Here is a 57,671-nt window from a genome sequence, read left to right as displayed (position 1 = left end):
CAGCCGGCTGTGGCAGGTGGGCCAGGAGAGCGGCCTGATCTGTGTGCCCTACCCGGTCCAGCTGAGCGGCACCGAGCTGATGCTGGAGTTCATCGGGGACTGGGAGACCGGTGAGGCGGCGCCGCGGCTCGCGCAGGTGCGCGCCGACGGCGGCGAGCTGGCAGACCTGTGGCGGCAGATGACCGACGCGCTGTCGGTGCTGGCCCGGGCACAGGTGGCGCACGGCGACCTGTCGCCCTACAACACGCTCGTCCACAACGGCCGGCTGGTGCTCATCGACCTGCCGCAGATCGTCGACGTGATCGCCAATCCGCGCGGCGGCGAATTCCTCGCCCGGGACGTGCGCAACGTGGCCGGATGGTTCCGGTCACGGGGGCTGGCCGTGGACGAGGAGACGCTGATCGAGCGCCTGCACCACGAAGCGGGGCTGCGCTGAACTGCAGACCCCGGCCCGGCCCGCGGCCGCCGCACCCACGGCGGCCGCGACCGGCGCCGGCTCACTGAATGTAGTTCTCCACCTCGGTGACGCTGTGGGCCTGCTCGGCGTCGGGGTCGTGCCCGGCCGAACGGGCCGCACGGCGCCGGCGCAGCAGGTCCCAGCACTGGTCCAGCGACTCCTCCAACTCGCGGAGGCGGGTGTGCTCCTCGTCCGAGGAGATCTTGCCCTCGCTCAGCTGGCGGCGCAGCCGGTGCTCCTCGTCGACCAGGTCGCCGATGCGGGTCAGCACAGTCTTGTCATCCATTACCGAAGCCTATTCATCCGGTACGGGCCGGTGGGTGCTCGCCACGGCGTGTCCACGCTGACATCTGCGATGATCATCGGGTGACGCTCGAGGAACAACGGCAGCTCATCCTCTCCGGCCGGATGTACAACGACCTGACCAGCGAACTCGTCGAGGCCCGGGAGCGAACCGTGCTGCTGGCCGACGAGTACAACGCCAGTTTCGGGCGGCCGCAGGCCGAACGGGAGGCGATTCTTCGGCGGCTGCTGCGGTCGGTGGGGCGGGAGTGCCACTTCGAGCCGACGTTCCGGTGCGAGTTCGGTTTCAACATCAGCGTCGGCGACCACTTCTACGCCAACTTCGACTGCGTGATGCTCGACGGCGGTGGCATCACCATCGGCGACAACGTGCTGTTCGGCCCGCGCGTCGGCATCTACACGTCCAACCACGCCCTCGACGCGATCGAGCGTGCGGCCGGCGCCTGCTACGCGAAGCCGGTCGTCATCGGCGACAACGTGTGGGTCGGTGGGGGAGTCACCATCAATCAGGGCGTCACCATCGGCGACGGGGCGATCATCGGATCCGGCAGCGTGGTCACCAAGCCGATCCCGGCCGGGGTGATCGCGGCCGGCGTCCCGGCCCGTGTGCTGCGTGAGATCACCGACGCCGACAAGACCGGCTTCCGGCCCTGACCCCGGGAGGCTCGATGGACGAGCGAACCGATCCGGTCGAGATCCTGGCGCACGTGGGTGAGCGGGACGGGCGGGCCCGAGCCTTCGAGGTGTGGTGCTACCGGGCGCAGAAGGCCGGGTGGGAGGTGGACGTCGAGTCGACGTCGTTCGAGGACGACGGTGACGTGTGCGGGATCGTCCACATCGAGGGCCTGCGGTACCGGATCCGGCACAGCCCGCGGGTCCGCCGGCAGGTGTACCACGTCGACTCGGCCCAGCATCCGATCGCGGTGGCGGTCGCCATGACGGCGGGCGGCGAGATCGAGGGCCGGGTCACCCACGGTGTCGAGTTCACGCACGCGGCCTGGGCCGAACCGATCCTGTGACCGCGACGATCACCCGCGGGGGTCGCCCGGCCCGCTGAAGATCAAGATCATGCTGTCGCACCTGAGTGGGTGAACGGACCGCTGCTCCCGCCGAGGGCCGGGCGCGGGCGGCCAGTCGCCTGGCGGCTCCTGAACGGCCACCCCTACCCGGCGACGTGCGTGAGCGGTTGCGCTCACCCCCCACCCCGGCTGCCCGAGCGCTGACCCTGCTGGCTATTTAAGAAATGCTCTTTACCAGCGCATATCTGGTCCGGTCCCTGGCCGCCAGGCCTCACCTCGGGGTGTCGGGTAGCGAAAATCGGACCTGTGCCAAGGATTCCATGGCCTGCGACGGCGACTCCAGGGAGGTGGGGACCCCTCCGCCGGGGCGTTTCCACAGGTAGACGGCTTTCCTTAAATAACCATCAGGATCAGTGCTGACCCTGCTGGCCAAATCGCCCGCCCCGCCCGCCTGCACGCCCGCAGGGCGGGGTGCACAGCGCACCGACGGTGTCCCGGGCACCGCTGTGACGCTCGTGAGCGGCCGCGCAGGGCCCTGCGTGCGTGGCCGAATCGCTCGGCCCCGTCTGCCCGCCGCGCGGGGTGCACAGCGCACCGAGGTGTGCCCCCGAGTACCGCTGTGACGCTCGTGAGCGGCCGCGCAGGGCCCTGCGTGCGTGGCCGAATCGCTCGGCCCCGTCTGCCCGCAGGGCGGGGTGCACAGCGCACCGACGGTGTCTCGGGCACCGCTGTGACGCTCGTGAGCGGCCGCGCAGGGCCCTGCGTGCGTGCCCGAATCGCTCGGCCCCGTCTGCCCGCCGGGCAGGCGCACACAGCGCACCGACGGCGCGCCCTGTCGTCCTGTCGTCCTGTCGCCCTGCCGTCCTGCCGTCCTGGCGTCCTGGCGTCCGGTGGGCGGAGGGCCGGCGTGCTGGGCGATGTGTGCTCGGAGAACGTGACACCCGTAGTGGGTGTGGGGACACCCGTTGCGGGTGTCACGTCTGCGGAACACCGATGGCCGGGATCCGTGTCCCGTCTCCCCGGACGGGAATTCGTCTCTGCGTGCGCTGCCAGCCGGTGAACGTGACGGTGATGGCGTGCGACGGCCGGCCGGTGCCGCACGCTGGAATTCACGGGGCAGCGTCAACAGCGATCACCGAGGAGCCATCGCGGGCCGGCCGGGTCGCTTTGCCGGTCTTGGCCAGCGACGAGCGCACCGTTCACGCATTGCCGTGTACATGCGCAACCGCCGCAGCGGACGGGTCTTCACCGGTCTTGGACCGCCGATCGCCGTCGCCGCCGATCGCCGTCGCCGTCGTCGCCGCCGCCGATCGCCGTCGCCGTCGTCGCCGTCGTCGCCGCCGTCGTCGTCGTCGCCGGTCATCGGAGCCCTGATCCAGGTCCGGTTTCCGCTACCCGGCACCCCGCGTCGTGAGGCCTGGCGAAGCGGGGCCGGACCGGATATGCGCTGGTAACGAGCCTTTATTGATAAGCCGGCAGGGTCAGCCTTGCCTTGAGCTCTCTCGAAACAGCCCCGGCAACCGGCTGGTCTCGTCGGCCGAGTCCCGGCCTGCTCGATGGCCTTGAGGTGCTCTGGCGGCCAGCCGGGGTTCTGGCTGGCTTTCAGGATTGTTTCGAAGGCCTGGAGGGAATTCTGGCGGCCGGCTGGGTGTTGTCGGCTGGCTTTCAGGGTTGTTTCGGCGGGAGGTGGACCTGGGGGCCGGCTGGATGTCGTCGGCTGGGGTCTCAGTGCCGTTTCGGGGGCTTCAGGTGGTCCTGAGGGGCGGTGGGGCTTCGGCCGGCCGGGCCGGGTTCCGGCTGTGGCTCAGTGTTGTTTCGGGGGTGGGGCAGCGTTCAGGGCCAGGCGGGGTTGAGCGCAACCGCTCACGCACGTCGCCCGGGGCGGGGAGCGTTCTGGACGCGCCAGCGGCCAGCGAGTCGTCGCGGGCCCTCGGCGGGAGCAGCGGTCTGTACCCACCACCCCGCTACGACCTCCAGATCTTGATCTTGGGGGTTACGCGGAACGCCCCGCCTTCCGGGTGGGGAGGGCGGGGCGTCACCGGTGATCGTCAGCTGCGGAGCATCTTGCGGAGGACGTACTGCAGGATGCCGCCGTTGCGGTAGTAGTCGGCCTCGCCGGGCGTGTCGATGCGGACGACGGCGTCGAACTCGACACCGGTGTCCGTGGTGACCTTGACCGTGCGCGGCGTGACGCCGTTGTTGAGTTCGGTGACGCCGGCGAACGAGAAGGTCTCGGTGCCGGTGAGGCCGAGGGACTCGGCGTTCTGGCCCTGCGGGAACTGCAGCGGCAGAACGCCCATGCCGATCAGGTTGGAGCGGTGGATACGCTCGTAGCTCTCGGCGATGACGGCGCGGACGCCGAGGAGCATGGTGCCCTTGGCGGCCCAGTCGCGCGACGAGCCGGAGCCGTACTCCTTGCCGGCGAGGATGACCAGCGGGATGCCGGCCTCCTGGTAGGCGACGGAGGCGTCGTAGATGGTGGTCTGCTCGCCGGTCAGGTGGTTGAGCGTGAAGCCGCCCTCGACGTCGTTCAGCAGCTGGTTGCGCAGTCGGATGTTGGCGAAGGTGCCACGGATCATGACCTCGTGGTTGCCGCGGCGCGAGCCGTAGCTGTTGAACTCGGCGCGCGGGACGCCGTTCTCCGCGAGGTACTTTCCGGCGGGCGAGTCCGGCTTGATCGAGCTGGCCGGGGAGATGTGGTCGGTGGTGACCGAGTCGCCCAGCTTGGCGAGCACGCGGGCGCCGGCGATGTCGGTCACCGGGCTCGGCTCGGCCCGCATGCCCTCGAAGTACGGGGGTTTGCGGACGTAGGTGGAGTCGCTCGACCAGGCGAACGTGTCGCCGGTCGGGGTCGGCAGCGACTGCCACTGCTCGTCGCCGGCGAAGACGTCGGCGTAGGCGGTGCTGAAGCCCTCGGCGCCGATGGCCCGGGCGATGGTCTCGTCGATCTCGGCGTTGGTCGGCCAGATGTCGTCGAGGTGGACCGGCTTGCCGTCCGAGCCGATGCCGAGCGGCTCGGTGGTGATGTCGATGTCCATCGAGCCGGCCAGCGCGTAGGCCACCACCAGCGGCGGGGACGCCAGGTAGTTCATCTTGACGTCCGGGTTGATCCGGCCCTCGAAGTTGCGGTTGCCGGAGAGGACGCTGACCGCGGTCAGGTCGGCCTCGTTGATGGCGGCCGAGACCTCCTCGGGCAGCGGGCCGGAGTTGCCGATGCAGGTGGTGCAGCCGTAGCCGACCAGGTTGAAACCGATCTTGTCGAGGTACGGCGTGAGCCCGGCCCGGTCGTAGTAGTCGGAGACGACCTTGGAACCCGGGGCGAGGGTGGTCTTGACCCACGGCTTGCGGGTCAGGCCGCGCTCGACGGCCTTCTTCGCGAGCAGGGCGGCACCGATCATGACCTGCGGGTTCGACGTGTTGGTGCAGGACGTGATGGCGGCGATGACGACCGCGCCGTGGTCCAGTTCGTACTCCGCGCCGTCCTCGCCCTTGACCAGGGTGGGCTTCGACGGCCGGCCGGTCGCCCCGTTCGCCGCGCTGAAGACGTGCGGCCGGTCGGCCGGGTCGTCGACGCCGTTGGCCGGCGAGTCGCTGGCCGGGAAGGACTCGGCGCTGGCCTCGTCGGCGTGGCCCTGGGGCTGCACGTAGTTCTTGAGGGCGTCGCGGAACATCGGCTTGGCCTCGCTCAGGAGCACCCGGTCCTGCGGGCGCTTCGGGCCGGCCAGCGACGGGACGATCGTCGACAGGTCCAGCTCGAGCTTCTCCGAGTAGTCGGGCTCGGCGTCCGGGTCCAGCCACAGGCCCTGGCGCTTCGCATACGCCTCGACCAGCGCCACCTGGGCGTCACTGCGGCCCGTGAGGCGAAGGTAGTCGATGGTCTGCTCGTCGATCGGGAAGATCGCGACGGTGGAGCCGTACTCCGGCGACATGTTGCCGATGGTCGCGCGGTTGGCCAGCGGGACGGCGCTCACGCCGGGTCCGTAGAACTCGACGAACTTGCTGACCACACCGTGCTTGCGCAGCATCTCGGTGATGGTGAGCACCAGGTCGGTGGCGGTGGTGCCGGCCGGGGCCTCGCCGGAGAGCTTGAAGCCGACGACCCGCGGGATCAGCATGCTGACCGGCTGGCCGAGCATGGCGGCCTCGGCCTCGATGCCGCCGACGCCCCAGCCCAGCACGCCCAGGCCGTTGACCATGGTGGTGTGCGAGTCGGTGCCGACCACGGTGTCCGGGTACGCCTGGCCGTTGCGCTCCATGATGGTGCGGGCCAGGTACTCGATGTTGACCTGGTGCACGATGCCGGTGCCCGGCGGGACCACCTTGAACTCGTTGAACGCGGTCTGGCCCCAGCGCAGGAACTGGTAGCGTTCGCGATTGCGCTGGTACTCCAGTTCCACGTTGCGCTGGAAGGCGTCCTCACGGCCGAACAGGTCGGCGATGACCGAGTGGTCGATGACCAGCTCGGCGGGGGCCAGCGGGTTGACCTTGGTGGGGTCGCCGCCCAGGTCCTTGACGGCCTCGCGCATGGTGGCCAGGTCCACCACGCAGGGGACGCCGGTGAAGTCCTGCATCAGCACCCGTGCCGGGGTGAACTGGATCTCGACACTCGGGTCGGCGGTCTGGTCCCAGCTGCCGAGCGCGGTGATGTGGTCGGCGGTGATGTTCGCGCCGTCCTCGGTGCGCAGCAGGTTCTCCAGGAGGATCTTCAAGGAGTAGGGCAGGCGTTCGTGCCCCTTCACCTTGTCGATCGTGAAAATCTCGTAGCTCGCGTCTCCGACGCGCAGCTCGCTCTTCGCACCAAAGGTGTCGAGGCTGGCCACCGTCATCTCCTTCACACCCAGCGACTGGAAGTCAAGTCTTTCGCACCGAAAGGGCAACCCCTTGGTTAGGTTTGCCTAACTCTCGGTTGTGCGTCTCGGGTAAACCGTACGTCCGTCTTGCTAGCCGCTGCAAGGCGGGTCCCACGGGCCGAGTCTTCCAGCCCTTCCCCGGGACGCCCGGAAAATGTCGTATCCCGCTGCGATGATGTGCCGGTGACGACGGTGGAGATCATTGCGGACACCCCAGCCCGTGACCGGACAGCTCCGCAATGGCTGGTCGTGCACTATCGACGTGACGACGGTGATTACGAGGACTGGGTCCTGCACGCCTGGGGCGATGTCGCGCCCGGCGCCGCACTGCACTATCCCGACGGCTTCCCGTTCGTGGGGGAGGACGAGTGGGGCCGCTTCGCCTGGGTCGCGGTGGCACCCGGCGCGCAGGAGGTCGGCTTCCTGATCCTCCACCGCCGCGGCCACAAGGACGTCGACGCCGACCGCTGGGTCTCGATGCGCGAGACCAGCGAGGTCTGGGTCACCGCCGGTGACCGGCGGGTCTCCTGCGCCCCGGCCGGTGCCCCGGCCGCCGAGCCCCGCGACGAGGTGATCATCCACTATCGGCGGCCCGGCGGCGACTACGCCGGGTGGGGTCTGCACTGCTGGGAGGGCGTCGAGATCAAGGACCGCACCCGCTGGGGCGCGCCGCTGATGCCGACGCGTTTCGACGCGTACGGCGCGGTCTTCCGGGTTCCGGTCCGGGCGGACGCCGTCGGCCTGCGGTATGTGCTGCACCGGGCCGAGGAGAAGGACCTGCCCGACGACCAGCGGCTCGACCTCACCGTGTGCCGTGAGGTGTGGCTGACCGCCGGAGTGGTGGCGCCGGTCCGCCCCGCCTTCCGCACCCTCGGGCCCGAGCTGGACCCGGCCCGCGCGCACGCCGTCTTCATCGACCGGACCACGGTGGCGCTGCCCGACTGGTTCGCCTCGCGCGCCGCGACGTTCACGCTGGGCGGCCTGCTCCTCGCGCCACGGCCCGGCGGCCTGTTCCAGACACAGAGCCGGCGGTTCCCGCATCTCCGGGCGTACCGTGCCTTCGCCGTCCCGGAGACCGACCTGGATCCGCTGCTGCGGGACCGGCTGCTCGTCGAGGGCCGGGACCCGTCCGGCCAGGTGGTCGCGGTCACCGCCGTGCAGCTCGCCGGGGTGCTCGACGACCTGTATGAGGCGGCCCTGAGCGCCGAGCTCGGCCCGGTGGCCGAGGACCGCGACCGTCCCCGGATCTCGGTGTGGGCGCCGACCGCCCGCACCGTGGAGCTGGAGCTGTTCAAGGACCCCGCCGGCGAGCCCCGGGTGCTGCCGATGGAGCGCGACGACGAGACCGGCGTCTGGTCGGTCACCGGGCGGCGCAAGTGGATCGGCCGGTGGTATCGCTTCCGCGTCCAGGTGTGGCAGCCGGCCGCCCAGCGGATCGTGACGACCAGCGTCACCGACCCGTACTCGGTGTCGCTGGCCACCGACTCCACCCACAGCCAGCTGATCGACCTGGAGGACCCGGCGCTGCTCCCGCCCGGGTGGGACACCCTGGCCAAGCCGCCGCGGGTGGCCCCGGCCCGGATGCAGATCACCGAGCTGTCGGTGCGCGACTTCTCCATCCTGGACGGCTCGGTGCCGGTCGCCGAGCGGGGCACCTATCTGGCCTTCACCCACCCGGGATCGGACGGGATGCGCCACCTGCGGTCACTCGCCGAGGCCGGGCTCACCCACGTGCACCTCCTGCCGGTCAACGACTTCGCCACCGTGCCGGACCGCCGCGCCGACCAGTCCGTGCCCGCCTGCGACCTGACCGCCTTCCCACCGGATTCGCCCGAGCAGCAGCGGGCGGTCATGGCGGTCGCCGACACCGACGGGTTCAACTGGGGCTACGACCCCTGGCACTGGACCACGCCGGAGGGCGGCTACGCCACCGACCCGGCCGGGCCCCAGCGGATCCTGCAGCTGCGCCGGGCGGTCGCCGCGCTCAACGAGGCCGGGCTGCGGGTCGTGCTCGATGTCGTCTACAACCACACGATGGGCGACGGGCTCGACCGGTTCAGCGTCCTCGACCGGATCGTGCCCGGCTACTACCACCGGCTGCTCGCCGACGGCAGCACCGCCGAGTCCAGCTGCTGCCCCAACACCGCCACCGAACACGCCATGATGGGCCGGCTCGTCGTCGACTCGCTCGTCACCTGGGCACGTCACTACAAGATCGACGGGTTCCGGTTCGACCTGATGGGGCACCACCCGAAGGCGAACATCCTGCGAGCTCAGGAGGCGCTCGGGCCCGGCGTCGCCCTCTACGGCGAGGGGTGGAACTTCGGCGAGGTGGCGTATGACGCCCGCTTCGCCCAGGCCACCCAGATCAACATGGCCGGCACCGGGGTCGCCACCTTCAACGACCGGCTCCGCGACGCGCTGCGTGGCGGCGGCGCGTTCGGGGACGATCCGGGAGTGCCCGGGTTCGCGACCGGGCTCGGCGCGGCCGCCCCGCTGTGGCTGCACGACCAGATCAAGGTGGGGCTGTCCGGGGCGCTCGCCACGTACCGGTTCGTCAACCACGACGGGGTCGAGCGCAGCGGCGCCCAGATCGACTACAACGGCTCGCCGAGCGGATACACGCATGCCCCCGGCGAGGCGGTCAACTATGTGGACGCCCACGACAACGAGATCCTGTACGACTCCATGGCGTTCAAGCTGCCGCGCGGGACCTCGCAGGTGAACCGCGCCCGGATGCAGGTCGTCGCGCTCGCGTTCGTGGTGCTCGGCCAGGGTGCCGGGTTCGTGGCGCTGGGCACCGAACGGCTGCGGTCCAAGTCGCTGGACCGCAACTCGTTCAACTCCGGCGACTGGTTCAATCAGATCCGCTGGGACCCCGCGCTGGGCAACGGGTTCGGGGTGGGCCTGCCGCCGGAGCCCGACAACGGCGACAAGTGGGACTACGCGCGGCCGCTGCTCGCCGACCCGGAGCTGGTGCCCCGGCCCGAGGTGATCAACCTGGCCGCCGAGCGGTACCGGGAACTCCTGCGGATCCGCCGCTCCTCCCCGGTCTTCGGGCTGCCGGACGCCGAGGAGGTGCAGCGGCGGCTGTCGTTCCCGCTGAGCGGCCCGGGCGAGCAGCCCGGCGTGATCGTGATGTCCCTCGACGGGACCGGCCTGGACGCCCGCTGGAGCCGGATCGTGGTGGTCTTCAACACCACCACCGACCCGGTCGCGCCGCCGCTGCCCGAGCCGGGGTCACTGCGGCTCCACCCGGAGCTGACCCGTTCGGCTGACCCCGTGTTGCGTACTGCCACACCGCACGAGGTGCCGGCGCGCTCGGTCGCCGTCTTCGTCAGCGACACCGTCTGAGCAGGGAGAGGCATGTCCTTCGACGAAATGGCCAAGCACGCCGACGAGAACATGCGAGTCGCGGTGGCGCGCGGCGAGCACGACTGGATCACCCTCGTGGAGAGCTGCGTCGAGGACCTCACCGGCGAGACCGACCCGGAGCGGCTGCACACGTTCGCCGCCGAGCTGGCCGGCCGGCACTTCACGGCCCACCTCAAGGCGCAGGCGGGCTGGCCCCGGCGGACCGACAGCGACCGGGTCACCGACGCGTTCCGGGCGCTCGACGCCGCCGGCATCACCGCCCGGCAGGACTTCTCCTGCTGTCAGAACTGTGGGGTGGCCGAGATCCGGGATCTGCCGGGCCGTGGCTTCGTCTTCTACCACCAGCAGGACGCCGAGCGGGCGGCCGGCGGCGGCAGCCTGTGGCTCGCCTTCGGGCCCGACGCCGAGACCGGGCGGGAGATCGTGGCCGCGCTGCGCGCCGAGGGCCTGCACGTGGACTGGGACGAGTCGGCCGGCCGGCGGATCCATGTACGGCTGCGATGGGCCCGCCACCGGCACGGGCGGATGGCCGCCCACCCCTCGGCGCCCGGTGGCCGGGAGATCGGGGCCGAAGTGCTCCGTGGAACGCACCGGATCCCCCGGTGGCTCGGCGCCGCGGCGCTCGGCGAGGTGGAGCTGCCCTGGTTGCCGGCCGGCGTCGAGGTCCGGCTCACCGAGGGCGGCCGTTCGGTGGTGGTGCGCCGCGAGTTCGACCGGCTGGTCGCCGACGACGGCCGGGCGACCGGGCGGTTCGACGGGCTGCGGCTGCTCGAGGACGGTGGCGTGGAGACGGAGCCGGTCGCCGAGGCGGGGCTGATCGAGGTGACCTACCAGACCATGCCCAGCGGGCCGGCGCAGCACGCCGGGCGGCCGATGACGATCGCCGAGGTCACCGAAGTGCTGCGGCGGCTGCCCACGCGTACCGGGTCGTGGCTCAGCGCGGTCGGGCGCTCCGGCGGCTGCGTGCAGATGGCCTGCGAGGAGACCGGGCTGTGGCTGGAGACGCCGGACGTCGAGGCGGCCGCGTCGATCGGCAAGCAGGCCACTCTCGACGAGGCGGAGCGGATGCTCGGCGTGCTCGCCGACGAGGACCGGGTCGCGATCCGCGAGCTGCCGGAGGTGATCAGCCGCCCCTGGTGAGAGGCGATAAGCCGCCCCTGGTGAGGAGCCGACCGGTGGCGGGCGGGCGCCGCTGCGCTAGATTGCGCCCCGTGGGAGTTCTGCGGTTCGAGCGTGTCGTGTGCGCCATGGTTCTGATCGGGGCGGCCGGAGGCTGCACCTCCTCGGCGGAGGACAAACCGGTCATCCAGGATCAACCGGCGCCGGCCGCGTCGGCGCCGGCGTGGACCGAGCCGTCCGCGTACACGTTCGTGCTGACCCGCGGCTGCGATCCGGCCGCACCGCTGGGCCGCTACCGGGCCACCGTCTCCGGCGGGGCGGTGACCGGATCCGAGCGGATCGGCGCCCCCGCCGCCGCGCCGGCCGCGTCCGCCGCCGTCGACCTCGGGCCCGTCACCGGGCAGGAGGGCGAGGAGATCGAGGTGCCGACGCTCGGCGAGCTGGTCGCCATGGCCGAGACCGCCGAGGAGGACGGTGCCGAGGTGGCCACCGAGTTCGACCTCGCCGACGGGCACCCGGCCAAGGTCACCATCAACGTGACGGAGAGTGCCGCGGGCGCCGAGTGCTGGATCGTCTCCGACTACAAGGCCGGCGCCTGACCTTCGACGCCGGCCGGTGCGATGAGGCGGGCCCGCGGTTGCGGGCCCGGCTCAGACGGGCGACCCGGGCCCCGGCAGCGCGCTCAGCGCGTCGACCGGGGCCGCCACCCAGGCGGATCAGCCGGGCAGGCGAGGACCGGCCGCACGCTGTGCGGCGAGCCACTGCTCCACCTCGCCGGAGGAGCGCGGCAGCCCGTCCGACAGGTTGCGGCAGCCGTCCGCGGTGACCAGGACGTCGTCCTCGATCCGGACGCCGACGCCGCGCAACTCCTCCGGCACCAGGTCGTCCTCCGGCTGGAAGTAGAGGCCCGGCTCCACCGTGAGCACGTAGCCCTCCTTCAGCACGCCCTCCCGGTACGTCTCGTTGCGCGCCGCCGAGCAGTCGTGCACGTCGATGCCGAGCATGTGACCGAAGCCGTGCAGCGTCCACCGCCGGTAGATCGTGCTGTCGTCGGCCATCGCCTGGTCCACGCTCACCGGCAGCAGCCCGAGGTCGTGCAGGCCCTCGGCGAGCACCCGCATGCACACCTTGTGCACGTCCCGGAACACCGCGCCCGGCTTGATCGCGGCCATGCCGGCCTCCTGAGAGGCGTGGACGATGTCGTACACCTGCCGCTGGAGCGGGGTGAACGTGCCGTTGACCGGAACGGTCCGCGTCACGTCGGCGGTGTAGAGGTTGTCGCCCTCCACACCCATGTCCATCAGCAGCAGCTCACCCGGCTTCGTCACACCGGTGTTGCGCACCCAGTGCAGGATCGTCGCGTGCGGGCCGGCGCCCACGATCGACGTGTAGCCGACATCGTTGCCGTCGTGCCGGGCGCGCAGCCCGAACACGCCTTCCAGCAGCCGCTCCTTGACGCCCCGATCGGCCGGCAAGATGCGGGCCACGTCCTCGAACCCGAGCACGGTGGCGTCGATCGCGGCCTGGAGCTGGCCGATCTCCCACTCGTCCTTGACCAGCTTCAGCTCGGAGATCACCCGGGCCAGCTCACGGTCGCGGAGTTTGGAGCGATCCGGCTCGTACGGCAGGACGGCGCGATCCACATGCGGGTCCAGACCGCGCAGCACCCGGGTCCGCCCCGGCGCCGATCCGGCCAGCGCCGGGCCGAGGTCACCGAGGGCGGCGGTCGGCAGGCCCAGCTCGGCCGACTTCTCCGTCAGGGTGTGCGTGCGCCCGACCCACAGCTCGCCGTTGCGGTCCCGGAAGAACCGGTCGGTGTCCTTCGAGTTGCGCTGCCGGGTGTAGAGCACCGCGTCGTGACCCGAGCCACTCGGGTGCAGGATCAGCACACTGTCCGGGTCGCGGTCGCCGGTCAGGTAGAAGAAGTCGCTGCCCGGGCGGAAGTGGTAGTCGGTGTCGTTGGCCCGCACCTTCTCGTTGCCGCTGGGGATGACGAGCGTCTCACCGGGGAACGCCTCGGAGAGCGCGGCCCGCCGCTTCGCGTAGTTCGGCACCTCGGGCAGGGCGGTGACGGTGAGCGGGTCCTCCCGCCAGCCCTGGCGCATGAAGGTCAGGAACGCCTCGGGGAAATCCGGGTCGTGCGACTCGGTCTTCGGCGTGGGCTGGTTGCCGCTGTTCTCGGCCATCGTGGGTGCCTCCGTTCTGGGTGGCACCGACGTTACCGCCTGAGCCGTCCGGCCCGGCAGGGCCGGGCCGGGGGCTCGGGGTCAGCGGGCGCGCCCCTCGCCGTACGCGGCGACCGCTTCCCTGGTCAGGCAGGCCAGCCGGGCTCCCGCGGTGCCCGCCACTCCCGGACCGGTGTGCGTGTGCTCGGCGTGCAGCACCAGCGACCACGGGGGCCGTTTCGCGTCGAAGTGCCAGTCCTGGGTGCTGACCGCGCGGCCCACCCCGTTGCGGTCGGCGGTGAAGTCCAGCCAGATCTCGTTGCGCGGATTCGCGTACGCCGGATCGACCGACGGGCGTCCCGGGCCGGCGGCCGGGTCGAGGCGGTTCTGGTAGTGCGGGCCCGCGGCGGCCGGGTCCTTCCCGCACGGGCTGGTGTGCAGATGCGCCCCGTAGGCCCGGCCCGGGACGAGACCGGTGGTGAGCAGCTTCACGCGTACTCCGGAACGGGTTCTGGTGACCGAGACCTCGGCCCGCGCGCCTTGCGGGACCGACGCGGGCTGATAAGTGATCGCGGTGGCGCCCTGGCGCCAGCGTTTGAACGTGCCCTCGGTCTCGTGATCGGGGCCGGCGGCGTTCGCGGCGGCGGGCGCGAGCAGGCTGAGCGCGAGAGGAGCGGCGAGGGCGAAAAGTCGACCATTCATCCGGCAATTGTCCCAAATTCACCTATATCAGCCTGCCAATCTTGAGTCCTGGCCCACCGGTGCCGCTCGCCTTTGGCGGGCCCCGGGCCGGATGAGAGGCTGACGCGAACGCGGAAGGGAGCCGGGACATGGGCTACGCGATGGTGATGGGCGAGGCGCTGATCGACCTGCTCGAGGCAGACCTCGACGGCGAACGCGTCTACCGCCAGGCGATCGGCGGCGCGCCGCTCAACGTCGCCGTCGGTGTCGCCCGGCTCGGCGGCGAGGCCCGCTACGCCGGCGCCCTCAGCGACGACACGCTCGGCGACCGGATCGCCGCCTTCCTCCGCGAGACGGGCGTCGGCGATCGAGGGGTCCGCCGGGTGCCCGTCCCCACCACCCTCGCCGTGACCACCTTCGAAGGCGCCGAACCGACGTTCACCTTCTACGGCGAGCCCCCGTCCTACGCCCTCCTCTCCCCCGGCGACCTGGACCTGGACGAGGTGGCCGGCGCGGCGGTCCTCTACACCGGCTCGATCTGCCTGCTCCGCCGCCCGTTCGCCGACGCCGCCCGGGCCGCCTGGTCCACGCCCGGCCCGCTGCGCGTCTTCGACCCGAACGTCCGCCCCACCCTGCTGCCCGACAGCACCGCCGTGGCCGCGCTCCGCGACCTCGCCGAAGAGTTCTTCGCCACCGCCGACCTGGTCAAACTCAGCGCCGCCGACGCGGTCACCCTCTACGGCGAAGCCGACCCGGCGGCCGCCGCCGCACACATCCGCTCCCTCGGCGCGGCCACCGTCGTGGTCACCTGCGGCGCACGGGGCGCCCATCTGGCCACCGCCGGCGGCGCCGTCACCCTGCCCGCCCCGAAGGTCGCCGCCGTCGACGCCACCGGCGCCGGCGACTCGGTGATGGCCGCCCTGATCAGCCGGCTCCTCACCGACGGCGGCCCCACCACGGCGGACGCCGTCGCCTACGCCCTGTCGGTGGCCGGCCTCGTCTGCGAACGCCAGGGCGGCGCCGTCGCCATGCCCACCCCGGCGGAACTCAGGGCCCGATGGGGCGACGGCTGAGCGGTCCGCTCAAACCCTTTTCCCGGTACGCCCGGAGCAGGCCGATGTCAGCCCTCCCAGAGTGGCCGCGTCGCTGTTCCCTGCCCTGAACCGCTTGGTCCTGGCCCGCGTGGCTTGGTCCTGGCCCGCGTGGCCTGGTCCTGGCCCGCGTGGCCTGGTCCTGCCCCGCGTGGCCTCGTCCTGCCGGAAAGGCCGGGTCCTTCCCGGTGCCGGCGACGGGCCGGGCGGCCGGGTCCGTCAGTCGCCGAAGGCGCGGGCGATGAAACGCTGACGGTCGAGGACGGCGCGTTCCAGCCGGACCTCGGCCACCAGCAGCTCGCCGTCGTGAACCGTCACCTCGAACAGCAGCTTGCGCCCGTCCACCTTGGTCAGCGTGGCCTGCGCGACGACCCGGCGGCCCAGCGGGGTGGGCGCCCGGTGCTCGACCTCCGCCCGGGTGCCGACCGTGGTGATCCCGCCGGGGATCTGGCGGGCGGTCGCGGCGACCGTCGCCGCCTCGGCCAGGGCGAGAACCCGGGGCGTGCCGAGCACCGGCACGTCGCCGGAGCCGAGGGACTGGGCGGTGTCGGCGTCGGTGACCGTCAACTCGACCCGGGCGGTGAGGCCGGGCGCGAACTCCGGGAGCTCCATCGCCAAAGCTTACGGCCGTTCGGGCCGCTGCCAGAACGTCTGATCGGCGCCCACGTCCGTTCCGTCCGCAACCGGACTCGCCCCGCGCTCGCCGGCCGTCCCCGTCGCTGGGCCGGAAGCTGCCCCGGCTGGTCCCTTCGCTGGGCCCGTCGCTGGGCCGGAAGCCGCCGTGGTCGCTCCCGCCGCAGTGCCGGGGTCTCCCGCGGCCGCCGCGCCGGAATGGTCCCCTGAGCCGGAATGGTCCGCCGCGCCGGAGGGGCTGGCCGCGCCGGAGGGGCCGGCCGTGCTGGAGGGTCTGGCCGCAGCGGAGGGGCCGACCGCGCCGGCGGGGCCGGCCGCCGCGAGGGCCGAGGGCACGGCGACGCCGTCCGGGGACGACGTGACCCCGCCGGGCCCCGCGACGGACGACGGCACTGACGGGGCCGGCCGGGTGCGGGCCTGACGGGCCCGGACGGCGAGCTGGTCGGCGATGGCGTAGGCCTCGGCCAGGTGACGGTCGCGGGCCTCACCGGCGTGGCCGCCCGCCGTGTCGGCATACACCGTGGCCAGGCCCAGCCGGCGCTGGAGCGGACCCTGGACGACGCGGACGCTCTGCAGCCGGGCGTACGGGATGAGGGTCATCTCCCGGGTGACCCGCCCGGCGCGGGAGACGAAGACGTCGGCGGACAGGCCCGCGCCCATGAAGCGCAGCCCGAAGGGATGCAGCCAGCGGGCCTGCGGCGGCGGCGGCGAGGTGGCGAGGGTGGCCAGATCGACGCCGGGGAGGGTCGCGGCGATCAGGGCGCGGGCGGTCGGCAGGTCGCCGACCGGCATGAGACGGTCGGAGCTCCGGTCGTCGCCCGGCTCGGGGCCGGACAGGCCGGCGATGTCGAGCCGCAGGTGCACCCACCGTTTGGCGCGCCACAGGAACGGCCAGGTGACCCGGACCGTCTGGACCCGGTGCGGCGGCACCACCTGGCTGCGCGTCTCGGTGAGACCGTAGTGCAGCACCAGGCGTTCGCCGCCGTCGCGGGCCAGCCGGAAGTCCCAGTCGCGCAGCACCCGGCGGATCGGCTGCAGGATGACACCGGCCATCGCGGTGACCGTGCTGGCGATGCCGATGAACGTCCACGAGCCGTCCAGGACGAACTGGGTGATCACCCAGGCCACGCCGAACGGCAGGAAGATCGCCTGTGGGGTGAGCAACTGGCCGATCAGCAGGTCCTGGTTGCGCACCCGGTAGAGCGGCGCCGGCTCGGCTCCGGCGGTGTCCGCGACGGCCGCCGGGACGGCCCGGCCGGAGATCGCCAGCAGCCGCTCCCGCAGCGCGGCCGCGTCGCGGACGGTCAGGTAGGCGAGCGGCGCCTCGGCCTTGCTGCCGCCGACCACCTCGAGCCGCAGCTCGGCGAGGCCGGTGAGCTGGGCGAGCAGCGGCCGGCGCAACTCCACGGCCTGGAGCCGGTCGAGCGGGATGGCCCGGTTGCGCCGCCAGACGAGGCCCTCGGTGATCCGCAGCTCCCGGGCGACGACGTGGTAGCCGGTGTTCCACCAGCCGACCCCCGAGAAGATCACCACGCCGACCGCGAGGGCCAGCACGATCAGCGCGAAGTCGGTCGGCCCGATCTGCCCCAGGGTCTGCCAGGAGAGCGCCGCGACGATCACGACGATGCTCTTGGCGCCTTTCAGCAGCGGGCTCAGCGGGTGCAGCCGCTTGCGCGGCTCGATCTCCACACCCGTTTCCGGTACGCCCGGAGCGCCGGACTGGGGAATCCCGGTGTCGTTCACAGTCCCTCGGCCCGGTCCTCGCCGAGGGCGGTGAGCCGGTCCCGGAGGCGGGCCGCCTCATCCGGGGGCAGCCCGGGCACCCGGGCGTTGCTGGCCGCGGCGGCCGTGTGCAACTGCACGGTGGCCAGCCCGAACGCGCGTTCCAGCGGGCCGGCGGTGACGTCCACGAACTGCATTCGCGCGTACGGCACGATGGACAGGTGGCGCACCACGAGGCCGTGCCGCACCAGCAGGTCGTTGTCGCGTTCGGCGTAACCCCAGGCGCGGACCGCGCGGACGGCGACCCCGGCCCGCCACAGGCTGAGGACGGCGACGGCGGCCATCCCGAACAGCCAGGCGTCGTGGCCGGTGACGAGCTTGCCGGCGATCAGGCCGCCGAGCAGCACGACGGTCCAGCCGGCGACGCCGATCAGATGCACGATGATCAGCCGGCTGGAGACGGGGCGCCAGACGACGGTGTTCGGCCAGGGTTCCAGGGCATCGACGACGGTTTGCGCGGACGGCTCGCTCACCACTCGACCCTACGAGACGATCGCACCTCCCGACGAGGCGAAGGGTTCGACCTCACGCAAGAACCCACGGGCTTCCAGGAACGATCCGAGGGTGGGCCGGTGCTCGTCGCAGGCCAGCCAGGTCTTCCGCCGCTCCGGAGTGTGGATCTTCGGGTTGTTCCACCGCAGGCGCCAGGCGGCGGGCGCACGACAGCCCTTGGCGGAACACTGGGGAGCGATCTCCTCGACCATGCCGTAAACCTTACGGAACGGGAGTTTGAGCGCCGGGCGGCCACGGGGGAAGCCGCCCGGCGACGAGCCAAATGCTACACGCATCACATGGTCGCGCATCCACCCGGTGAGCGTGCCCGATCCGGCGGATCGCGCAGAAAGATCAACATCGTCGGTCCTCGGCGCCGTGGGCTGCGCCGATCCCCGGACCCGGGACGATGACGGGCCGATCCGGCCCGGTCGCGTGGATCACGCGGCCCGGGCGGCGCCCGGACCTCGCCTCGCTCGCGCGTGAACCGTGTGACCGGACCTCTAGGCTGTGGCGGCGGCGCCAGTGGATTCGGCTCTTAGGAACCTCTCAGCCGTGTGTTGTCGTATGTCGTGTAAGTCTTGAGCGTCGGCGTCGAAGAGCCGGCGTTTCTCGACCGTTGTGGAGGACTGGTGGCGCAGCCGAGCACGCCCGAGACCGAGACGAGCGCCGGAGCCGGGGCGCCCGTGCCCCCGGCACACGACGCGTCGCAGCTCGAGCGCGCGATGTTCGAGGTCAAGCGGGTCATCGTGGGCCAGGACCGGATGGTCGAGCGGATGTTCGTGGCCCTGCTGGCCCGCGGTCACTGCCTGCTGGAGGGTGTGCCCGGCGTGGCCAAGACCCTCGCGGTGGAGACGCTGGCCAAGGTGATCGGCGGGACGTTCTCCCGGGTGCAGTTCACTCCGGACCTGGTGCCGGCCGACATCGTGGGCACCAGGATCTACCGGCAGTCGAGTGAGCAGTTCGACGTGGAGCTCGGCCCGGTGTTCGTCAACTTCCTGCTGGCCGACGAGATCAACCGGGCGCCCGCCAAGGTGCAGTCGGCGCTGCTCGAGGTGATGGCCGAGCACCAGGTGTCGATCGGCGGCAAGAGCTACGACGTGCCCGACCCGTTCCTGGTGATGGCCACTCAGAACCCGATCGAGCAGGAGGGCGTCTACCCGCTGCCGGAGGCGCAGCGGGACCGCTTCCTCATGAAGATCCTGGTGGGCTACCCGACGGACACCGAGGAACGGGAGATCGTCTACCGGATGGGGGTGAGCGCCCCCGAGCCGAAGCAGGTCTTCACCCCGGCCGACCTGCTCGCCCTCCAGGGCCGCGCCGACCAGGTGTTCGTGCACAACGCGCTGGTCGACTACACGGTCCGGCTGGTGCTCGCGACCCGCGCCCCCGCGCAGCACGGCATGCCGGACGTGGCCCAGCTGATCCAGTACGGTGCGAGCCCGCGTGCCTCGCTCGGCATCGTCCGGGCGACCCGGGCGCTGGCGCTGCTGCGCGGCCGTGACTACGCGCTGCCCCAGGACGTGCAGGACATCGCGCCGGACATTCTGCGGCACCGGCTGGTGCTCAGCTACGACGCGCTGGCCGACGACATCCCGGCCGACCACATCGTGGCCCGGATCATGCAGACCGTGCCGCCGCCGCAGGTGTCCTCGCGTCAGGGCGCCGGGCCGAACGGGGACCGCCCGGTCCCGCCCGGCCCGCTGACCGCGCTGCCGTCCGGTCAGCCGCAGCCCGCGCAGTACGTGGCCGGACCGGCCGGGGTGCAGCCGACCAGCGGTGTCCCCGCCGTGTTCGACAACGGGCGCCCGGCGCCACCGAGCGGCCCCTGGCCCGCACAACCCGGCCCGCTGGGCCAGCCCGCACAGCCCGGCCGGCACGGCCCGCTGGGCCAGCCCGCACAGCCCGGCCGGCACGGCCCGCTGGGCCAGCCCGGACAGCCCGGCCAGCCATGACCGGCTGCACCGAGCGGCACCTGGCCGCAGCGGACAACGGCCTTGCACGCGAGGGCCGGGCGGGCATGGCCAAGCAGGTACAGCCATGACCGGCTGCACCGAGCGGCACCTGGCCGCAGCGGACAACGGCCTTGCACGCGAGGGCCGGGCGGGCATGGCCAAGCAGGTACAGCCATGACCGGCTGCACCGAGCGGCACCTGGCCGCAGCGGACAACGGCCTCGCACGCGAGGGCCGGGCGGGCATGGCCAAGCAGGTACAGCCATGACCGGCTGCACCGAGCGGCACCTGGCCGCAGCGGACAACGGCCTCGCACGCGAGGGCCGGGCGGGCATGGCCAAGCAGGTACAGCCATGACCGGCTGCACCGAGCGGCGGCCGGGCGGGGCCTGCGACGGTTTCCCGGGCGGCGGGCGCCCGGGCCCGGCGGGGGAGACACCGGCGTGACGAGGCCCGGTACGGCGGCGGCGCTCGCCCCGGAGGAGGCGGCCCGGGCCGAGGCCGTCCTGGCCAAGCTGCAGCTGCTGGTCACCCGGAAACTGGACGGCCTGCTGCAGGGTGACTACGCCGGTCTGCTGCCCGGCCCGGGCAGCGAGGCGGGCGAGTCGCGGGAGTACCGGCCGGGCGACGACGTGCGCCGGATGGACTGGCCGGTGACGGCCCGGACCACGATGCCGCACGTGCGCCGCACGGTGGCCGATCGTGAGCTGGAGACGTGGCTGGCCGTGGACCTGTCGGCGAGCCTGGACTTCGGCACCGCGAAGTGGCTCAAGCGGGACCTGGTGATCGCGGCCGCGACCGCGATGGCCCATCTCACCGTGCGGGGCGGCAACCGGATCGGCGCCGTGGTGGGCACCGGGTCCGGCGTACCGGAGAGTGACGTGAGCCGGAGCTGGTGGCGCCGGAAGGCGGCGACGGCGGGTGAGCCGGGCCCGGCGGCCCCGGTTCTGCGGCTGCCCGCGCGGGCCGGCCGCAAGGAGGCGCAGGGCCTGCTGCGGGCGATCGCCGGGACGCGGACCAGGCCCGGCCGCGCCGACCTGGGCGAGCTGATCGACATGCTGAACCGGCCGCCCCGGCGCCGTGGTGTGGCAGTGGTGATCTCCGACTTCCTGGCGCCGGTGGAGGGCTGGGCCCGTCCGGTGCGCAAGCTGGGTGTCCGGCACGACGTGCTGGCCATCGAGGTGGTCGACCCGCGTGAGCTGGAGCTGCCGGACGTCGGGGTGCTGACCCTGGCCGATCCGGAGTCCGGGATGCTGCACGAGGTGCAGACCGCCGATCCGAACCTGCGCCGGCGGTACGCCGAGGCGGCGGGTGAGCAGCGCGCCGCCATCGCCCGTGCGTTGCGGGCGGCCGGCGCGGCCCACCTGCGGCTGCGCACCGACACCGACTGGCTGCTCGACATGGTCCGCTTCGTGGCCGCTCAGCGCCACGCCCGTACCCGAGGGACCACACGATGATCCGTTTTCTGGAGCCGTGGTGGCTGCTGACCCTGCTGCCGGTCCTGGCCATGGCCGGGCTGTATGTCTGGCGGCAGTTTCGCAAGCGGCAGTACGCGATGCGTTTCACCAACGTCGACCTGCTCCGCACCCTGGCGCCGAAGGGCCTGGGCTGGCGGCGGCACGTGTCGGCGGGCGCGTTCCTGCTGATGCTGGGCGCCCTGGCGGCGGCGACCGCCCGCCCGTCGGTGGACACCGAGGAGCCGCTGGAGCGGGCCACCGTGATGCTCGCCATCGACGTGTCGCTGTCGATGCAGGCGGAGGATGTGGCGCCGAGCCGGATCGAGGCGGCGCAGGAGGCGGCGAAGGCGTTCGTGGCCGAGTTGCCGCCCACCTACAACCTGGGCCTGGTGTCGTTCGCGAAGGCGGCGAACGTGCTGGTCGCGCCGACCAAGGACCGGTCCGCGGTGATCTCCGCGATCGACGGGCTGACGCTTGCCGAGGCGACCGCCACCGGTGAGGCGGTGTTCACTTCGCTGGACGCGATCCGGACGGTGCCGGCGGACGGCGCGGACGGCGCCCCGCCGGCCCGGATCGTGCTGCTCTCCGACGGTTATCGCACGTCGGGCCGCTCGATCGAGGACGCGGCGACCGCGTCGGCGCAGGCCAACGTGCCGGTGTCGACGATCGCGTTCGGCACCGACGCGGGTGTGGTGGACATCCGCGGCTCGGTGCAGCGGGTGCCGGTGGACCGGCAGTCGCTGCAGGAACTGGCCGAGCAGACCAAGGGCTACTTCTACGAGGCCGCGTCGGTGAGCGAGCTCAAGCAGGTGTACGAGGACATGGGCAGCTCGATCGGGCATCGCACCGAGCCACGCGAGGTGACGCAGTGGTATGCCGCCGCGGGCCTGCTGCTCGGGTTGGCCGGTGCGGCGATGAGTCTGTTGTGGACGTCCCGGCTGCCTTAGGGAGTGTTGTGCGCGAGTACGAAGAGCACGACAACCCAGGCCGAGAGCAGGGTGAAACCGAGGGGCGCGACGATCTTCTTCATGATGGAACCGTCTTCCGCTGGTGACTGAGCTACGGACGTAGGTCACTTCGCGGCCGAGAACCACCGCACACCGGCGGGCCGGCCTTGTCAGGGCCGGTGGCGCGTGTGGGTGGGGGTCGTGTCAGCGGTCGAAACGCTGACGAGCGTCCCGGCCACGACTGGGAGGATCGCTATCTCGCACAGCGATCACCTCCGTACCTAGTCGGGCTCAGAACCGTGTGGGACTGTACTCCTTAATCGCAACTTAAGAAAATCGGCGCTGCCCTGAACGTGGTGTAAGTCGGCGGGACCGTCCCTCGGCCGTGACGGCCGGGGCCGATACTCTCCCCATTCAGAGGGACTCTCGTGACCCTGAGTGATGACCCGTCGATTGGAGTGTGTTGTGGCTCGCACCGTTCTGGTGACCGGAGGAAACCGCGGCATCGGCCTGGCCATCGCCCAGGCATTCGCCAAGCAGGGGGACCGGGTGGCCGTCACCCACCGCGGTTCCGGTGTGCCGGAGGGACTGTTCGGCGTGCAGTGCGACATCACCGACTCGTCGGCCGTCGACGCCGCCTTCAGTTTCGTGGAGAACGAGCTCGGTCCGGTCGAGGTGCTGGTGGCGAACGCCGGCATCACCGACGACACGCTGCTCATGCGGATGTCCGAGGAGCAGTTCGAGCGGGTGATCGACACGAACCTGACCGGCGCCTTCCGCTGCGCGAAGCGGGCCAGTTCGAAGATGCTGCGCGCCCGCTGGGGCCGCATCGTCTTCATCTCGTCGGTCGTCGGCCTGTACGGCGGACCCGGCCAGGTGAACTATGCGGCGAGCAAGGCGGGCCTGGTCGGCATGGCCCGTAGCATCACGCGTGAGCTGGGCAGCCGCAACATCACCGCGAACGTGGTGGCGCCCGGATTCATCGAGACCGAGATGACCGCCGTCTTGCCGGACTCGCGCAAGGCCGAGATCATCAAGGCCGTCCCGGCCGGTCGTCTCGCCGCCGCGGACGAGGTCGCCGCCGCGGTGACCTTCCTGGCGAGCGACAGCGCGGCGTACATCTCGGGCGCCGTGCTCCCCGTCGACGGGGGCCTCGGCATGGGGCACTGAGTTTTCCGAGACTTTTTCAGGAGAGTATTTCGTGTCTGGACTGCTGGCCGGTAAACGGCTGCTCGTCACCGGTGTCATCACCGACGCCTCGATCGCCTTCTCGGTGGCGAAGCTGGCTCAGGAAAACGGCGCTCAGGTGGTGCTCACCGGCTTCGGCCGGCTCTCGCTGGTGGAGCGGATCGCCAAGCGCCTGCCCGAGCCGGCCCCCGTCATCGAGCTGGACGTGACCAACCAGGAGCACCTGGACCGCCTCGCCGGGAAGGTTCGCGAGCACGTCGACGGACTGGACGGCGTGGTCCACTCCATCGGCTTCGCCCCGCAGAACGCCCTCGGCGGCGCGTTCCTCGACACCACCTGGGAGGAGGTCTCCCAGGCGCTGCAGGTGTCGACGTACTCGTACAAGTCGCTGGCCGTGGCGTGCCTGCCGATGATGGATCAGGGTGGCTCCATCGTCGGCCTGACCTTCGACGCGACCAAGGCGTACCCGCTGTACGACTGGATGGGCGTCGCCAAGGCCGGTCTCGAGTCGGCGTCCCGCTACCTCGCCATGTACCTGGGCAAGCACGGCATCCGCAGCAACATCGTGTCGGCCGGGCCGCTGCGGACCATGGCGGCCAAGTCGATCCCCGGCTTCAGCGACTTCGAGGACGCGTGGACCCGGCGGGCGCCGCTCGGCTGGAACCTCACCGACCCGGAGCCGACCGCCCGTGCCGTGTGCGCCCTGCTGTCCGACTGGTTCCCGGCCACCACGGGCGAGATGGTCCACGTCGACGGGGGTTACCACGCGCTGGCCGCCTGACCCGGTGGCCCATGGGTGAGCTTCTGCACCTCCACGGGGTTGCCACGCGCTCGCGGCGTGCTCCGGTGGCAGGATGGGCGGGTGGTTTACGACGCGTTCGTCCTGCTCTCCTTCGGCGGCCCCGAGAAGCCCGATGACGTGATGCCGTTCCTGCGCAACGTGGTTCGCGGGCGCGGCGTCCCGGACGAGCGCCTCGCCGAGGTGTACGAGCACTACATGCACTTCGGCGGGGTGTCCCCGATCAATCAGCAGTGCCGGGACCTGCTCTCCGCGATCGGCGCCGAGTTCGCGGCGCACGGGATCGACCTGCCCACCTACTGGGGCAACCGCAACTGGCATCCGATGCTGGCCGACACCGTCGCGAAGATGCGCGACGACGGGGTCGAGCACGCGCTCGGGCTCGCCACCAGCGCGTACGGCGGGTATTCGTCCTGCAGGCAGTACTGGGAGGACATCGCCGCCGCCCGGGCGCACGTCGGGCCCCGGGCTCCGCGGATCACCAAGCTGCGGCAGTTCCACGACCACCCCGGGTTCGTGAACCCGCACGTGGAGGCGGTGCGCGAAGCCCTGCGGACCTTGGACCCGGCCCGCCGGGGGACCACCCGGCTGGTCTTCACCGCCCACTCCGTCCCGGTCAGCATGGCCGAGACGGCCGGCCCCACCGGTGGGCGGTACAACGCCCAGCTGGAGGAGACCGCCCGTCTGGTGCACGCCGCGGCCGCCGCCGATCTGGGCTACGACCTGGTGTGGCAGAGCCGCTCCGGCCCCCCGCACATCCCATGGTTGGAACCGGACATCAACGACCACCTGGAGATCCTTGCCGAGAAGGGCGTCACCGATGTGGTGGTCAGCCCGATCGGCTTCGTCTCCGATCACCTCGAGGTCATCTGGGACCTCGACAACGAGGCAAAGGACACCGCGGCGCGGCTCGGTCTGGGCTATGCCCGGGCGTCGACACCCGGTGTGCATCCCGAGTTCGTCGCAATGGCGCGGCAACTCGTCCAGGAGCGGACCGATGATCAGGAACGGACGGCGCTCGGTACGCTGCCGACCTGGGACGTCTGCCCGGCGGACTGCTGCCCCCCACCCGCGCGACGAAAGGCACCCCGATGAAGGAGCGCAAGGCGATCGAGAGCTGGCTCACCGACATGGACGGGGTCCTCGTCCACGAGGGCGAGCCGGTGCCGGGCGCACCCGAGTTCGTCAACCGGATGAAGGAGTCCGGGAAGCCGTTCCTGATCCTCACCAACAACTCCATCTACACGCCGCGGGACCTCCAGGCCCGCCTGTACCGGATGGGCTTCGACGTCGACGAGAGCTCCATCTGGACGGCCGCGCTGGCGACCGCGCAGTTCCTCGCCGACCAGCGGCCCGGCGGTACGGCGTACGTGATCGGTGAGGCCGGCCTGACCACCGCGATGCACGCGGCCGGCTACATCCTCACCGAGTTCGAGCCGGACTACGTGGTGCTCGGCGAGACCCGCACCTACAGCTTCGAGGCGATCACCAAGGCGATCCGGCTGATCAGCGCCGGGTCCCGGTTCATCTGCACCAACCCGGACGCCACCGGCCCGTCCAACGAGGGCCTGCTGCCGGCCGCCGGCTCGGTCGCCGCGATGATCTCCAAGGCGACCGGCGTGAAGCCGTACTTCGTCGGCAAGCCGAACCCGATGATGATGCGCTCGGCGCTCAACGCGATCGGCGCGCACAGCGAGACCACCGCGATGATCGGCGACCGGATGGACACCGACGTGCTGTGCGGTCTCGAAGCCGGGCTGGAGACGATCCTGGTGCTCACCGGGATCAGCAGCAAGATGGAGAGCGAGACGTACCCGTACCGGCCGTCCCGGATCATCAACTCGGTGGCCGACCTGATCGACGAGATCTGAGCGGACCGGCCCGTCACCCGGACAGAGGGATGTGTTCGGGCGGCGGGCCGCGCTCTGCGATAGCGTCCCTGTCGTGCCGTCGTGGGAAGACTCTTATCTGGGGCGGTTGCGGGCGCTCACCGGCGACGAGCCGGTCCTGCTGACCATCGGGGCGCGGGCGGTGCTCCGCGACCCCGGCGGCCGGGTCCTGCTGATCCGGCGCAGCGACAACGGCCGCTGGGCGCTGCCGGCCGGGACCATGGAGCTGGGCCAGACGCTGCGGGAGTGCGCCATCCGTGAGGTGTTCGAGGAGACCGGGCTGACCGCGCACACGGTCACCCCGTTCGCCCTCTACTCGGGGGAGAAACCGCACACCAACGTGTTCGGGGCGACGTACCAGCACGTGTCCCTCGCCGTCCGGGTCGACTCCTGGTCCGGCGAGCTGCTGCGGGTCACCGACGAGACCCTGGACGCCGCCTTCTACCCGCCCGGTGCGCTGCCCGGCGACCTGGCCGGGTCGGTGCCGCTCACCCTGGGGGACCTGGCGCGGTTCGAGTCCGGCGAACCTTTCCGGCTCGTATGACGAGCCCCGGCGTGGTCGACGCGGCGGCCTGGGTGTGTGTCCGCGAGCGGCGGGTCCTGGTGGTCCGCGCCGCCGGGTCGGACGCCTTCTACCTGCCCGGCGGCAAACCCGAACCGGGGGAGAGCGACGCCGAGGCGGCCGCGCGTGAGGTGGCCGAGGAGGTGGGGCTGCACCTCGACCCGGCGGAGTTGCGCCACCTCACCACGATCGACGCGCCCGCCCACAACCGTCCGCCGGGCACTCGCGTACGTCTCGTGTGTTTCGTCGGAGCGGGACCCGCCGGCGAGCCGGAGGCGGCCAACGAGATCGCCGAGATCGGCTGGTTCACGTCGGCGGACGCCGGCCGGTGCGCGCCCGCCATCCGGATGGTCCTGGACGAGCTAGCCGGCGCGGGCCTGATCGGCTGAGCGGGAGTGCTCGGTGAAATACCGGGCAGCGATCGCCGTGTGGATGCTGAAGCCCAGCTCGGCCGGGCCGTCGAGCACCTCCCGCCGCAGCGTCTCCGGAGTGCCGGGCGCCGGCGGCAGGTCGGCCGGGCTCCGCAACGCGGGCAGCAGGCCGAAGACGAGGATCGTGCCGTCCGGGGCGCTGACCGTGTCGAACAGCCGCACACCGCCGGGATCGGCCACCACCCCGGTCTCCTCGAACAGCTCCCGCACCGCCGCGGCCTGCCAGGTCTCGCCCACGTCGATGAAACCGCCGGGCAGTGCCAGCCGGCCGCGGGCCGGTGCGATCCCGCGGCGAACGGCCAGCAGGCCGGCGCCCACCGGCTGGACCGCCACGGCCACCGGCGTCGGATTGAGATAGCTGATTTCACCGCACGCCGTGCAGCGGCGTGGCCACGGCCGGCCGGGGGTGAACCGGGCGCCGCAGAAACTGCAGTGGGCGTGCCGGTCGGGAGCCGGGCTCACGGGCTCAGCGGCGAGTTGCAGGCGGCCACCAGAGCCTGGCGGCAGGCGGCGGTCAACGGGCGCAGCGCCTCGTCACGCTGCTGGGCCTCGTAACCGTTGACGGCGCCGCCGGGCGCGTTGGTCTCGGCGAGGGCGAGCACCTGGTCGAGGACGCTGGCCCGGGCGAACAGCCGGCGTGACCGCGGGTCGAAGCCGGGCGGCAGCGTCTCGGCGCTCTCCGGGCGGCGCAGCGCCTGCAACGCCCCGGCGAGCTCCGGTTTCCACTGCGCCACGTCGAGTCTGGTCAGCCGGGCGGTGGCCTCGCCGAGTGCCGCGGTCAGCTGCGCCTCGGCCTCGGCGGCGCCCATCTGGAACACCGGCCGGTGCTCGGGCGCCTGGTGGACCCGCCACAGCACCGTGGAGAACTCCACACCGGAGCCGGACGTGTGCGACCGGACCTCGGGCACCAGACCGAACGACGGGGTCATCACCGCCTCCCCGGCCAGCAGTGCCGCCCCGGTCAGGTCGCCCGGGCCGGGCAGGCCCCGCGGGTCGCCGGGCGCCGGCAGCACCAGCCGGATGTCGTCGGGGTGCAGCTTCGCGAAGACCGGCAGACCTTGGCCGAGCGGCACGTCGGTCCAGGTGCCGGGGGCGTCGGCGACGAGGTGCTCCTCGCCCGCGGCGATCTCGCCGGCCAGCTCGTCGAACGGGACGAGACCGGCCCGCCAGGCGCGAACCCAGGCCACGAACCTGGTGGACCGGCGTGCGGTACGGGTGGCCGCATCGGCTGCGGGTGACATGCGAGCAAGGGTACGTGCCGGTGCCGAGAGTTGTCTCGGCCCGGAGCGTCACCGGCGGTGTGTCCGTGATCGCGCGTTACCGTGCGGGGCATGTATGGGGAGGATGTGCTGGCGGGCGACTGGCGCCGCCGCAAGGTGACACCGGAGGTGGCGGCCGAGCCGGATCTGGTGGTCGAGGACGCCGGTTCCGGGTTCTGCGGCGCGGTCGTCGGATTCGAGCTCGGCGCCGTCGTCCTGGAGGACCGGCACGGCAAGCGCCGTAACTTCCCGCTCACCCCGGCCGCGTTCCTGCTGGACGGCCGCCCGGTCACGCTGGTCCGCCCGGCGGCGGTGCGGGCCCCGGCGCCTCGCCGGGTCACCGCGTCCGGGTCGATCGCCGTCGGCGACGTGAAAGCCCAGGTGGCGAAGGCCAGCCGGATCTGGGTGGAGGGCATCCACGACGCCGCCCTGGTGGAGCGCATCTGGGGCGACGACCTGCGGATCGAGGGCATCGTGGTGGAGCCGCTGGACGGCATCGACGACCTGTCCGCCGCGGTCGCCGCGTTCCGGCCCGGACCGTCGCGCAGGCTCGGCGTACTGGTCGATCATCTCGTCCCGGGGTCCAAGGAGAGCCGGATCGTCGCCCGGGTGACCGACCCGGACGTGCTCGTCACCGGCCACCCCTACGTGGACGTCTGGCAGGCGGTCAAACCCGAACGGGTGGGCCTGCGGGCGTGGCCGGTCATCCCGCCGGGCCGCCCGTGGAAGGAGGGCGTCTGCGCCGCCGTGGGCGTCCGCGAGCCGGCCGACATGTGGCGCCGCGTCCTCGCCTCGGTCAGCTCCTACAAGGACGTCGAGACCCCGCTCGTCAACTCGATGGAACGGCTGATCGACTTCGTCACCGAGTAGACGGCTCGCCTCCGGCTCGGCCTGGACGGCTGAGGGCCTTGCCGATGCGGGCGGCGGCCTCGACGAGGCGGTCCGGCGGGTGGGCGGCATATCCGATCACCAGGCCGGGCGGTCCGGCCCGGTGCCGGTGCCACGTCAACGGCTGCACCAGTACGCCCGCCGCCGCGACCCGCCCCGCCAGATCCACGTCGTCGGCCGTCTCCGGCAGCAGCACCAGCAGATGCAGCCCGGCCGCGACGCCGGCCACCCGGAACTCCGGCAGGTGCGCGCGTAACCCGGCGAGCAGCGCGTCCCGCCGTGACCGCTGCCGGGCCCGTACCGCCCGTAGATGCCGCTCGTAGTCGCCGGACGCCAGCAGTTCGGCCAGCACCAGCTGCGGCAGGGCCGGATTGCCCAGGTCGCTGGCGTGCTTGGCGGCCAGCAGCTCGGTCTGCATCGGGCGCGGCGCGATCAGCCAGCCGGTCCGCATCGCCGGTGCGAGCGACTTGGAGACGCTTCCCAGATAGGCCACCCGTTCCGGTGCCGGCCCCTGCACCGCGGCCACCGGCGCCCGGTCGTAGCGGTGCTCGGCGTCGTAGTCGTCCTCGATGATCAGGTTGCCGCCGGCCGCCCAGGCCAGCAGCTCCCGGCGGCGCTCCGGGGCCAGCACCACCCCGGTCGGGAACTGGTGCGCCGGCGTCAGCACCGCCGCCCCGGCGCCGGTCGCCGCCAGGTCGCCGACCCGCATCCCGTCCCCGTCGACCGGCACGCCCACCTGCGCCATGCCCCAGAACGCCAGCTGGTCGGCGGCGCCGCGCGACCCCGGGTCCTCCACCGCGACCGCTCCGACGCCGCGGGATCGCAGGACATGCGCCAGCAGGGCGAGCCCTTGCGCCACGCCGGCGGTGACGACCACGTCGTCCGCCTCACAGCGCACCCCACGCGTACGGGCGAGCCAGGCGACCAGCTCCGCCCTCAGCCGTGGTGTGCCCCCGGGGTCGCCGTAGCCGAGGTCCGCCGCGGTGACCCGGTCCAGCACCGCGCGTTCGGCCCGCAGCCAGGCGGCCCGTGGGAACGCCGACAGGTCCGGCACCCCCGGCGACAGGTCGAGGTCGATGCCGTCCGGTGCGGAGACGGGCAGGCGCAGCTCGTCGAGGGTCCGCCGGCGGTCTCCGGCGGGCCGTGTCCCGAGCGCCGTGCCACTGCCGGTGACCACCGTGCCCGACCCGGTCCGTGCCGCGGCCAGGCCCTCGTCGGTCAGCCGCTGGTAGGCCTGCACCACCACGCCCCGGGAGACGCCCAGCTCCGCGGCGAGCAGCCGGCTGGCCGGCAGCCGGGCGCCCGGTGCCAGCCGCCCGGCCGTGATCGCCGTCCGCAACCCGTCGGTCAGCCAGGCGGTCAGCCCTTTGGCCGGCGCCTGGTCGGCCCGCAGCTGCAGAAAGTCCGAACCGGAAATTGGTCCACCTCATCCCGCTCGAATTGGCCCTCGAACCGGACCATACCCGGGGGAACGATTCTCGTCATGACACTCACCGTTCGGGAACCCGCCGCACCGCCGCACCGTCCGCGGACCGCTCGCTACGGGCTGGCCGGGGCGGCCGGCATGGTCTTCGTCGGCGGCAGCGTCGCGGTCTCCGGCCACCTCGCCGACGCGCCCCTGTTCACCGTCCAGGCCGCCCGGTACGCGGTCGCCTGCCTGCTGCTGCTCGGCTACGCCCGCTGGACCGGCGTTCCGGTGCTGCGGCCCCGCGGCCGGGAATGGCTCTGGCTGCTCGGCGTCACCCTGACCGGCCTGGTCATCTTCAACGTGGCCCTGGTCCAGGGCTCCCGGCACGCCGAACCCGCGGTCATCGGCGTGGCCGTCGCCTGCGTCCCGATCGTGCTGGCCGCCGTGGGCCCGTTGCTGGAGGGCCGCCGCCCCGCCGCGCGGGTCCTCGCCGCGGCCGCCGTGGTGACCGCCGGCGCCGCCCTGGTCCAGGGCCTCGGCCGCACCGACGCGACCGGCGTGTTCTGGGCGTTCGTGACGTTCGGCTGCGAGGCCGCCTTCACCCTGCTGGCCGTCCCGGTCCTGGGCCGTCACGGCCCGCTCGGGGTCTCGGCGCACACCACCTGGCTGGGCGCCGCCGCGTTCGCCGCGATCGGCCTCACCATCGAGGGCCCGTCCGCGATCACCCGGCTGCGCCCCGGCGACCTGCTGGCCGCCGCCTACCTGGCCGTCCTGGTCACCGCGGTCGCGTTCCTGCTCTGGTACACGTGCGTGGCCCGCATCGGCTCCGGCCGGGCCGGCCTGCTGACCGGCGTCGCCCCGATCTCCGCCGCGGCCACCGGGGTGGCTCTCGGCGGCCCCGTCCCGGCCCCGCTGGTCTGGCTCGGCATGGCCACCGTCGCTGCCGGCCTCGCCCTCGGTCTCTCCGCGCGGCCCGGCCGGTGAGGCGGCCGGCTGTGGGAGCCGTTTCGGGGGTGGTGAGGGGGAGCCCTGTGCCGGCTGGACGGTTTCCGCTCCCGGCCGGTGGGGGCGGCCGGCGTGGGGACTGTCTCCGGGGTCGGGAGGCGGCTCCGAGGGCCGGTTGTGGGGGACTGTCTCCGGGGCCGGGAGGCGGCTCCGAGGGCCGGCTGGGCAGGCGCGACCGCCCACCCGCGTGCGGGGCGGCGGACGCGGGTGGACCGGCCGAACCGGCCACCGATCTCAGCCCGGCGGCCGCGTCGCGGGCTGGAGTGGCGGCGAGATCGCGCCGGCCGGGCGGAACGGTCCGGGTTCGGCGGGGCGGGGTCACGCGTACCGCCGAAAGGGTCTTCTCAGGCGAGATGGCCGGGGTCGCGGCTGTGGATGAAGGTGGCGATGTCCAGGCGTTCGGCCGTGCCGTCGGGGGAGCGGAGGATGCGCAGGATCTCGCCCTCGTTGTCGCCGGCGACGCCGCGCCAGCGGTCGGGGGCCTCGCGGACGTAGCGGGTGTGGTGCTGTGGGCCGGTCATGACCAGGGCGTCGCCGTCGGGCAGGAGGGAGTGTTCGCGGCCCATCCACCACCAGCGGCCGCGGATCTCGGCGGCTTCGCCCTCCGGGGCGGTCGGCGGGCGCCACGCGGGGACCGGGGTGGGTTCGCTGTCGAGGACGGCGGTGAGGGTCTCCAGGCTGACGTCCTTGATGCCGGTGCCGTCGAGGCCGTAGGCGTTGGCGAAGACGATGACGCCCATCCGGCTGCGGCGGTGTACGGCCAGGTGGGCGACGTAGCCGGGCATGGAGCCGCCGTGCCCGACGTAGACGCGTTCGCCGACCCGGAACAGTTGCGGGCCGAGACCGTGGCCGGCGGTCCAGGACTCCAGGTCGCTGATGGCGACCGGCGCGCACATCTCGTCGACCGTCTCGCGGGCCAGTACGGTGGGCGCCGGATCGGCCAGGAAGGCGGCCCATTTCGCCATGTCGGTGACCGTCGACCAGAGTTGCCCGGCGGGGGCCATGGCGCCGGTGTCCGGGCGGGGCTCCTCGTGCAGGGTTCCGTCGAGGGAGTGCACCACGTAACCCCGGGCGTACGGCTCGACCGGCGCGTAGGTGGTGCGTTTCATGCCGAGCGGGTCGAGGACGCGTTTGCCGGCGAGGTCGGCCCAGGCCATGCCGGTGACCCGTTCCAGGACCGCGCCGAGCAGCCCGTAGGCCAGGTTGGAGTAGCGGTAGCGGCGGTACGGCGGGCCGGCCAGCTTCTCGTAGGTGAGCTCGGCCAGCAGCCTGTCCACGTCCCCGCCGGGGTGGCGCTCCCACCACGGGCCGTCCGGCTCGCGTTGCAGCCCGGACACGTGGCCGAGCAGCTGGCGCAGGGTGACGCCGCCGATCGGGGTGCCCGGCAGGTGCCGGTAGAGCAGGTCGTCGAGGGCGAAGAACCCTTCGTCGCGCAGCTGCATGACCAGCGTCGCGGTGATCGTCTTGGTGATCGACCCGAGCCGGTACTGGGTCTTCGGGTCCGGCCGCGGCTGCTCCCCGGCGCCGGCGAAGTGCAGGACGGCGCGGTCGCGGACGACGGCGAGGGCGAGCGACGGCGCCCGGCCGGTGGACTGTGCCCGGGCGGCGATCCCGTCGATCCGGCGGACGGTCTCCGGTAGCAGCGTCACGGTGGGTTCCTCCCCTGCGGCGAACTCATGGGTCTAACTGTTCGAACCGGATTCGGCTACGCCACCCTGGAACGTCGCAGTATGTGCATGGACGTGTCACGATCGGTGGTGTGGAAGCCGTTCTCTGGATCGTCCTCGCCGTCGTGCTGGCGATCGCCGAGGCCTTCACCGCGACGATTCTGGTCATCTTCTTCGCCGCCGGTGCCCTGGCCGCGGCGGGCGCCGCCGCGCTCGGCGCCGGCGTCGTGGTGCAGGTGATCGTCTTCGCCGTGGTGTCCGGGCTCTCGGTGGGCGCGGTCCGCCCGATCATCATGCGGCACGCCCGGTCCGCCCTGGAGGCCGGGGAGCGCCCGTTCGGGATCGAGGCGATCGAGGGTTCCCGCGGCCTGGTCGTGGAGGAGGTCTCCGCCGACCACGGGATGGTCAGGATCGACGGTGAGCTGTGGCAGGCCCGCGCGGTCGACGGCCAGGAGGTCTTCCTGCCGGGCGCCCATGTCCGGGTCGTCAAGGTGCGTGGCGCGACCCTCCAGGTGTGGCACGACGACCTGCCCGATCTCTAAGGAGTGGGGTAATGGAACAAATCATCCTGATCCTCGTCATAGCCATCTTCGTGCTCGCCGTGACCACGCTCGTCAAGGCCGTCCGGATCGTTCCGCAGCAGCGGATGGACGTCGTCGAGCGGCTCGGCAAATACAAGCGGACCCTCTCGCCCGGCCTCAACCTGCTGGTGCCGTTCGTCGATGCGGTCCGGACCAAGGTCGACATGCGGGAACAGGTGGTGTCGTTCCCGCCGCAGCCGGTGATCACCTCGGACAACCTGGTCGTCTCGATCGACACGGTGCTCTACTTCAAGGTCGTCGACCCGGTGCGGGCGACGTACGAGATTTCCCACTTCCTCCAGGCGATCGAGCAGCTCACCGTCACCACGCTGCGGAACGTGATCGGCTCCCTGGACCTGGAGCGGGCGCTGACCAGCCGTGAGGAGATCAACCGGCACCTGTCCGGGGTGCTGGACGAGACCACCGGCCGCTGGGGCATCAAGGTGACCCGGGTGGAGATCAAGGCGATCGAGCCGCCGCCGAGCATCCGCGACTCGATGGAGAAGCAGATGCGCGCCGAGCGGGACCGGCGGGCCGCGATCCTCAACGCCGAGGGCCACAAGCAGGCGCAGATCCTCACCGCCGAGGGCGAGAAGCAGGCGGCCGTGCTGCGGGCCGACGGCGACCGGCAGGCCCGCATCCTCCAGGCGGAGGGACAGGCCAAGGCGATCCGGACCGTCTTCGACGCCATCCACCAGGCCAACCCGTCGCAGAAGGTGCTCGCCTACCAATACCTGCAGTCGCTGCCGCAGATCGCCAACGGCACGGCCAACAAGGTGTGGATCCTGCCGACCGAGCTCACCAAGGCCCTGGAGGGGCTGGGCGGGGCGCTCGGCGGGCTGGCGAACATGGTGGGCGACGAACCCCGTCCGGACATGGACGTCTCGGCCGTGGAACGGGAGGCGGCGGCCGCCGCCGAGGCCGCCGCGGCCGAGGCGCGGCGGGTCGACGACGCGGTCCGGGAGGCCGAGGCGGAGGCGTCCGGGCAGCCGGGCCTGCCGGCGCCCGGCACGATCCCGCCGGCGGCGGTGCTCGGCGGACCACAACGCATCGAAAAGCGCTGACTTTTCGGCCTTTTGTGGGATTCGCCGCATCTGACGGTGACTTTTGGCATGCTTCGCAGCAGGATTCCCGACCGGTGCCCCCGGCCGCTCGGCTTGTTGCCCCAGCTAACGAGGCGGAGCCATGAGCATCAGCCACCGTCAGACGGCGAGCGGCCGACCCCTGCGGGTCGCGCCGGCGTGGGTCGGCGCCCCGACCACGACCGAGACGGACACCCATCCGCTGCCGGTGCGCGACGCCGTGTGGATCTGGTCGGTCCGCAGGTACGCCCGGCTGGCCCTGTGGGCGCTCCCGGTCGCCGCGGTCCTCTACGGCTGGCTGACCCTCGGCGTCCACGGCGCGCCCGGCCCGCTCGCGGTCGGCCTGATCGCCGGATGGCTCGCCATGATCTCCCTGATCGCGCTGGCCGGGCTGCTCGCCGGCTCCCGGACCCGGCGGTGCGCCGTGGCCGGTCTGCTGACCACGCTGGCCGGCGCCACCATGCTGCTGCCGGCGGCCGCGCGGCCGGCGGAGACCGTGGTGGCGAACGCGGCGACGGCCGGCGGGCACGTGCCCGGCCTGCTCCCCACCGCCGCGGCGGTCTGCGGCGCCGGGATGCTGCTGCTCGGCTGGGCGGTGTTCCGGTCCAAACTCGTCAACCCCGCCGACGGGGTGCTGCTGATGCTCGCGGCGCCGGCGATGGGGATGGGCACGTCCGCGGACCAGCCCATCCCGACCGTCGGCGCCCTTCTGGCGCTGGCCGCCGGGATGGGGCTCGCCTGGACCGGCGGCCGTCTCGTGCCCCGGTCCTAACGCGTGATCTCGTAGAACCCGATGGCGGCCGCGGTCGCCACGTTCAGCGAGTCGACCCCGTTGTGCATCGGGATCACCACGGCCGCGTCGGCCGCCTCCAGGGCGGTACGCGTCAGCCCCGGCCCCTCCGCCCCGAGCAGCAGCGCCGGCCGCTCCCGCTGCGCCGGGGTCAGGTCGGCGATCGCCACGGCCCCGTCGCCGGGGGTCATCGCCAGCAGCGTGAACCCGGCCGCCCGGATCGCCTTGAGGGTGCCCGGCCAGTCGTCCGACTTCGCGTACGGGATGGCGAACACCTCGCCCATGCTGACCCGTACCGCCCGGCGGTAGAGCGGGTCCGCGCAGCTCGGCGACAGCACCACGGCGTCGATGCCGAGCGCCGCCGCGCTCCGGAACAGCGCGCCCAGGTTGGTGTGCGTGTTCAGCCCCTCCAGGACGGCCAGGCTGCGCGCCCCGGCCAGCAGCTCCTCCATCGACGGCAGCTCCCGCCGGTGGAACGACGCCAGGACGCCCCGGTGCACGTGGAACCCGGTGATCGACTCCAGCACCGGCGGCGGGGCGGTGTAGAGCGGCGCCTCCGGCGGCAGCCCGGTCAGCCGGCCGGCGCGTTTCTCGTCGACCAGAGCCGACCGCATCCGGTAACCGGCCCGCAGCGCCCGCTGGATGACCAGTTCCCCTTCGGCGATGAACAGACCGTTCGGCGGCTCCCACCGGGTCCGCAGCTCGACATCGGTGAGGGCGAGGTAGTCACCGATCCGCGGATCGTCCGGGCTGGTGATGCTGAGTGCTGGCACACCGGCATTATTCGCGGGGTAGGGTCACCCTTGTCGAGTTCGCCGGGGGTGATCCGTGTCGGATCCGCATCTGCTCGCCCTGCTGCGCGCCATCCGGCTACGCCAGAACGCGCCGGACGCGGCCGCCGCCGGAGCATCCGACGCCGCCGCCGCGCTCTCCGACATCCCCTCCCCGGCGCCGTCCGACGACGACGAGGAGGCCGGGGTGCCGGAAGCAGGCCCGGCGCCGCCGTACTACTCCGGCCGCACCGGCGGCGGGACCACCCGGCCCGACTCCGGTCTGCTCTGGCGCGGTGACCCGGGCGCCGCCCTGGGCCGGTCCAGCCTCCAGGCCCGGTCCGCCACCGCGGCGCAGAACGCGGCGGCCGCCGCACGCGGCCCCGACCGGAGCGTGCCACCGGTCGGCGGGGTCGTCCCGTCCGGCCCGACCGTCCCGGTGCCGAACATCCCACCGATCTCCGGCGCCCGCCCGCTCGGCGCGCCCGGCACCGAGTTCCCGCCGCCGCAGCCGTCCGGCGAGCACCCGGGCCCCCGCCGACCCGGTGTGCCCGGCAAACGCGGCGCACCGCGGCACGACGGCATGGACCCGGCCGACGGCCAGGCGCTGCGCGACACCCAACGGCTGCTCAGCACCAGCCTCACCTTCGCGGGCGGCGTCGAGGAGGTCGCCGGGAGGCTGTGGGAGGCGCTGCGGCAGGCACAGCCGGCCCTGCTCGACGCGCTGCCCGGCACGGCCGCGTCGCAGCGCGCCCGGCTGACCCGCGCGATCACCTGGCTGGTGCACCGGCTCGACGATCCGCCCGCCCTGGTCGCCGGATGCGCCCAGGTGGGGGCGGTGCTGGCCGAATGCGGCATCCAGTGGACCGGGTTGCGGGTGGTCGGCGCCGCCCTGGCCGAGGCGATGCGTGCCGGGATGCCTCCGGGCGCCTGGCGGCAGGACTTCGACCACGCGTGGCGCTGGACGTGGCAGCACCTCTACGAGTGGCTGGTGCACGGGGGGACGCTCAGCGCGTACCAGCCGACGATCTGGCCGGCCGAGGTGATCGCGCACGACAGGCGGCGCCCCGACCTGGCGGTGATCACGCTGCGGCCCGGCCTGCCGATGCCGTTCCGTCCCGGCCAGTTCGCCCGGTTCGAGGTCGGCGCGGTGCCCGGGGTGTGGCGGCCGTACTCGCCGGCCGGCGCCCCGCGCCGGGACGAGCTGTTCGAGCTGCACGTGCGGGCGAAGACGGAGACCGGCGTCAGCGGCGCTCTCGTGCACCACACCGTGCCCGGCGACCGGGTCCGGCTCACCCGCGCCGAGGGCGAGATGGGCCTGCCCGCCGAACCGGGCCGCGGCATCCTGATGATCGCCGGGGACACCGGCGTGGCCCCCATGAAAGCCATGCTGGCCGAGCTGGTGGCGACCGCCGACGCCCGGCCGGCCGTGCTGTTCTGGGGCGTCCGCGACCTCGACGAGCTCTACGACATCGACGCCCTCAACGAGCTGGCCGCCCGGTCGCCGCGCGCCACGGTCGTTCCGGTGGTGGCCGGGGGCGACCCCGGGCCGTACGCGTCCGGCCTGGTCACCGACGCGGTGGCCGCCTACGGCGAGTGGTCCCGCCACGAGGTCTACCTGGCCGGGCCGCCGCTCATGCTGGCCGGCACCAGCGCCGCGCTGCACCGGCTCGGCGTGCAGCCCGCGCGCATCCATCACGACGCCCCCGAATGACCCCATGCATCGGTACGCCGTTCCGAGCCCTCGACCACACCCGGGCCGTTCCGCCCGTGCGGCGCGAGCTCACCGGGTGGTCCCGCCGGTGCCGCGCCCGCCGGGCTGAGGCCGATGGGCGCTGCGGACGGCGTAGCCGGGGACGGACGGCCAGCGGACGGTGAGGACGACCGACTCCTCGGCGGCGAACCAGGAGTGGTCGACGCCGCGCGGCCAGACCACGTAGTCGCCCTGCTTGTCGAGGACGACGGTGCGGCCCGGGAACTCCATGTGGAAGCAGCCGCTGATCAGCACCAACAGGGCGGTCCGCTCCTCGCCGCGGACCCACTCGGCCCGCCGGTCGCCGCGCGGATGCCGGCCCCACTTGATCTCGACGTCGGTGCTGTGCCGGGGGTCGCCCTCGGGCTTGAAGTGCCCCAGCAGCCAGCCCCGGTCGGCGAGCGCGTCCGGGTCGGCGTTTCCCACATAGATCTCGTCGGCCACGCCCCGGAACGCTACCCGCCGACCTTGGCCCGGCCGGCCCTGAGGGCGGCCTCCTCTGGCGGGAGACCGCGCTGGGGGCCGGCTGTTTCACGTGGCCGGCCCTGAGGGCGGCCTCCGACGGCGCGAGACCGCGCTGGGGGCCGGCTGTTCTCACGGGGCTGCCGCCCGGAGCCGGCCGGAGTGGTCAGATGGCCTCGTCGAGGAGTTTGCGATAGGCCGGGGGCACGTGGTTGGGGCCGCCCGGGGTGAAGACGCCGGAGTGGGAGACCTCCGCCCACGCCGTCTGCGGGACGGCGGCGCGCAGGGCCACCAGCACGGGCGCGTCGTCGGTCAGCATGGCGAGGGCGACGAGGCACTCCTCGGCCTCGCCCACGCACTCGAACGGCTTGTGCGCGTCGATGCCGAGCAGTTCCAGGAAGCCCGGCGTCTGGGACGGGTCGGCGAACAGGTCACGGCCGAAGATGTGCGCCAGCCGCTCCCGGGGCATGTGCGGCGCCATCGCCAGGAACACGAACCGGCACTTCGGGCAGTCACCGCACCAGCGTGCCGACGGGTCGTGCAACTTGAACGCCTTGTTACAGCTGGTAACAACATCATCGTACGCTGTGTGACCGGCGAACAGCTGCGCGATGTGCAGCTCGGACAGTGGCCGCAGCAGCGAGAAATACGGATCGGCCAGCCCCGCGTACGCCGCCACGGCCGACCGCAGCAGCCCCTCCGCCTCCACCCCTTTGGACCACTGGTGGTTGACCTCGTGCCCGTTCCAGATCAGGTTCGGGTCGGAGGCGGATCGTTCGTTGGACATCACCACGGGGCCGAGCCCGTGCCAGACCGCGGTGGCGATGGCGATCAGCGAGTTGATCGCGGTGACCGGGATGTGCCCGTTCAGCGCGCCGGCCTTGTTCAGCTCGAAGAGCCGCGGGTCGAGTCTGCGGCGGGCGGCCAGCGCCGGCAGCCCGGAGGCGGCGTTCACCTTCTCGATCACCTGGTTCGGGTTGACCGAGAACGGCACCGGGTCGAGGCCCGCGGCGCGCAGGATCTCCAGCGTGACGATGGAGTCCTTGCCGCCGCCGACCGCGGAGAGCGGCCGGCCGCCGGTGACCTCGGCGGGCGCCGCGGCCGGGATCACGCCCGGGGTCTCGACGGTCAGCTCCAGCACGTGCGGAAGCCGGTTGCGGTACGCGTACTCCGCCATGCCCTTGGTGTAGACGGCGGTGAGGAAATCGGCGACCTGGGGTGGCACGGGTTCGGGCGCGACCACCCGGGCCGGCGCGCCGACCTTGAAGTAGCTCACCCCGGCGACCACGTGCAGCAGGCCGAGGACCCGGGTGAGGGCCTCCGGCACCGCCGGGTCCGCCGGGACCGGCAGCGTGATCGTCTCGGTGAAGCGCAGCGGTTCCGGGCCGTCGAGCAGGTAGTCGAACGTCGCCACCCCCGTCGCCGGATCGAACGCGTACGAGGGGAACTGCATGACGTCGAACCGCACCCGGAGTCTCCTTGCCTATGGCCGAGGGGCAATATTAGTTCGGTCCGACGAGGTTCGACGCGAAGCGGGGAGACGACGTGCGCCTGGCAGACCTGCGCGGCCGATCGGTGGCGGTCTGGGGTACCGGACGGGAGGGCCGGGCCGCGGTGACCGCGATCGCCCGCCACGAGCCGTCCCGCCTGATCGCGGTCGACGACAGCGCGAGCTATCTGTCCGTGGAGTGGACCGGTGAGCTGGCGAAGCTCGCCCCGCTGGCCGGCGGCGAGCACGCCTTCGCGGCCCTGGCCAGCGCCGACGTGGTGGTCCGGTCGCCCGGGGTGCCGTCCACCCATCCGTTCATGGCGCGGCTGCGGGAGCGCGGGATCCCGGTGACCGGTGGCAGCGCGCTGTGGATGGCCGACCATGCCGCCAAGACCGTCGGCGTGACCGGCAGCAAGGGCAAGAGCACCACGTCCAGCCTGATCAGTCACCTGCTGGCGGCGGTGGGGCGGCCGAACGCGTACGGCGGGAACATCGGGGTGCCGCTGCTCGACCTGCCGGAGGCGGAGCTGTATGTGCTGGAGCTGTCCAGCTACCAGTGCGCCGACCTGACCGACTCGCCGCGGGTGGCGGTGGTCACGTCGCTGTTCCCGGAGCATCTGGACGCGCACGGCGGCGAGCGGGAGTACTACCGGGACAAGCTGAACATCCTGCGGCACGGCCCGGAGCTGATCGTGGTGAACGGCACCGACAAGCGGCTGCGCGACGAGATCCGCGGGGTCGCCGACGCGGGCCGGTTCGCGCCGGTTCCGGCCGCCGCCGGGGATTCCCGGTTCCGGGTCGAGGACGGTCAGGTCTGGTGCAGCGACGAGGTCTTGTTCCCGCGGGAGGCGCTGCGCCTGAAGGGCCGGCACAACGAGGGCAACCTGTGCGTGGCGCTGGCCGTGCTGGACGGCATGGGCGTGGACGTGGAGGCCGAGCGGGCGGTCGTCGAGGCGGCGGTCCGGTCGTTCCGGGGGCTGCCGCACCGGCTGGCCGAGATCGAGGACCCGTCCGGGCTGACGTTCGTCGACGACACCCTCTCGACGAGTCCGTACGCGGCCATGCACGCCATCGAGGCGTACGAGAACCGGCCACTCACCGTGCTGGTCGGCGGCAACGATCGCGGCCTGGATTACACACCGTTACGTGATTTCCTCGCCGACCGCGAACTCAGCGTGATCGGCTTGCCGGACAGCGGCCCCCGCATCCTGGAGGCGCTGGCCGGTCTGCCGCGGATCCGCACCGAAATGGCCGAGGATCTGGCCGACGCCGTCCGGCTGGCCCGCGAGGTCACTCCGGCCGGGGGAGTGGTGCTGCTGTCCCCGGCCGCGCCGAGCTACGGCCGGTTCCGCGACTTCGAGCACCGTTCCGAGGTCTTCGCCCAGGCCATCCAGCACGGCTAGACCCCGGTGTGTGGGTTTCGGGCGCGCAGCGCACCCGAAACCCACACACCGGCCGGTTCCGTGACGACCCGGAGCAGTTCGGCGCGGGTCGAGCCGGATTCGGCGACGAGCGTCGTGGTGACCGTCGTCGACACGACGCGGGACGTGCGGACCGTCGCGCCCGTTCCCGGCGCCGGGCACGGCGTGCCCGGTTCCGGGGGGACCGTGGTGCCGGAGATCCCCGCGTAGGCCTTGACGATCCGGAAGCCGGTGACGTCCCGCGCGGGCGGTCCGCGTACCACCTCGACGGTGAGGAACTCTTTCGCGTCCTGTGCGGTGTGCACCGCCCGGACCGGGCGGGCGCTGGCCCCGTCACACACCACCGAGTAGGTGTCCTGGACCAGCCGCACGTGCTGGAACTCCAGGCCGGCCGCCTTTCTCCGCAGGGTGGCGGCGTCCCAGCCGAAGGCGCGCCGCACGTCCTCGGCGTCCACGTGACCGGTGTTGGCGCCGAAGTCGAAGGTGATCTTCGCGTGGGCGGGGCTGGGGAAGGCCAGGACCGCGCCCGCGATCACCGGAAACCATCGCATACCTAATTCTCCTGAAATATGGACAATTGCCACCATGGTTCCACGGCTCGGCGCGGGCGGCGTACCGGAAATTTTTTTGATCTTGTTTCTTGTGTGACGGCGAGGTTTCGGCGCGTCACGGATACCGAATGATCAGCCGATAGTGGGTCGCCGGAACGGCCGGTCGCGTATCGGCCGCAAGCAGGAGCTGAAAACGGGCCCAAATCGGTCATGTGATGGCGGTCACCTCGTAACGGCCATTTGGGGATTGATGGCTGTCATCTACCCCAGCCGAAACATCAGTTCATTCGCGCTGGTCCGGTAACGGTTTGAAAACTTCCTTCACAGTCTTGACAGCGAGGGCCCGTTAGTAAGAACTTTTACCGCGACAGTAAACAGTCCTTCCTGAAAGGGTGACCGATGGCTGAGCCGGAGATGGACGGCGCCGCGTGGACCGCGGTGACCCCCTCGCTGGTTCGCGCCCACGCCGCTCTGAACAGGAGCAACGGGAGCGACCACGGGACCGGGCGGAACACCGCGAACGGGGTGGGCCACCCGCCCGCCGACGGGGTGCTCGCCCGGGTCAGGACTCTGCTGCCGGACTTCACCGGGGCGCTGCAGCGGGTCGCCGAGCAGGTGCTCGCCGATCCGGCCGCGGCCTCCCGGGCCACCATCGTCGAGCTGGCCGAGCGCAGCGGAACCTCGCCGGCGACGATCACCCGGTTCTGCCGGGCGGTCGGGTTCGACGGTTACGCGGACCTTCGCCTCGGCATCGCGGCGGAGACCGGCCGGGCTCGCTCGGCCGGCTGGACCGTGGACATCGGCCGGGAGATCCAGCCGAGCGACCCGCTGGAACGGGTTCTCGGCCAGATCATGGCGGCCGACACCCGGGCCATGCACGACACCGCCACACTGCTCGATCTGGGCGAGGTGGAGCGGGCCGCGGTGGCGATCGCCGCCGCACCGCGGGTGAACATCTTCGGGGCCAGCGGAAGCGCGCTGGTCGGCGAGGAGATGCAGTTCAGTCTGCACCGCATCGGCATTCCGGTGTGGGCCTGGACCGACGTGCACAACGGTCTGGCCAGCGCCGCCTTGTCCAGGCCCGGCGACGTCGCGCTCGGCATCTCGCACAGTGGCGAGACCGGCGAGACGATCGAGCTGCTCGCGGAAGCGAACAGCCGGGGCGCCACCACCATCGCGCTGACCAGTTTCCCCCGTTCCCCGCTGGCCGAGCTCGCCGACATCGTCCTGCTCACCGCTACCCAGGCGACGACCTTCCGGCCAGACGCGCTCAGCGCCCGCCACCCGCAGCTGGTCGTCCTCGACCTGCTGTACGTCGCCGTCGCACAACGAACCCACGAACGATCGCACGCCGCGTTCCTGCGCACCGCCCAAGCGGTGCACGGGCACAAGGCGGCGAAAGACAGCTGAACCCTTTCAAGATGACATTCCCCTCGGGAGGAAAAGTGAAGCGCAAGATCGCGGTCGCCGCGGCTCTGGCCGCGTCGATGCTCGCCGCCGCCTGCGGCAGCAGCTCCGGCGGTGACGGGGGCACGGTCTCGGCCGACGGCAAGGTCGACGGCAAGGGCAAGACCATCAAGGTCTGGCTCATGGTCGACGCTCAGAGCGGCTGGAAGAGTGTCGTCGACGACGCCAGCAAGCGGTTCACCGAGGCCACCGGCGCCAATGTGACCGTCGAGTACCAGCAGTGGGCGAACGTGCTCACCAAGCTGGACGCGTCGCTGGCCGGCACCGACGTTCCGGACGTGGTGGAGCTCGGCAACACCCAGTTCTCCAAGTATGTCGACGCGGGTGCGTTCGCCGAGGTCAAGAAGGACACCTTCGAGAACTCCGCCACCTGGCTGCCCGGTCTCTCCGGTGCCTGCGAGGTCGACGGCAAGACCTACTGCGTGCCGTACTACGCCGGCGCCCGGGTCCTGATCTACCGCAAGGACCTCTTCGAGAAGGCCGGTGTCACGGCTCCGAAGACCTACGAGGACTTCATCGCCGCCGCCGACAAGGTGCAGGCCGCGAACAAGGACCCGAAGTTCGGCGCCGTCTACATGCCGGGCCGCTACTGGTACGCCGCGATGTCCTGGGTCAAGGCCAGCGGCGGCGACATCGCCAAGAAGGAAGGCGACAAGTGGGCCGGGCAGCTCTCCTCGCCGGCCTCCCAGGAGGGCCTCAACAAGTGGGTCGACCTGGTCAAGAAGTACTCGAAGGCGGACGTCACCAAGGACGAGGCCGACCAGTACCTGGTCTTCAGCCAGGGCAACGCCGGCATGTTCTACGGCAACGGCTGGGAGCTCGGCTCCGCTGAGCAGGTCCGCAAGGACCCGAACGACCCCAACTCGGCGCTGATCGACACCAAGGTCAAGGGCAAGCTGGCCGCCACCCCGATGCCCGGCATCCCGTCGCTGCTCGGCGGCTCGAACGTCGGCGTCCCGGTGAAGAGCCAGAACACCGAGCTCGCCGCTCAGTGGATCAAGTACTTCACCGACAGCACCTCGATGAAGGGCCTGATCAAGGCCAGCGCGCTGCCGAACGCCACCGCGATGCTCGACACCGCCGCCGCCGAAAACCCGGCGCTCGCCGTCGGCGCCGAGGCCGCCAAGAACAGCTGGGCCGTGCCGGCCTCCGGCAAGTGGGCCGACGTCGAGAAGGCCAGCATCCTGCAGAACATGCTGTCGGACATCCTGACCGGCAAGAAGTCCGTCGCGGACGCCGCCAAGGCCGCCGACGAGCAGATCGCCGCCACGCTCAACGGCTGATCCAGGCGCTGCCCACCCGCCGCGAGGCGGGTGGGCAGCGGGTTCCTTCTTCTGAGAGAGGAAATCTGATGCACGCCGTCGACACCCCGCCCACCCGCGCGACAGGCGCGCCGGCTGGACCGGGCGGACCGGGTCCCCAAGCGCCGGATGCCCCGCGCCGGAAGCGCCGCGGTCCGGAGAGCTCCCGCCTGCCGTGGTTGCTCGCGGCGCCGGCTCTGCTGCTCCTGGCCGCTCTGCTGGCCTACCCGATGGGCCGGATGGTCGTCCTTTCGTTCCAGAACATGCAGCTGCGGGAGCTGTGGAGCGGAGCCACCCCGCCGTGGGTCGGGCTCGACCAGTACACCAAGGTGCTCAGTGACTCGGCGTTCTGGGCGGTCGTCGGCCGTACGGTCCTCTTCACCGCGGTCTCGGTGATCCTCACGGTCCTCGCGGGCCTGATGGTCGCGCTGCTGATGCGCCGCGTGCACAAAGCCGTCCGGATGGCCATGATCGTCGCGATGATGTTCGTCTGGGCGCTGCCCGCCCTGGTGCAGGCGCAGGTCTTCAAGATGATGACCGACTCCAACGTCGGTGTCCTGAACTACATGATCGACAAGCTGCCCGGCGTCGAGTTCCAGAACCACTCCTGGTTCTTCACCCCCACCCAGGGGTGGATCGTGATCACCGCCTGTGTGCTGTGGGCCGGTATCCCGTTCCTGGCCATCACGCTGAACGCGGGCCTCACCCAGGTTCCCAAGGAACTGCTCGAGGCCGCGACGGTGGACGGCGCCAACGCCTGGCAGTCGTTCCGCAACATCACCATCCCGATCCTGAAGCCGCTTCTGGTGATCGTGACGACGCTGTCGATCATCTGGAACTTCGGGCTCTTCACCCAGAACTGGGTGATGCGCGACGGCAAGCCGGAACCCGAGTTCCAGACGCTCGCGACGTACTCGTACCTCCAGGCTTTCGCGCAGAACAAGTACAGCCTCGGCTCGGCGATCGCGGTGATCACCGTGCTCCTGCTGCTCGGCGCGATGGCGGTCTACATCCGCCAGATGTTCAAGATCGGAGAGGTGGACTGATGGCCGGCCGCCCCGCGAACGACCAGACGTTGACGGTCGGGCGCAGCCCGTTGGGAACCTTCTTCGCGAACCTGAGCGGCTCGGTCTTCGCGATCGTGATGTTCTTCCCCGTCTACTGGGTACTCATCACCGCGTTCAAGCCGCAGACCGAGTGGTCCAGCTTCACCCCCACGTTCATCCCGGATCAGCCGACCCTGGACAACTTCAAGTCGGCGTTCAACGCGCCCAACTTCCAGCAATCGCTGGTCAACGGCATCATGATCACGGTGGTCGCGGTCCTGGCCTCGCTCGTGATCGGCTTCCTGGCCGCCCTCGCGGTGGCGCGGTTCCGGTTCTACGGGCGGCGCGCGATCATCCTCGTGGTGCTCGCGGTGCAACTGGTGCCGTTCGTGGCCCTGCTCATCCCGATCTTCCTGATGCTGCAGAGGGCCGAGCTGACCGGTGACAGCATCATCGGCGTGACCCTCGTCTACATCGTGCTGCTGCTGCCGTACACGGTCTGGACGCTGCGCGGCTTCATCGCCGGCATCCCGCGGGAACTCGACGAGGCGGCCATGATCGACGGTTGCACCCGGGCGCAGGTGTTCTGGCGGATCATCCTGCCGCTCACCGGTCCGGGTCTGGTCGCCACCTCGGTCTACGGGTTCATCCAGGCGTGGAACGAGTTCATCATCATCAACACGCTGAACAACCCGGAGAACCAGAACCTGATGGCCTGGTTGATGCAGAACCAGACCAGCCGGGGCACGTACTGGGGCCCGCTGATGGCGGGTGCGATCCTGACGTCCATCCCGGTCGTGATCTTCTTCCTCGCCGTTCAGCGCAACATCGCCACCGGCTTGACGGCTGGCGCCGTCAAAGGCTGACCCGAAAGGACAAAGATGTCTGACATGACGAGTTCCGAACTGGACCGCCGCAGCCTCCTGCGCCGTGCCGCCGCCGTCGGGCTGGCGGCGACCCCGGCGGTGGGCATGCTCAGCGCCTGCGTCGGCGGTGGCGACGACACGACCACCGAGCAGGCCACCGGTACGAAGTCCGCGGAGAACCCACTGGGCATCGACCCGAAGTCGCCGATCGAGATCGTGATCTTCGACGGTGGTCTAGGCACCAAGTACGCCACCGACGTCGACACCCCGCTCTACAACCGGAAGTGGCCGGAGTCGAAGGTCAACTTCTCGGCCACCCAGGAGATCTCGACGACCGTCCAGCCGCGCCTCAACGCCGGCGACGCGCCCGACATGATCAACAACTCGGGCGCCAAGATGATGGACTTCGGCGCCATCGTGGCGGCCGGTCAGGCACAGGACCTCACCGACCTGTACGCTGCCGCCTCCTTCGACATCCCCGGCAAGACGGTGGCGGAGACGCTGGTCCCGGGCACGGCCGAGTGGGGCAGCTACAACGGCAAGCCGTACGCGCTGAACTACTCGTACACCGTGTTCGGCATGTGGTACAACGCCACCCTGTTCGAGAAGAACAGCTGGACCCCGCCGGCGACCTGGGCCGACTTCACCGCCCTCTGCGACAAGATCAAGACGGCGGGCATCGTCCCGTTCGGCTACGCCGGCGCGAACGCCGCCTACTACATGGTCCGTGCCCTGCTCACCAGCGCCGGCAAGATCGGCACCGAGCAGGTCCTCAAGGACATCGACAACCTGAAGCCCGGCGCGTGGACGAACCCGGCCGTCCTCGAGGCCGCCAAGGCCTGGGGCGAGATCGGCACCAAGTACCTGGACAAGTCGTTCCTCGGCCTCAAGCACACCGAGGTCCAGCTCCAGCAGAACCAGGACAAGGTCGCCTTCTACCCGTGCGGCTCCTGGCTGGAGAACGAGCAGGCCAAGGACACCCCGCCGACCTTCAAGTACGCGGTCGCGCCGTACCCGAGCGTCACCGGCTCCGACAAGCTCCCGGCGGCCGCGCTCAACGCCGCGGCCGGCGAGATCTACTTCGCGTCGTCCAAGGGCAAGAACCCGCGTGGCGGCATGGAGTACCTGCGGGTCATGCTCTCCAAGGAGGCGGCGACCGAGTTCACCAAGCTCACCAAGTCGCTGACCGTCGTGGTCGGCGCCGCCGACGGTGTCGAGCTGTCCCCCGGCCTGACCAGCGCCAACGACGCGCTGAACAAGGCCGGCAAGGACGTCTTCATGGGCTACCTGTTCGACACCTGGTACAAGAAACTCGGCGACGAGTCGCTGAGCGCGGTCAACGACCTGATGTTCAAGGGCGGCGACGCGCAGAAGTTCTGTGACCGGATGGAGGCCGCCTCGCAGGCGCTCGCCAAGGACTCGTCGGTCCAGAAGCAGACCCGTAGCTGAACAGAAGTGAGGTAGAGCGCCATGCGGCACGGCAAGTACCCCTTCATCATCGGCTTCCTTGCCGTGCCGGTGGCGCTCTACGCCACCTTCGTGGTGGCGGCGTACGTCCAGACCTTCCAGCTGTCCGTGGCCAGCTGGTCCGGGTTCGGATCGATCAAGTACGTCGGCTTCGACAACTTCGTGAAACTGTGGAACGACGACCTCTTCTGGAAGTCGCTGCGGCACAACGGCTACCTGCTCCTGCTGCTGCCGATCGTGACGATCGCCCTCGGCCTGCTCTTCGCGTTCCTGCTGAACGTGGGCGGCGGCTCCTCCGGCGGCGTGACCCGCGGCGTCTGGGGCTCCAAGGTCTACCGGGTGATCTTCTTCTTCCCGCAGCTGATGGCCCTCGCCATCGTCGCGGTGATCTTCGGCCGGGTGTTCGCCTCGGACAAGAGCGGCATGCTCAACGGCCTCTTCCCGGACTCGTGGTCGCCGTGGCTGTTCCTGGCCGACGAACGGTGGGCGCTGACCTGCATCCTGGTGGTGTTGGTCTGGCAGGCGGTCGGCTTCTACGTGGTGCTCTTCTCGGCCGGCATGGGCTCGATCGAGCACGAGATCTACGAGGCCGCGGCGCTGGACGGCGCCACCCGGGTCACCCTCTTCTTCCGGATCACCCTGCCGCTGCTCTGGGGCACCATCCAGACCGCGTGGGTCTACCTGGGCATCGCCGCGTTCGACGCGTTCGCCCTGATCAACATCATGACCGTGGACCGCGGTGGCCCGGACGGCGCCACCTCGGTGCTGGCCATGATGATCTACCGCAACACCTTCGAGTACTCGCAGGTCGGGTACGCCTCCGCGCTCGGCGTGGTGCTGTTCTTCCTGACCCTGACCTTCGCCGCGCTGACCCTGCGGGTCACGCGACGTGACGCAGTCTGAGAGGCCCGCACATGACTACCCTGACCGCGGCCGTCTCCGAGAAGAAGCCCACCAGGAAGGCGGAGACCCACCGCGAGGTCCGCGCCTTCAACGGCCTCGCCCACGTCGCCCTCGTCTTCTGGGCGCTGGTCACCGCCGGGCCGCTGATCTGGGTGCTGCTGGCCTCGTTCAAGACCAACACCGAGATCTTTCTGGGTGAGCCGTTCGCGCTGCCGAACTCGTTCTCGCTGGAGACCTACTTCTCCGCGTGGGACCAGGCGCACATCGGCCGCTACTTCGTGAACAGCGTCTTCGTCGTGACGGTCAGCACGGCCGGCACCATGCTCTTCGGCTCGATGGCCGCCTACGTGCTGGCCCGGTACACGTTCCCCGGCAACCGGATCCTCTACTACCTGTTCGTCTCCGGCCTGGCCTTCCCGACGTTCATGGCGCTCGCCCCGCTCTTCCACATCCTGAAGAACCTGGGCCTGCTGAACTCGTACCTCGGCCTGATCCTGGTCTACATCGCCTACTCGCTGCCGTTCACCGTCTTCTTCCTGGCCGCGTTCTTCAAGACGCTGCCGCACGAGATCGACGAGGCCGCGACGGTGGACGGCGCCTCGCACACCCGCAAGTTCTTCCAGATCATGATGCCGATGGCGAAGTCCGGCCTGGTCAGCATCACCATCTTCAACATCGTCGGGCAGTGGAACCAGTACCTCCTCCCGCTGGTGATCATGCAGGGGCAGGGCGCCGACCAGAAGTGGGTGCTCACCCAGGGCATCGCGAACATCTCCACGCAGGCCGGTTACCACGCCGAGTGGTCGACGCTGTTCGCCGCGCTCACCCTGAGCATCCTGCCGATGATCGTGGTTTATGCGATCTTCCAGCGGCAGATCCAGGCCGGCCTCACCGCGGGCGCGGTCAAGTAGGAGTTGTCATACCCCCGGGTGACAATCACCCGGTGCTGGTGGCGGTGGTTCCCGACCCGGACGGTCCTGGTGGCCGTCTGGGCCGGCTCGCTTCCGGGGAGCGGTGGCACGTCCCCGACCTGGCCGCCACGATCGCCGAGATGGAGGCCGCCGAGCAGCCACGCTGGGTCTGGACGGTCACCGCCGACGTCTACCCGCCGCTGCTGCGCGCCGGCGTCCGGGTGGCCCGCTGCCACGACCTGGAGCTGACCGAGGCGCTGCTGCTCGGCCACGCGGGCCGGTGGGGTGAGCCACGCGGGCTCGCCGCGGCCGTCGCCCGCCTGCGCGGCCTCCCGGTCCCTCCGGACCGGCCACGGCCGGACGCCGAACCACCAGGCTTCGCGCAGGTCGCCCTCTTCGACGCGGTTCCGGCCGGCCGCGTGGAGATCTCCGACCTTCTGCAGGTGTACGAGGTACAGGCCCGCAAAATCACCGAGACCGGTCATCCCGGCCGTTTCCGGATGCTGGTGGCCGCCGAGTCCGCGGGCGCCCTGATCGCCGCCGAGATGGGCCACACCGGCCTGCCGTGGCGCGCCGACATCCACGACGAGCTGTTGCGTGAGCTGCTCGGCCCGCCGCAGCCGATGGGCCCGCCCCGCCGTCTCGCCGAGCTGACCGCCGAGATCAACGCCGCGTTCGGCACCCACGGCCTGCATCCCGACCTGCCCACCGAGGTGGTGCGCGCCTTCCACCGGGCCGGCATCGACATCCCGAACACGCGCCGCTGGGTGCTGCGCCGGGTCGACCATCCGGCGGTCGCCCCACTGCTGGAGTTCAAGGAGCTGTACCGGATCTGGACCGCCCACGGCTGGGCCTGGTGCGACGCCTGGGTGCGGGACGGCCGCTTCCGCCCGGAGTACGTGCCGGGGGGCGTCGTCTCCGGCCGCTGGGCCACCCGGGGCGGCGGCGCCCTCCAGGTGCCGAAGGTGGTGCGCAAGGCCGTGATGGCCGACCCCGGTCACACGTTCGTGGTCGCCGACGCCGGCCAGCTGGAGCCCCGCGTGCTGGCCGCCGTCTCCGGCGACGAGCGGCTGGCCCGGGCCGCCGCCGAGGGCGATCTGTATGCGGCTCTCGCCGCCGACTCCTTCGACGGCGACCGCGGCAAGGCCAAGATCGCCCTGCTCGGGGCGATGTACGGGCAGACCGGCGGCGACGCCATCCCGGCCCTCGCGGTGCTCCGCCGCCGCTACCCGACCGCCTTCGAGTACGTGGAGGCCGCCGCCCGGACCGGGGAGGCCGGCGGTCTGGTCCGCTCCTGGCTCGGGCGCACCTGCCCACCGGCGGCCGGTTCGTGGCGGGACGCCGGGCTGGATCCCCCGGACGAGGTGGCCCCACCACCCGGCCGGGCGAGGGGACGGTTCACCCGCAACTTCGTGATTCAGGCCACCGCCGCCGAGTGGGCGCTGGTCCTGCTCGCCACCCTGCGGACCGAGCTCGCCGGTACGGATGCCGAGTTGGTGCTGTTCGTGCACGATGAGGTGGTCGTGCACTGTCCCGTCGAGCAGGCCGGACGGGTCGTCGAGGCGGTGCACGCGAGCGCGGCATCGGCCGGGCGGCTGCTGTTCGGCGTCACCCCGGTGCGTTTTCCTCTGGACGTCTCAGTGGTTGGTGCCTACGCGGACGCGAAGTGAAAGGGTCGGTATCGTTGGCGGTCCGGCCGAGAGGCGCTGCAGCGGGGCCACCACCCGTCACGCTCGACCGGTGAACCACCCGAAACAAGGGCGCCTCCGACTTTCTCAGGGATCTCGGAGGTGTTCTCGTTGACTCAGACCGTCACCCAGCTGCGTGAGTTGCTCGCTGAGCGAATTCTGGTGCTCGACGGCGCGTGGGGCACGATGCTCCAGGGCGCGAAGCTGACCCCGGCCGACTACCGCAACGAGCTGATTCCGGCGGACCATCCGCAGGACGTCACCGGCGACCCGGACCTGCTCATCCTCACCCGGCCGGATATCATCCTCGACGTCCACCGGCAGTATCTGGCGGCCGGCGCCGACATCACCACCACCAACACGTTCACCGCGACCAGCATCGCGCAGGCCGACTACGGGCTGGAGCACCTGGTCCGGGAGATGAACGTGCGGGGCGCCCGGCTGGCCCGCCAGGCCGCCGACGAGGCCGCCGCGAAGGACGGCCGGCCCCGCTTCGTGGCCGGCTCGGTCGGCCCGCTCAACGTGACCCTGTCCATCTCGCCGAAGGTCGACGACCCGGCGTACCGGGCGGTCACCTTCGACCAGGTCAAGGCGGCGTATGCGGAACAGATCTCGGCGCTGGCCGAGGCCGGCGTCGACCTGCTGCTGATCGAGACGATTTTCGACTCGCTCAACGCGAAGGCCGCGATCGCGGCGGCCCGTGAGGTGGCGCCCGAGCTGCCGCTGTGGATCTCGCTGTTCCTCGACATCTCCGGCCGCACCCTGTCGGGGCAGACCGTGGAGGCGTTCTGGCGGTCGATCGAGCGGGCGAAGCCGCTGGTGGTCGGCGTCAACTGCTCGCTCGGCGCGGCCGAGATGCGGCCCCACGTCGCCGAGCTGGCCCGGCTGGCCGACACCTACGTGGCCTCGCACCCCAACGCCGGCCTGCCCAACGCGTTCGGCGGCTACGACCAGCGGCCGGCCGAGACCGGGCAGCTGATCGGCGAGTTCGCCGAGGCCGGCCTGGTCAACATCGTGGGCGGCTGCTGCGGCACCACCCCCGCGCACATCGCCGCGGTCGCCGAGGGTGTCCGCGGCGCGGCGCCGCGGGTCATCGACCCGCCCGCCCCGACCACCCGGTTCAGCGGCCTGGAACCGTTCGAGATCGGCCCGGACACCGGCTTCGTCATGATCGGCGAGCGGACCAACGTGACCGGCTCGGCCAAGTTCCGCCGCCTCATCGAGGCCGACGACTACCAGGCCGCCGTCGACGTGGCCCTGGAGCAGGTTCGCGGTGGCGCCAACCTGCTCGACGTGAACATGGACGCCGACCTGCTGGACAGCGAGCGGGCCATGGTCACCTTCCTGAACCTGATCGCGACCGAGCCCGAGGTGGCCCGGATCCCGATCATGATCGACAGCTCGAAGTTCTCCGTCCTCGAGGCCGGCCTCAAGTGCGTGCAGGGCAAGGGCGTGGTCAACTCGATCAGCCTCAAGGAGGGCGAGGAGTCCTTCCTGGCCCAGGCGCGGCGGATCCGGGACTTCGGCGCCGGCGTCGTCGTGATGGCCTTCGACGAGCAGGGCCAGGCCGACACCCGCGACCGCAAGGTGGAGATCTGCGGCCGCGCCTACGACCTGCTGGTCGGCGACGGGTTCGACCCCCACGACATCATCTTCGACCCCAACGTGCTCGCGGTCGCGACCGGCATCGCCGAGCACAACGGGTACGCGAAGAACTTCATCGAGGCCCTTCCGCTGATCAAGCAGCGGTGCCCCGGCGCCCGTACCAGTGGTGGCATCTCGAACCTGTCGTTCGCCTTCCGCGGCAACGACGTGGTCCGGGAGGCCATGCACTCGGCGTTCCTGTTCCACGCCGTCAAGGCGGGCCTGGACATGGGCATCGTCAACGCCGGCCAGCTCGCCGTCTACCAGGACATCCCGGCCGACCTGCTGGAGCTCGTCGAGGACGTGATCTTCGACCGGCGGGAGGACGCCACCGACCGCCTGGTCACCTTCGCCTCCACGGTCACCGGCTCGGGCGCCAAGCGTGAGGTCGACCTGTCCTGGCGTGACGCCCCGGTCGAGGAGCGGCTCAGCCACGCCCTCGTCCACGGCATCGTCGACTTCATCGAGGCCGACACCGAGGAGGCCCGGCAGAAACTGCCCCGCCCCCTCGACGTCATCGAGGGCCCGCTCATGGACGGCATGAGCGTCGTCGGCGACCTCTTCGGCTCCGGCAAGATGTTCCTGCCCCAGGTGGTCAAGAGCGCCCGTGTGATGAAGCGGTCGGTCGCCTACCTGCTGCCCTACATGGAGCGGGAGAAGGAGGAGAGCGGCAATCACCGCGGCCAGGGCAAGGTCGTGCTCGCCACGGTCAAGGGCGACGTCCACGACATCGGCAAGAACATCGTCGGCGTGGTCCTGGGCTGCAACAACTACGAGGTCATCGACCTCGGCGTGATGGTGCCGACCGCCAAGATCCTGGACACCGCGATCGCCGAGGGCGCCGACGCGATCGGCCTCTCCGGGCTGATCACCCCGTCGCTGGACGAGATGGTCGCGGTCGGCGCCGAGATGCAGCGCCGGGGCATGAAGATCCCGCTGCTGATCGGCGGGGCCACCACGTCGAGGCAGCACACCGCGGTGCGGATCGCTCCGGCGTACGACCGGCCGACCGTGCACGTGCTGGACGCGTCCCGCGTCGTCGGCGTGGTCTCCGACCTGCTCGACCCGGTCCGCGCCGGAAAACTCGACGAGGCCAACCGCGCCGAGCAGGAGCGTCTCCGGATCCAGCACGAGCAGCGCCACTCGCAGCCGCTGCTCACCATCGGGCAGGCCCGCGCCAACCGGGAGACCGTCGACTTCGGTGACCTGCCGGTTCCGGCCTTCACCGGTGTCCGTGAGGTGGCGCCCACCATCGCCGAGCTGCGCCGGCTGATCGACTGGCAGTTCCTGTTCCTGGCCTGGGAGCTCAAGGGCAAATACCCGGCCATCCTGGACCACCCGGTCGCCCGGGAGCTGTTCGACGACGCCAACACGCTGCTCGACCAGATCATCGCGGAGGGCTCGTTCCAGGCCCGCGGCCGGTACGGGTTTTGGCCCGCCCACGCCGACGGCGACGACATCAGGCTGGCGAACGGCGCCTCGTTCCCGATGCTGCGGCAGCAGACCGAGAAGCCGGCCGGCCGGGCCAACCGCTGCCTCGCCGACTACGTCGCCCCTGCGGGCTTCGGTGATCATCTGGGCGGCTTCGCTGTCGCCATCCACGGCGCCGACAAGCTGGCCGCCCGCTACGAGGCCGAGCACGACGACTACCGGGCCATCATGGTCAAGGCGCTCGCCGACCGGCTGGCCGAGGCGTTCGCCGAGTACCTGCACCTCAAGGCCCGCCGTGACTGGTTCGAACCGGACGCCGACCCGAAGCTGGAGGACCTGCACGCCGAACGGTTCCGTGGCATCCGCCCGGCCCTCGGCTACCCGGCCTGCCCCGACCACAGCGAGAAACGCGACCTGTTCGAGCTGCTCGGCACGTCGGCGATCGGCGTCGGCCTCACCGAGTCGTACGCGATGACCCCCGCCGCCGCCGTCAGCGGCCTGATCTTCGCGCACCCGGAGTCCCGCTACTTCACCGTGGGCCGCCTCGGGAAGGACCAGATCGAGGACTACGCGAAGCGCCGCGGCGTCCCGGTCGCCGAGGTGGAGCGCTGGCTGCGGCCCAACCTCGCCTACTCGATCGACTGACGATCCGGACCGCGCCCGGCCGGTGGGCGCCCACCCACCGGCCGGGCGGCGGCATCCGCCCGGCGCCACAGCCGGGCGATGTCAGCGTCCGTCGCGAGGAGCTCGCCCAGCGGCACCACGGGCAGGGACCGCTGATCGACGGAAACCGTCAAGCCGACCTCGATCGACGGCACGATCTCGATGCGCAACTCGGCCAGGTCGGCGGCGAACCAGCGCAGCGGCCCGGGCGCGTCCAGAAAGGGATCGTTACCGACGTACATCTGCAGCCGCTCATGCCACCGGGGCATCAACAGTGTGGACAGGGCGCGGCTCACGGCTGCGGCATCCTTCTCGGCGATGCGCAGATCCACCCGGGCCGGGCGGACGTGGAGACCTTGCGCCAGGGCGGCGAGCCGTCCCGCCAGCACATGAGGCACCGTGTCGAGACGTTTCCACAGGATGTCGCACCTCGGCACATAGAAGTCCAACAGCCTGGCGGCCTCCGCCTCGTCGACCAGGTCCGGATCGTCCGAGGCTGTTGCCGGGATCGCCGCTGACTCGACGGCCAACCGCCGGCCCAGCACGCCGAGGAGCCGCTCTATCCGGCTGAGTCGTGGGTCCACGGCACCGCGCTCGACCCGGGAGATCCATTGCTGGCTGGTCTCCGCCCGCTCGGCGAGTAACCGCTGACTCCATCCGGCCTCGCCGCGAGCCGCCTGGATCACCAGCCCCACCTGCCGAGCCAGTCGCCCACCGTCGTGGCCGCCGCTGTGGCTACCATCGTGGCCGCTGTCGTGCCTACCGTCGTGGCCGTTGTTGTGGCCGCTGTCGTGCCTCGGCTCGTGATCTGCGTCCATGCCGCTGCCCCGGTTTCTGCCAATCGAGAGGCGTTGCGTTTCGAACTCGGCCGGGCTGCCTGGCATTCGGCGTCGCGGTGGCCGAAGAGATCCGATCGTCCGTTACGAGTTCGGTCCGTGTCGCCGATGATTCTGCGACTTTCAACGGCCTCGTGGGAGTTGTGGCCGGCACCTGTGGATAACGCGTCCCGGCGGGCAACCGTCCGTCCCACCCGGCCTGCCGGCCACGGGTTCCAGCCGCCGGCCCGAAGCGGGTGCGTTCGTCGCTGAGCGAGCGGCGAGCTCATGATCGTCGCGGTGGTCCCGAGTCCCGGCTGTTCAGTGCCGTGAGCGGCGTTCATGGATAGCGTCATGGGCCGACGTCGAAGAGTCTTTGCGGTCGGCCAGGCCCTTCTCGCTGATCTCCCTCGGTAACGAACGCACCCGCCGAGTAGTCCCAGCCGGACTCCAGTGCTGACTCAACCGACCTGAGACAGCGCCCACGGGCCGGCCGAAGGGTCCCGGCCGGCTGCCGGGGCTATCTCAGCGGGCGTGCCCGAACCCATCCGGTGGAGCGGGACACGGATCACGCCTATCAATGTTCCGGAAGCACGACACCCGCAACGGGTGTCGTCACACCCACAATGGGTGTCGCTTTCTCGGCAACCATATTGCTCGGGACGCCGGCCCTCCGTCCGGAGGCAGCACGGCGCCTTCCGGCCCGTCCTGATACGAGTCCGGTCCTGTCCACATCCGCCGCGACGCGGTCGATCTTCGCCTGCGGGACCGTCTGCTCAGCGGTGGTCTTGTCCGGCTGGCCGTCAGTGCTGACCCTGCTGGCCAAATCGCCCGCCTGCCTGCACGCCCACCGGCCGGGCGGGGCGCAGAGCGCACCGACGGTGCGCCCTCGAGCACCGCTGTGACGCTCGTGAGCGACCGCGCAGAGCCCCGCGTGCGTGCCGAATCGCTCGGCCCCGTCTGCCCGCCGGGCAGGCACACACAGCGCACCAACGGTGCGTCCTGTCGTCCTGTCGTCCTGTCGTCCTGCCGTCCTGGCGTCCCTGTCGCCCTGGCGTCCTGGCGTCCTGGCGTCCGGTGGGCGGAGGGCCGGCGTGCTGGGCGATGTGTGCTCGGAGAACACGACACCCGTAGTGGGTGTGACGACACC

Annotated in this window: 47 protein-coding genes and 2 pseudogenes (1 of these 49 running past the window's edge); 32 read left to right on the top strand and 17 right to left on the bottom strand. The window is 71.5% G+C overall.

The genetic code is table 11. The features are described 5' to 3' along the window. Positions 1 to 436, top strand: partial view of an RIO1 family regulatory kinase/ATPase gene (locus AB0I88_RS28555; RefSeq protein ID WP_361031145.1) — the 3' portion only. Its footprint begins 470 nt before the window's first position; the window shows 436 of its 906 coding nt (coding positions 471-906); the start codon falls outside the window, past its left edge; the stop codon is at positions 434 to 436. Positions 437 to 497: 61 nt separating this feature from the next. On the opposite strand, the gene AB0I88_RS28550 is transcribed toward AB0I88_RS28555, so the two are convergent. Further along, entirely contained in the window at positions 498 to 743 is a 246-nt protein-coding gene (locus AB0I88_RS28550) for a DUF2630 family protein (protein ID WP_361031142.1), read from the bottom strand. Between the two features lie 80 nt (positions 744 to 823). Here AB0I88_RS28550 and AB0I88_RS28545 point away from each other — a divergent pair, with 80 nt between their 5' ends. After that, positions 824 to 1,414: a sugar O-acetyltransferase gene (locus AB0I88_RS28545; RefSeq protein WP_361031140.1), complete on the top strand. Its 591-nt coding sequence runs from the start codon at positions 824 to 826 to the stop codon at positions 1,412 to 1,414. Between the two features lie 14 nt (positions 1,415 to 1,428). Beyond that, on the top strand, positions 1,429 to 1,779 hold the full coding sequence (locus AB0I88_RS28540; protein WP_361031137.1) for a hypothetical protein: 351 nt from the start codon (positions 1,429 to 1,431) through the stop codon (positions 1,777 to 1,779). Positions 1,780 to 3,827: 2,048 nt separating this feature from the next. Here the strand turns inward: AB0I88_RS28540 and acnA are convergent. After that, positions 3,828 to 6,614, bottom strand: coding sequence for an aconitate hydratase AcnA (acnA, locus tag AB0I88_RS28535; RefSeq protein ID WP_361031134.1), 2,787 nt, complete (start codon positions 6,612 to 6,614; stop codon positions 3,828 to 3,830). A 198-nt stretch (positions 6,615 to 6,812) separates the two neighbouring features. Here acnA and pulA point away from each other — a divergent pair, with 198 nt between their 5' ends. The 3 genes from pulA (at position 6,813) to AB0I88_RS28520 (ending at position 11,722) form a co-directional block, all read left to right on the top strand. Then, on the top strand, positions 6,813 to 9,983 hold the full coding sequence (gene pulA / locus AB0I88_RS28530) for a pullulanase-type alpha-1,6-glucosidase (RefSeq protein ID WP_361031131.1): 3,171 nt from the start codon (positions 6,813 to 6,815) through the stop codon (positions 9,981 to 9,983). Positions 9,984 to 9,995: 12 nt separating this feature from the next. Next, positions 9,996 to 11,144 (top strand): hypothetical protein, encoded by a 1,149-nt coding sequence (locus tag AB0I88_RS28525; protein WP_361031128.1) that lies wholly within the window; start codon positions 9,996 to 9,998, stop codon positions 11,142 to 11,144. 71 nt (positions 11,145 to 11,215) lie between these two features. Continuing rightward, complete coding sequence (locus tag AB0I88_RS28520) at positions 11,216 to 11,722, top strand: hypothetical protein (RefSeq protein WP_361031125.1); 507 nt, start codon at positions 11,216 to 11,218, stop codon at positions 11,720 to 11,722. 117 nt (positions 11,723 to 11,839) lie between these two features. Here the strand turns inward: AB0I88_RS28520 and AB0I88_RS28515 are convergent, their stop codons facing one another. Then, a complete protein-coding gene (locus AB0I88_RS28515) occupies positions 11,840 to 13,309 on the bottom strand; it encodes an aminopeptidase P family protein (protein ID WP_361031123.1) in 1,470 nt (489 codons plus the stop codon). 81 nt (positions 13,310 to 13,390) lie between these two features. Further along, the gene (locus AB0I88_RS28510) at positions 13,391 to 13,990 is read right to left on the bottom strand and encodes a superoxide dismutase (protein WP_361031120.1); all 600 of its coding nucleotides are present in this window, start codon (positions 13,988 to 13,990) and stop codon (positions 13,391 to 13,393) included. Between the two features lie 128 nt (positions 13,991 to 14,118). On the opposite strand from AB0I88_RS28510, the gene AB0I88_RS28505 reads away from it, so the two are divergent. Beyond that, the gene (locus AB0I88_RS28505; protein WP_361031117.1) at positions 14,119 to 15,042 is read left to right on the top strand and encodes a carbohydrate kinase; all 924 of its coding nucleotides are present in this window, start codon (positions 14,119 to 14,121) and stop codon (positions 15,040 to 15,042) included. Between the two features lie 237 nt (positions 15,043 to 15,279). Here the strand turns inward: AB0I88_RS28505 and AB0I88_RS28500 are convergent, their stop codons facing one another. The 4 genes and pseudogenes from AB0I88_RS28500 to AB0I88_RS28485 form a co-directional block, all read right to left on the bottom strand. Then, complete coding sequence (locus AB0I88_RS28500) at positions 15,280 to 15,678, bottom strand: hotdog domain-containing protein (protein WP_361031114.1); 399 nt, start codon at positions 15,676 to 15,678, stop codon at positions 15,280 to 15,282. 426 nt (positions 15,679 to 16,104) lie between these two features. Beyond that, positions 16,105 to 17,421 (bottom strand): annotated as a pseudogene (locus AB0I88_RS28495) (PH domain-containing protein); the annotation flags it as partial. A gap of 11 nt (positions 17,422 to 17,432) precedes the next feature. After that, positions 17,433 to 17,948 carry a PH domain-containing protein gene (locus tag AB0I88_RS28490; protein WP_361031111.1) on the bottom strand — a complete coding sequence of 172 codons (516 nt, stop codon included), beginning with the start codon at positions 17,946 to 17,948 and terminating at the stop codon, positions 17,433 to 17,435. A gap of 9 nt (positions 17,949 to 17,957) precedes the next feature. Further along, entirely contained in the window at positions 17,958 to 18,179 is a 222-nt protein-coding gene (locus tag AB0I88_RS28485; RefSeq protein WP_361031109.1) for a hypothetical protein, read from the bottom strand. A 420-nt stretch (positions 18,180 to 18,599) separates the two neighbouring features. Here AB0I88_RS28485 and AB0I88_RS28480 point away from each other — a divergent pair. From AB0I88_RS28480 to AB0I88_RS28440, 9 genes and pseudogenes are all read left to right on the top strand, one after another. Further along, positions 18,600 to 19,628, top strand: a pseudogene (locus AB0I88_RS28480) (MoxR family ATPase); the annotation flags it as partial. A 735-nt stretch (positions 19,629 to 20,363) separates the two neighbouring features. Next, complete coding sequence (locus tag AB0I88_RS28475; RefSeq protein ID WP_361031106.1) at positions 20,364 to 21,377, top strand: DUF58 domain-containing protein; 1,014 nt, start codon at positions 20,364 to 20,366, stop codon at positions 21,375 to 21,377. After that, positions 21,374 to 22,324, top strand: a complete 951-nt coding sequence (locus tag AB0I88_RS28470; RefSeq protein WP_361031103.1) for a VWA domain-containing protein — start codon at positions 21,374 to 21,376, stop codon at positions 22,322 to 22,324. The genes AB0I88_RS28475 and AB0I88_RS28470 overlap by 4 nt, the downstream gene beginning before the upstream one ends. A 465-nt stretch (positions 22,325 to 22,789) precedes the next feature. Then, positions 22,790 to 23,494 (top strand): 3-oxoacyl-ACP reductase FabG, encoded by a 705-nt coding sequence (fabG, locus tag AB0I88_RS28465; protein ID WP_361031100.1) that lies wholly within the window; start codon positions 22,790 to 22,792, stop codon positions 23,492 to 23,494. Between the two features lie 31 nt (positions 23,495 to 23,525). Further along, complete coding sequence (fabI, locus tag AB0I88_RS28460) at positions 23,526 to 24,293, top strand: enoyl-ACP reductase FabI (protein WP_361031097.1); 768 nt, start codon at positions 23,526 to 23,528, stop codon at positions 24,291 to 24,293. 81 nt (positions 24,294 to 24,374) lie between these two features. Further along, complete coding sequence (locus AB0I88_RS28455) at positions 24,375 to 25,406, top strand: ferrochelatase (RefSeq protein WP_361031094.1); 1,032 nt, start codon at positions 24,375 to 24,377, stop codon at positions 25,404 to 25,406. Then, a complete protein-coding gene (locus AB0I88_RS28450) occupies positions 25,403 to 26,182 on the top strand; it encodes an HAD-IIA family hydrolase (RefSeq protein WP_361031091.1) in 780 nt (259 codons plus the stop codon). Before AB0I88_RS28455 ends, AB0I88_RS28450 begins: the two co-directional genes overlap by 4 nt. A 73-nt stretch (positions 26,183 to 26,255) precedes the next feature. Then, positions 26,256 to 26,744, top strand: a complete 489-nt coding sequence (locus AB0I88_RS28445; protein ID WP_361031088.1) for an NUDIX domain-containing protein — start codon at positions 26,256 to 26,258, stop codon at positions 26,742 to 26,744. Then, entirely contained in the window at positions 26,741 to 27,151 is a 411-nt protein-coding gene (locus AB0I88_RS28440; protein ID WP_361031085.1) for an NUDIX domain-containing protein, read from the top strand. Before AB0I88_RS28445 ends, AB0I88_RS28440 begins: the two co-directional genes overlap by 4 nt. Here AB0I88_RS28440 and AB0I88_RS28435 read toward each other — a convergent pair. Then, positions 27,125 to 27,655: an NUDIX domain-containing protein gene (locus AB0I88_RS28435; protein ID WP_361031082.1), complete on the bottom strand. Its 531-nt coding sequence runs from the start codon at positions 27,653 to 27,655 to the stop codon at positions 27,125 to 27,127. The two genes, AB0I88_RS28440 and AB0I88_RS28435, sit on opposite strands and share 27 nt — an antisense overlap. Beyond that, a complete protein-coding gene (locus AB0I88_RS28430; protein ID WP_361031079.1) occupies positions 27,652 to 28,434 on the bottom strand; it encodes a hypothetical protein in 783 nt (260 codons plus the stop codon). The genes AB0I88_RS28435 and AB0I88_RS28430 overlap by 4 nt, the downstream gene beginning before the upstream one ends. A 90-nt stretch (positions 28,435 to 28,524) precedes the next feature. Here AB0I88_RS28430 and AB0I88_RS28425 point away from each other — a divergent pair, with 90 nt between their 5' ends. Beyond that, positions 28,525 to 29,322 (top strand): DUF3097 domain-containing protein, encoded by a 798-nt coding sequence (locus tag AB0I88_RS28425; RefSeq protein ID WP_361031076.1) that lies wholly within the window; start codon positions 28,525 to 28,527, stop codon positions 29,320 to 29,322. Here AB0I88_RS28425 and AB0I88_RS28420 read toward each other — a convergent pair. Next, a complete protein-coding gene (locus tag AB0I88_RS28420; RefSeq protein ID WP_361031073.1) occupies positions 29,312 to 30,679 on the bottom strand; it encodes a PLP-dependent aminotransferase family protein in 1,368 nt (455 codons plus the stop codon). The genes AB0I88_RS28425 and AB0I88_RS28420 overlap by 11 nt on opposite strands. 144 nt (positions 30,680 to 30,823) lie before the next feature. Here AB0I88_RS28420 and AB0I88_RS28415 point away from each other — a divergent pair, with 144 nt between their 5' ends. Then, positions 30,824 to 31,732 carry a DMT family transporter gene (locus AB0I88_RS28415; protein WP_361031070.1) on the top strand — a complete coding sequence of 303 codons (909 nt, stop codon included), beginning with the start codon at positions 30,824 to 30,826 and terminating at the stop codon, positions 31,730 to 31,732. A 365-nt stretch (positions 31,733 to 32,097) separates the two neighbouring features. Here the strand turns inward: AB0I88_RS28415 and AB0I88_RS28410 are convergent, their stop codons facing one another. Continuing rightward, positions 32,098 to 33,402 carry a serine hydrolase domain-containing protein gene (locus tag AB0I88_RS28410; protein ID WP_361031067.1) on the bottom strand — a complete coding sequence of 435 codons (1,305 nt, stop codon included), beginning with the start codon at positions 33,400 to 33,402 and terminating at the stop codon, positions 32,098 to 32,100. Between the two features lie 110 nt (positions 33,403 to 33,512). Here AB0I88_RS28410 and AB0I88_RS28405 point away from each other — a divergent pair, with 110 nt between their 5' ends. The 3 genes from AB0I88_RS28405 (at position 33,513) to AB0I88_RS28395 (ending at position 35,855) form a co-directional block, all read left to right on the top strand. Beyond that, positions 33,513 to 33,962 (top strand): NfeD family protein, encoded by a 450-nt coding sequence (locus AB0I88_RS28405; protein ID WP_361031064.1) that lies wholly within the window; start codon positions 33,513 to 33,515, stop codon positions 33,960 to 33,962. An 11-nt stretch (positions 33,963 to 33,973) separates the two neighbouring features. Continuing rightward, positions 33,974 to 35,065 carry an SPFH domain-containing protein gene (locus tag AB0I88_RS28400; protein WP_361031061.1) on the top strand — a complete coding sequence of 364 codons (1,092 nt, stop codon included), beginning with the start codon at positions 33,974 to 33,976 and terminating at the stop codon, positions 35,063 to 35,065. Positions 35,066 to 35,186: 121 nt separating this feature from the next. Beyond that, entirely contained in the window at positions 35,187 to 35,855 is a 669-nt protein-coding gene (locus AB0I88_RS28395; RefSeq protein ID WP_361031058.1) for a hypothetical protein, read from the top strand. Here AB0I88_RS28395 and AB0I88_RS28390 read toward each other — a convergent pair. Continuing rightward, on the bottom strand, positions 35,852 to 36,646 hold the full coding sequence (locus AB0I88_RS28390) for an RNA methyltransferase (RefSeq protein WP_361031055.1): 795 nt from the start codon (positions 36,644 to 36,646) through the stop codon (positions 35,852 to 35,854). The genes AB0I88_RS28395 and AB0I88_RS28390 overlap by 4 nt on opposite strands. A gap of 55 nt (positions 36,647 to 36,701) precedes the next feature. Here AB0I88_RS28390 and AB0I88_RS28385 point away from each other — a divergent pair, with 55 nt between their 5' ends. Then, positions 36,702 to 38,357, top strand: coding sequence for a flavohemoprotein (locus AB0I88_RS28385; RefSeq protein WP_361031052.1), 1,656 nt, complete (start codon positions 36,702 to 36,704; stop codon positions 38,355 to 38,357). A gap of 69 nt (positions 38,358 to 38,426) precedes the next feature. Here AB0I88_RS28385 and AB0I88_RS28380 read toward each other — a convergent pair whose 3' ends face one another. After that, positions 38,427 to 38,840, bottom strand: a complete 414-nt coding sequence (locus AB0I88_RS28380; RefSeq protein WP_361031049.1) for a signal peptidase I — start codon at positions 38,838 to 38,840, stop codon at positions 38,427 to 38,429. Positions 38,841 to 39,024: 184 nt separating this feature from the next. After that, positions 39,025 to 40,311 (bottom strand): hypothetical protein, encoded by a 1,287-nt coding sequence (locus AB0I88_RS28375; protein ID WP_361031169.1) that lies wholly within the window; start codon positions 40,309 to 40,311, stop codon positions 39,025 to 39,027. Between the two features lie 92 nt (positions 40,312 to 40,403). Between AB0I88_RS28375 and murD the strand changes: the two genes are divergently transcribed. Further along, a complete protein-coding gene (gene murD / locus AB0I88_RS28370; protein WP_361031046.1) occupies positions 40,404 to 41,750 on the top strand; it encodes a UDP-N-acetylmuramoyl-L-alanine--D-glutamate ligase in 1,347 nt (448 codons plus the stop codon). On the opposite strand, the gene AB0I88_RS28365 is transcribed toward murD, so the two are convergent. Continuing rightward, positions 41,747 to 42,319 (bottom strand): hypothetical protein, encoded by a 573-nt coding sequence (locus tag AB0I88_RS28365; protein WP_361031043.1) that lies wholly within the window; start codon positions 42,317 to 42,319, stop codon positions 41,747 to 41,749. The genes murD and AB0I88_RS28365 overlap by 4 nt on opposite strands. A 399-nt stretch (positions 42,320 to 42,718) precedes the next feature. Between AB0I88_RS28365 and AB0I88_RS28360 the strand changes: the two genes are divergently transcribed. From AB0I88_RS28360 to metH, 9 genes are all read left to right on the top strand, one after another. Continuing rightward, the gene (locus AB0I88_RS28360; RefSeq protein ID WP_361031040.1) at positions 42,719 to 43,729 is read left to right on the top strand and encodes a MurR/RpiR family transcriptional regulator; all 1,011 of its coding nucleotides are present in this window, start codon (positions 42,719 to 42,721) and stop codon (positions 43,727 to 43,729) included. 35 nt (positions 43,730 to 43,764) lie between these two features. Next, entirely contained in the window at positions 43,765 to 45,069 is a 1,305-nt protein-coding gene (locus AB0I88_RS28355) for an extracellular solute-binding protein (RefSeq protein WP_361031037.1), read from the top strand. Positions 45,070 to 45,266: 197 nt separating this feature from the next. Then, positions 45,267 to 46,133 carry a sugar ABC transporter permease gene (locus AB0I88_RS28350; RefSeq protein ID WP_361031034.1) on the top strand — a complete coding sequence of 289 codons (867 nt, stop codon included), beginning with the start codon at positions 45,267 to 45,269 and terminating at the stop codon, positions 46,131 to 46,133. Continuing rightward, positions 46,133 to 46,999: a carbohydrate ABC transporter permease gene (locus AB0I88_RS28345; RefSeq protein WP_361031031.1), complete on the top strand. Its 867-nt coding sequence runs from the start codon at positions 46,133 to 46,135 to the stop codon at positions 46,997 to 46,999. Before AB0I88_RS28350 ends, AB0I88_RS28345 begins: the two co-directional genes overlap by 1 nt. 15 nt (positions 47,000 to 47,014) lie before the next feature. After that, a complete protein-coding gene (gene ngcE / locus AB0I88_RS28340; RefSeq protein WP_361031028.1) occupies positions 47,015 to 48,448 on the top strand; it encodes an N-acetylglucosamine/diacetylchitobiose ABC transporter substrate-binding protein in 1,434 nt (477 codons plus the stop codon). Positions 48,449 to 48,469: 21 nt separating this feature from the next. Beyond that, positions 48,470 to 49,369, top strand: coding sequence for a sugar ABC transporter permease (locus AB0I88_RS28335; RefSeq protein ID WP_361031024.1), 900 nt, complete (start codon positions 48,470 to 48,472; stop codon positions 49,367 to 49,369). 11 nt (positions 49,370 to 49,380) lie between these two features. Then, entirely contained in the window at positions 49,381 to 50,280 is a 900-nt protein-coding gene (locus AB0I88_RS28330; RefSeq protein WP_361031022.1) for a carbohydrate ABC transporter permease, read from the top strand. A 77-nt stretch (positions 50,281 to 50,357) separates the two neighbouring features. Beyond that, on the top strand, positions 50,358 to 51,950 hold the full coding sequence (locus AB0I88_RS28325; protein WP_361031166.1) for a bifunctional 3'-5' exonuclease/DNA polymerase: 1,593 nt from the start codon (positions 50,358 to 50,360) through the stop codon (positions 51,948 to 51,950). Between the two features lie 129 nt (positions 51,951 to 52,079). After that, positions 52,080 to 55,688 carry a methionine synthase gene (gene metH, locus AB0I88_RS28320; protein WP_361031019.1) on the top strand — a complete coding sequence of 1,203 codons (3,609 nt, stop codon included), beginning with the start codon at positions 52,080 to 52,082 and terminating at the stop codon, positions 55,686 to 55,688. On the opposite strand, the gene AB0I88_RS28315 is transcribed toward metH, so the two are convergent. Beyond that, on the bottom strand, positions 55,673 to 56,392 hold the full coding sequence (locus AB0I88_RS28315) for a helix-turn-helix transcriptional regulator (RefSeq protein WP_361031016.1): 720 nt from the start codon (positions 56,390 to 56,392) through the stop codon (positions 55,673 to 55,675). The genes metH and AB0I88_RS28315 overlap by 16 nt on opposite strands. Between the last annotated feature and the right edge of the window lie 1,279 nt (positions 56,393 to 57,671).

Source organism: Actinoplanes sp. NPDC049802, assembly GCF_040656595.1.
In the GTDB taxonomy this organism is placed as follows: Bacteria; Actinomycetota; Actinomycetes; order Mycobacteriales; family Micromonosporaceae; genus Actinoplanes.
Note: the sequence above shows the minus strand (reverse complement) of the source record. Positions and strands in the feature narration are given on the sequence as shown.

Bases quoted from the DNA above. Each gene is read 5' to 3' on its own strand.
- AB0I88_RS28450 (WP_361031091.1), top strand. From the start codon at position 25,403: ATGAAGGAGCGCAAGGCGATCGAGAGCTGGCTCACCGACATGGACGGG.
- AB0I88_RS28400 (WP_361031061.1), top strand. From the start codon at position 33,974: ATGGAACAAATCATCCTGATCCTCGTCATAGCCATCTTCGTGCTCGCC.
- AB0I88_RS28335 (WP_361031024.1), top strand. From the start codon at position 48,470: ATGCGGCACGGCAAGTACCCCTTCATCATCGGCTTCCTTGCCGTGCCG.
- AB0I88_RS28430 (WP_361031079.1), bottom strand. From the start codon at position 28,434: ATGTCACCCGCAGCCGATGCGGCCACCCGTACCGCACGCCGGTCCACC.
- AB0I88_RS28485 (WP_361031109.1), bottom strand. From the start codon at position 18,179: ATGGTCGAGGAGATCGCTCCCCAGTGTTCCGCCAAGGGCTGTCGTGCG.
- AB0I88_RS28330 (WP_361031022.1), top strand. From the start codon at position 49,381: ATGACTACCCTGACCGCGGCCGTCTCCGAGAAGAAGCCCACCAGGAAG.
- AB0I88_RS28375 (WP_361031169.1), bottom strand. From the start codon at position 40,311: ATGCAGTTCCCCTCGTACGCGTTCGATCCGGCGACGGGGGTGGCGACG.
- AB0I88_RS28345 (WP_361031031.1), top strand. From the start codon at position 46,133: ATGGCCGGCCGCCCCGCGAACGACCAGACGTTGACGGTCGGGCGCAGC.
- AB0I88_RS28365 (WP_361031043.1), bottom strand. From the start codon at position 42,319: ATGCGATGGTTTCCGGTGATCGCGGGCGCGGTCCTGGCCTTCCCCAGC.
- AB0I88_RS28525 (WP_361031128.1), top strand. From the start codon at position 9,996: ATGTCCTTCGACGAAATGGCCAAGCACGCCGACGAGAACATGCGAGTC.
- ngcE (WP_361031028.1), top strand. From the start codon at position 47,015: ATGTCTGACATGACGAGTTCCGAACTGGACCGCCGCAGCCTCCTGCGC.
- AB0I88_RS28550 (WP_361031142.1), bottom strand. From the start codon at position 743: ATGGATGACAAGACTGTGCTGACCCGCATCGGCGACCTGGTCGACGAG.
- AB0I88_RS28415 (WP_361031070.1), top strand. From the start codon at position 30,824: ATGACACTCACCGTTCGGGAACCCGCCGCACCGCCGCACCGTCCGCGG.
- AB0I88_RS28515 (WP_361031123.1), bottom strand. From the start codon at position 13,309: ATGGCCGAGAACAGCGGCAACCAGCCCACGCCGAAGACCGAGTCGCAC.
- AB0I88_RS28505 (WP_361031117.1), top strand. From the start codon at position 14,119: ATGGGCTACGCGATGGTGATGGGCGAGGCGCTGATCGACCTGCTCGAG.
- AB0I88_RS28425 (WP_361031076.1), top strand. From the start codon at position 28,525: ATGTATGGGGAGGATGTGCTGGCGGGCGACTGGCGCCGCCGCAAGGTG.
- AB0I88_RS28395 (WP_361031058.1), top strand. From the start codon at position 35,187: ATGAGCATCAGCCACCGTCAGACGGCGAGCGGCCGACCCCTGCGGGTC.
- AB0I88_RS28540 (WP_361031137.1), top strand. From the start codon at position 1,429: ATGGACGAGCGAACCGATCCGGTCGAGATCCTGGCGCACGTGGGTGAG.
- AB0I88_RS28470 (WP_361031103.1), top strand. From the start codon at position 21,374: ATGATCCGTTTTCTGGAGCCGTGGTGGCTGCTGACCCTGCTGCCGGTC.
- AB0I88_RS28440 (WP_361031085.1), top strand. From the start codon at position 26,741: ATGACGAGCCCCGGCGTGGTCGACGCGGCGGCCTGGGTGTGTGTCCGC.
- AB0I88_RS28360 (WP_361031040.1), top strand. From the start codon at position 42,719: ATGGCTGAGCCGGAGATGGACGGCGCCGCGTGGACCGCGGTGACCCCC.
- AB0I88_RS28510 (WP_361031120.1), bottom strand. From the start codon at position 13,990: ATGAATGGTCGACTTTTCGCCCTCGCCGCTCCTCTCGCGCTCAGCCTG.